The following is a 57,671-nucleotide window of genomic DNA, read 5'->3' as shown; positions in this document are numbered from 1 at the left end:
CGCGGCTGTCCGTCGCTTCCGGGTTGATGAGCGATTTGACGGGGATGTGAGTTGGTTTGTTTTCATCCGGCCGTCGTGACCTTCTACCCGCATAGCGACGAGGGAAGGGATATGGCCGCAATGCTGGCACCTATCTCGCGACGCCGGCAGAGCCATGAGGGCACGCAATGCGTGATATTTGCATGAATGCTGGAAAAATGCAGACATGGCGCCCGATACGGGCACGGCCGAGGGGATCATCATGGCGGTAGAGGCAGTGCAGCGTGCGTCTGGACGTGGTATCTGGGGATGGATGCTGTTCGACTGGGCCGCGCAGCCGTTCTTCACGGTCATCACCACCTTCATCTTCGGGCCGTACTTCGTCTCACGCATGGCGAGCGATCCGGAAACTGGGCAGGCGGCCTGGGGTTATGGCATCGCCGCGGCGGGCCTGGTCATCGCCGTGCTGTCGCCAATCCTAGGTTCGATCGCCGATCAGACCGGTCCACGCAAGCCGTGGATCGCGTTCTTCGCCGCGGTCAAGGTCACCAGCCTTAGCCTGCTTTGGTTCGCGGCTCCCGGTTCGAACCTTTTCCTGGTCGTGTTCTTGTTCTCGCTGGCGTCGGTCGCGGCCGAGTTTTCGACCGTGTTCAACGATTCTATGATGCCGCGCCTGGTGCCGAAGAGCGAGATCGGCCGGATCTCCAACATGGCCTGGGGGATTGGTTATCTCGGCGGCATGATCGCGCTGATCTTCGTCGTCGCCTGCTTGGCCGGTTCGCCGGAGACGGGCAAGACGATCATCGGCATCGACCCGCTGTTCGGGCTCGATCCGAAGCTCGGCGAAGACGCCCGCGCCACCGGGCCGCTGTCGGCCGGCTGGTACTTCCTGTTCATCCTGCCAATGTTCTTTTTCACGCCCGACGCCCTCAAGGGACTGCCGATCGGCCCGGCGGTGCGAGAGGGGTTGGCTGAGTTGAAAGCAACACTGAGCGAGGTGCGCAAGCGCAGCGGTATCTTCCGCTTCCTTGTCGCCCGCATGATCTATCAGGACGGCGTCAACGCTCTGCTGGCGCTGGGTGGTACGTTTGCGGCTGCAATGTTCCATTGGTCGATCACCGAGATCGGCATTTTCGGCATCATTCTCAATGTCGTCGCCATCTTCGGCTGCCTGGTTGCGGCGCGTCTCGACACGGCGCTTGGCTCAAAAACCATCGTGATGATCTCACTGGTCCTGCTCGGCATCGCCACGATCGGCATCGTCTCGACCGGACCGGGCTACACTTTGTTCGGCCTCTGGATGATGCCCGGGCCAGACAGTGGCGGCTTGTTCGGTACGGCGGCGGAAAAGGCCTACATCTTCTTCGGCCTGTTGATTGGCGTGGCTTTCGGGCCGGTGCAGGCGTCGTCGCGTTCCTACATGGCGCGCAGCGTTACCGCCGCCGAATCCGGCCGCTATTTCGGCATTTATGCGCTGGCCGGGCGAGCGACCAGTTTCCTGGCGCCGTTCATAGTCGCATCCGTCACCCTGGCCAGTGGCTCGGCGCGCCTCGGCATAGCGGTGATCGCGCTGTTCCTTGGGCTCGGCATGGCGATCCTGATCAAGACGCCTTATCCGGCGGACCGGCCGGCGGAGTGAGTTTACCCTCCCCCTTGTGGGCCACAAGGGGGAGGGTAAGGCAGCTAATGCCGGAAATGCCTGACGCCCGTAAACACCATGGCGATGCCGTGTTCGTCGGCGGCGGCAATGACGTCCTTGTCGTTCATCGAGCCGCCAGGCTGGATGACGGCAGTGGCGCCGGCGGCGATTGCGGCCAGCAGTCCGTCGGCGAAGGGGAAGAAGGCGTCGGAAGCGACGACCGAGCCCTTGGTCAGCGGTTCGGCAAGGCCCGCGGCCTCGGCGGCGTCGAGCGCCTTGCGCGCGGCTATGCGTGAGGAATCGACCCGGCTCATCTGGCCAGCGCCGATGCCGACGGTGGCGCCATCCTTGACGTAGACGATGGCGTTGGACTTAACATGCTTGGCGACGCGGAAGGCGAATTTGAGGTCGGCCATTTCGGCCGGCGTCGGCGCGCGCCTGGTCACTACTTTCAGCTCCAGGTCGTCGACGACGGCGTTGTCGCGGGACTGGACGAGCAGCCCGCCGGCGACTGATTTGACCGTCGTGCCTGACGTGCGCGGGTCCGGCAGGCCGCCGGTGACCAGCAGGCGCAGATTTTTCTTTGCCGCGACGATTGCCGCTGCCTCGTCGGTCGCGCCGGGCGCGATGATCACCTCGGTGAAGGTCTTGACGATTTCTGCGGCGGCCGCGGCGTCGAGGATCCGATTCACAGCGACGATGCCGCCGAAGGCCGAGACCGGATCGCAGGCCAGCGCCTTGGCGTAGGCCGCCTTCAGCGAGATGCCTTCGGCGACGCCGCACGGGTTGGCGTGCTTGATGATGGCAACCGCGGCGGAACGGTCGGGATCGAATTCGCCGGCCAGTTCGAAGGCGGCGTCGGTGTCGTTGATGTTGTTGTAGGAGAGCTGCTTGCCCTGCAACTGCTGCGCCGTGGCGACGCCGGGCCGCTTGTCGCCATTGAGGTAGAAGCCGGCGCTCTGATGCGGGTTCTCGCCGTAGCGCATGACCTCTTCCAGCTTGCCGCCGAAGGCGCGCCATGTCGGGTGCTCGATCTCAAGCGCTTCGGCGAACCAGCCGGAGATTGCCGCGTCATAGGTGGCGGTGCGGGCAAAGGCCTTGGCCGCCAGCTTCTTGCGGAAATCCAGCGACAGCGAGCCGATGTTCATTTCCAGCGCGTTCAGCACCGAGGCGTAGTCGCCGGGATCGGTGACAATGGCGACATAGGCGTGGTTCTTGGCCGAGGCGCGGATCATTGCCGGTCCGCCAATGTCGATGTTCTCGACGATCGAGGCGTAATCGGCGCCGGAGCGGCGGACCTCCTCGAACGGATAGAGATTGGACACCACGAGATCGATCGGCTCGATACCGTACTTGCGCATTGCAGCCACATGATCCGGGTCGTCGCGCACGCCAAGCAGCGCGCCATGCACGCTGGGATGCAAGGTCTTGACCCGGCCATCCATGATCTCGGGAAAACCGGTTAGCTCGGAGACGTCGCGCACGGCGAGGCCGGCCTCGGCGATCGCCTTTGCCGTGCCGCCGGTCGAGACCAGTTCGACACCGGCCGCTGCCAGCGCTTTGGCGAAATCGAGAAGGCCTGTCTTATCGAAAACGGAGAGCAGGGCGCGACGCACCGGAACGAGGTCAGGTGCTGGAATGTTCTTGGCGGCGACGGCCATGGGCTGGCGGCCTTTCACGACTTGATTTGAAGCATCCGGGGGCCGTAGCACATGACGCCCGGAAATCAAGCGCCGACGTTTTCGTATGCAATTTGCTGGCCCATATATAAGCTTGTCTTGCTGGTGGAGGAGAAGAATTGATGGCGTTTGTGCGCGTTGGCCAATTCAAGGCGTTGCCGGACACGACCGAGCAATTGCGGGCGATCTATGAAACCGAGGCGATCCCCGCCATCCGCGCCGCAAGCGGCAACATCAGCGCCGTGCTGCTGCAGCAACATCAGGCGAGCGACACATTCATGGCGATCACAGTGTGGAGCACCGTCGAGGATGCCGAGCGCTATGACCGAAGCGGCCAGGCGGCGGCGATGGTCGACAAGATCCGCTTCGCATTCGCCGGTCCGCCCTCGCTCACCACTTACGATGCTTTCGGTGTCCCGCAGCAAGCTTGAGCGGGCCGGCTGCTTTCGCACGGCAGGCTCAGTTGTTTTCCGGGTAACCGGCGATGCTGGTGCGCGTCAGCTGCCAGTGGACTTCGGCAACTTCCGAGGCCTTGAAGGCAAGCACGATCTGGCGGCTGCGGCGCGGGCCGCCAAGACCGGCGAAATAGATCGATTCCTCAACCTCCGGCACCACTTCGGCGCAAGTAAATACCCAGTTGTCGGCCTGATCGGCGGTCATCACCAGGCGATCATGCTCGTCCTGCAACAGGTTGATGTCGGGGTGGACGTGGAAGCGAACGGTGACGAAGTCGCGGCCGTTATTGCGGATCGAGGCATTGCCGGGCCGCTGGAAGCGGTCCCTGCCGACCAGCACATTGCCGTTCGAGGAGAGCTTCAGTTCGCGCTCATGCAGGAAACCGAAACGCGCGACATAACCGTCATGGCGGGCGATGAACCCCTGAACGCCCTTCTGGTCGATGCGCTTGCATTGAACATGCTGCGGGCCGCCGATCAGCGGCGAACCGAGCAGGTCGTTGACGCGCAGCGAATGGCTGAAGCGTGCCGACGAGGTATCGTTGATGGTGGCGGTCGAGTGCGCGGCGGTGGCGCGCGCCAGCGGCCGGAATTCAGCCGCGCCATAGGTGTCGATGCCGGCATTGACGACGTAGTGCTGGCGCCCGGACGACAGTTCGAAGGCGAGGCAGCTGGCGTGTGCGGCGTTGGAGACATCGACCGGCGGCGGCAGGCCGGTGTCGGCGATGACCGTCACGCCGCCGATCGACAGGCGCTCATAGCCGGAATGCGGCGCATGCAGCAGTGGCGCGCCGGCGGTGTCGTCGTGGCGCAGGATGGTGGCGATGCGGTCGTGGATGGTGGCGCCCATGCCGTTGAAGCGGGCGAGGCTGCCGTCCTGATGGCGAAAGAAGCGCAGCGCCGGCAGCATGCGGTCGATGGCGCCGATCAGCGCCTGCGGCGGCGTTTCCGCCTGATTGGCATAGGTTTGCCGCAGCGGCAGAAGGTCGGCGAGGATTTCCAGGACGACCATTGGGTTGCGCGAAATATGGCCGCCGTCGGCCAGGATCTGGCGGTCGAGTTCCGCGGCAAGGTTGCGGGTCGCGCCGCGCAGCGCCGATGCCGGTGCCGGCAGCGACAAAGCCGCGAAAGCGAGCGCGATGCGGGCACGCAGCCTGTCCTTGCCGTCCGGCATCTCGCGCGCCATCGATCTGAGGTAGCGGATCTGGACGGCGAGCGATTTCAGGAAGGCGCGGTAAAAGGGGAACTCGGCCCCCTGCAGCACGACCGAGGAGTGCTGTAGCCAGGCGATGATGCGCTTGGCGGCGGTGCCGGGCTCCCAGGCGACGCCGGAAATATGGCTGCCATGAATGACGATCCAGTCGGAAACCAGGGCGCGGGCATTGGCGGCGGCAAGCTCGGTCCCGGCGGCGCGCATGTGGCGCAGCCAGCGAAACCCGTGCAGCGTTTTCTGCCAGCCATGATTGGGCACGTTGATCTGGAAAGGCGACTTGCCGCCGGTCTCGACCAGATGCCCCGACAGGGGATAGCGCCCGTAGTAGATCTCGAGTGCGATCTGTGGGTCAGCGAGGCGCAGGTCCGGCGGTGCGATCAGCACACGTTCCGGCGTGCGGCCGAAATAGCGCCAGCGGTAGACCGGCCCGGCACGCAGGCGCCGGCGCGTTTTGCGCCAGAACTCCTTCGCGACAAGCGTCCACAGACGCGTCGTGCTGCTGGCAGCAAGTGCCAAAACCCCTCCTGATAGTCCAATACCCCGACGTCGAGTTTACATGATTGCAAGACTCGTGCGAAGGCGAATTCCATGGCACTATGCCGGTTCACTCGGTTTTGACCCCAATCATCGCCAAAAAAGCCGGTAACTCCGGGCAGTTAAATCCTTAGTCGGCTCGGCGGATGCGAGCCGCGAAGAAGCCGTCGAGACCGGAGATCCCGGGCGAACCAAGGTCGAGGTCGGCGGGCGTGGTGCGCAGCGTGCCGTGCGGCGTCAGGAATGGATCGATGCCGGCGATTTCGCCTTGCTGCACCGGATCGTTGGCTATTCCAGCCGTGCCGGCCAGAAAGGCGCGATAGAGGTCCTCGCCTTCGAGCGGGTCGATCGAACAGTTCGAAAAGACTATCCTGCCGCCGGGTTTCACCAGCGTGACGGCGCGGGCGAGCAGCCTGCGTTGCAGGTCCGCGAGTTTTTCCAGATCGGCGGCCGTCTTGGTCCATGGCACGTCGGGATGCCGCCGCACCGTACCGGTCGACGAGCAGGGCGCGTCGAGGAGAACGGCGTCGAACAATTCCTTCGGCTCGTATTTGAGCAGGTCGGCCTGGACGATCTCGGCGGACAGACCGAGACGGTCGAGGTTTTGCGTTAGCCGCACCAGCCGGTTCTTCGAGGTATCGACGGCGGTAACCTTGGCGCCGGCAAGAATGAGCTGTGCGGTCTTGCCGCCGGGGGCCGCGCAGAGATCGGCAACATGAAGCCCGCTGACATCGCCGAACAATCGGGCCGGCAGACTGGCCGCGGCGTCCTGGACCCACCAGGCCCCGTCGGCGAAACCGGGCAGTTCGGTGACGGGCCCGGCAAGCCTTTCCACCCGGACCGTGCCGGTCGGCAGGACGATGCCGCCGAGCTTTTCGGCCCAAAGCTCGGGATCCGCCTTGACCGAAAAGTCGACCGGCGCCTCCACGCGGTGAGCTGCCAGGATCTGTCGGGCCTTGTCATTGCCGTAAGTTGCCTTCAGCCGGTCGGAAAACCATTTGGGCGCTTCGTCGGTAGCGGCAAGAGCGGCAGGAAGTTCCGTTTCCTTGGCACGCGCCAGCGTGCGCAGCACACCGTTGACCAAGCCGGAGAATCGCACCGTGCGCGGATCGGACTTGGCATGAGTCACGGCCAGGTCGACTGCGGCGCTGTCGGGAATGTCGAGGAACAGGATCTGTGCAGCCGCCACATGCAATATGTGCGACAGCGCGGTCGCGTTGGGCGGCAGCGGCTTCTCCAGGCGCCGCGCCAGCAGCCCAGATATGGTCATGCGATAGCGCAGTGCTGTAACCAGAATGGCGCGCACGAGGCCGCGGTCGCGTAGGTCTAGCGCCTTGTATTGCGGATGGCCGTTCTCGTGGTCGGTCAACCCGTCCAGAGGTGTCCTTGCATCGATGACGGCGGCAAGCAGTCGTGCGGCGGCTTTGCGGGCGGCAAGGCCGGCAACGAAGTCGCCGCCGTCTCTGTGTTCCTGGTCACCTGAAACCGTGCGTCGAGGCCCTCGGTCCGCCACGCTCACGACCACCGGCCCTTGGGCCCGGTCGGGTTGCGACCCCATGGGTTGGATTTCGGCTTGGCGGGTTCCGCCGGCTGTTCGGGCTGCGCGGCTTGTCCCCATGGGCCCGATGGCCGCTGTTCGTCTGCTCGCGGCGTCTGGGCCCGGCGCGGAACTTGAGTGCCGCCGCCTTGCATCTGCTGCGCCATCGCCTGGAGCGCAGAGATGCGGTTTTCTGTGTTCGGGTGGGTGGAAAACAGACTGTCCATATGCTCGCCGGAAAGAGGATTGATGATGAAGAGATGCGCGGTCGCCGGATTGCGCTCGGCATCGGGGTTGCGGATGCGTTCGGCGCCGCGGGCGATCTTGTCAAGGGCCGATGCCAGCCAGAGGGGGTGTCCACAGATTTCGGCACCACGCCGGTCGGCCTCGTATTCGCGGGTCCGGCTGACCGCCATCTGCACGATCATCGCGGCAAAGGGTGCCACGATCATCGCCGCCAGCACGCCGACAAAGCCGAACGGGTTGTTGTTGTCGCGATTGCCGCCAAAAAAGAAGGCGAAATTGCCGAGCATCGAGATGGCGCCGGCGAAGGTGGCGACGATCGTCATGGTCAGCGTGTCGCGGTGCTGTACGTGGGCGAGTTCGTGCGCCATGACAGCCGCGACCTCTTCATGCGTCAAAGCCTGCAACAGACCTGTGGACGCAGCGACCGCCGCGTTCTGCGGATTGCGGCCGGTGGCGAAGGCGTTCGGCTGNTCGTCGACCTCGACGGCGCGGTTCATCGACAGCACCATCTTGTCGGCGTTCCAGTAGCTGAACAGATTGGTGCCGGCGGCGATCAGCAGCGCGATCATCATGCCGCCGGTTCCGCCGATCAAAAAGCCGACGCCCATGAACAGTGCCGTCATCGCCGCAAGAAGCATGGCGGTGCGAAGTGTGTTCATCGTCTGCTCCTGTCCAGATGGGAGCGAAAAAGGGTCGATCGTTGTAGGTTCATCACTATATGATGGGAAACGCCTGGTCCTGTTTCAATCCACTGGAAATATCGCATGAACGACGAGCCCAGCAAAACCGATGTCGACCCCGGCGATGACGTCGCGCCAAAGGCACTGACGCCGGAAGCCAGACGTGCGCTCGCGGAAGCCGAAGCAAGACGTATAGAATATCTGGAGAAGGAAGCAGCGGCGCCGAAGGAAATCGGCGGCCGCGGCGGCAAGGAGCCCGGTCGTTATGGCGATTGGGAGGTAAAGGGCCTGACCAGCGACTTCTAAGGGTATGTTGATATTCAGGTGATGCCGGTCTGCAAACGGCGGTTCCCTGCGCTTCCGGTGCTCACGTACTTTAAGTACGCTCCGCTCCGGTTCTCGGAAACCACCGCTTTCGACTCGGCCTGACCTGAATCTCAACACACCCTAAGCGGCGCTGCGCTGCGGCTCGAGCGCGATCCAGCCATCTTCGTCCAAGGTGATGCCGATCATGTCGTAGCCGGCGATTGCGGCATGCTGCGTTTGCAACGGATGCTGGTGCGTGGCATTGATGACCATGACCGCGGCTCCTGCTGCCTCGGCGGCGGCGATGCCAGCCGGAGCATCCTCGAACACAAGGCAGTCGCGCGCGTCGAAGCCGAGCCGCTCCGCGCCAAGCCGGAAGCAATCGGGCGCTGGCTTGCCGCGGGAAACATCTTCCGCCGCGACGATGACGGCCGGGACAGGGACAGCCTTCATGCGCAACAGCGCCAACTCGCGTGGCGCGGAAGTCACGATCGCCCAGCGCTCGGGCGGCAGCGCGTCGAGAAACGCCACGGCGCCGGGGATCTGGAGAATGCCATCCAGATCAGCCGCCTCGGCCTTCAGCAGCAGATCAGCCTCGTGCGCCGGGTCGACGCCTGGGAGTGCCAGGCCGGTGATGGTCTCGATCGCGCGCACGCGATGGATCGTCGGCAGGAAGGCGGCGACGTCCAGACCCTGGCGGCGTGCCCAATCGCTCCACACTCGCTCCGCAGAGGCGATGGAATTGATGAGCGTGCCATCCATATCGAAGAGGAAGGCCGCGAATTTTCTGCCTGCGAACATGGTATTCCTTGAGTCACCGGAGTGCTTGTGGCGGTCGCCGAACCTAACGTCGCAGCATCCTTATGGGAAGGCGCGAGGGTCACCTTTTCGATGGTCCCTCCGCAAAGTTGGAATAGCTAACTCCTCCAGGTCGGCTCAACATTGCGCAACCGGGACCTTGCTACGCCGGACTCCTCCCCTAATTGCCTCCCTGGGCGCATTACTCGCGAGTTTGCCTTTTGGGGGCAGCGGCGGTTGTGCCGTTCTGACTGCATGCCTCGGAACGGTCAGACCGACACACCTATGGAGGTCGTCTTGCGTCAATACCGTGGATACAGCTGGGCATTTCTCGCAGTCGTTTGCTCCATCGCGATAGCTGGCGCAGGCGCTGCAGCCGGCGACCAGAACGGCCGAGGGCAAGGCGCTGGCGGCCATCATGCTGACAATGGTGGAGGCACTGATGGCGGAAGCCATGGCGCTGGCAGCCATCGCAGCGAAGGCCGCAACGGCGGCCCGCAGAAAGGGCTTGGCGGCGACCCCAGCCCCAGCGGCAGTTCACCGCCGGACGACGGCGAGACCGGTACCACTACAACGACCGTAGGAGCGCCAACTACGGCCAGTATCGTCCCGTCCGCAGACCGCGGACAGCCGCTCGGCCTCCCGCCCACCCTGCAGCCTTCCAGCGACAGCAACAATTCATCAACGGTCAGTCCAATCGTAGCGCGGCCGGGCGTCCCGAATAAAGTCGTTCGCGCCTGCCATGATGCAATCGAGTCGGCCGCCGCTCCGTTCGGTGCGACCAGCGTGCGCGTCAGCAGCGCAGGTTTCATACATCGCCTGAGCCCAGATACGATCTCGGCTCCCATTGAGGTCAGCATCGACTATGTACGGCAAAGCAACGTAGAGACGCGGCGGGCGCCGATCAAATGCGAATTGAATGCGACAGGCAGCGTGATCGGACTGACATAGCGCATCGCACAGAACTCCTCGCCGACGGGAGCAGGACGAATTCGAAAGAGATGATTCATCCTGGCCTACGGCGTAGCTATGACCTTCGGGGCCTCAAAGAGGGATCGCGCAGTCGTTTTGGAAATCACTCCAACGTCGCTTGTCTCGGCCTGAGCGAATAGGGAAGTGTGATGGAACGCACGCTGGTCATCCGCGATGGATTGCGAACCTTGCTGCGTGCAGTCTTCTGGCTGACAGCCTTCACTTGGCCGGTCGCGGCTGCTGCGCGGGCAGAACGCGTCCTCAGCGGCGGCTCGATCTGCGCGCTGGGACGCTCAGTCCTGAGCCTGTCATTGTCGGCGCGTGCGGCGGCCAAGTCGCGGGCAAGAGTAGCAGCGGCTTCACGTTGCTTGTCCAGAGCCGTCTTCAAGTCGGCGACCCCTGCCACGAGTGCTCGGGCGGCGTCGCGCTCGCGGCGAACTCTGTCGAGATCCTCATGGATCGAAACTGCTGTAGCGCGTTCTCGTGCCAGAGCCCGCGCCGTCTCGGCTGCAATCTGTTCGGCACGCTCTCTCGCTGTGACTGCACCGGTCCGATCCTGCTCAGCCGCGTCCGCGCGCTCCACGAGCGCGGCATTGGACAGTTTGACTTTGGCGAGATCGGCACGAAGGTCCGCAGACTTCCGGCGCTCCTCATCGAGCATTCCGCTCGCTTGCGCCTGCGAAACCTTGGCCTTGGCACGATCCTTGGCGGTCCCGATCTCGAGCTGTTCAATTTGCGCCCGCGCTCGCGATAAATCGCGCGCCAGCCGCTCCGATCGCTGACGCTCCAGATGAGCAGCGGGCATCTCCACAAAAACATAGTTGGCGGTCTCGCGCAGCAGCGTACGGGCATCTCCCGCAATGCGTCGAAATGCGTCAAGGGTTCGAGCTGCCGCGAGTTCGTTGCGCAATCGCTCCTCGCGTGCGTTGTCGGCGGCTGCCATGGTTGCCCTCAGCGCGTCGATCTGCTTGCTCGACTCGAGGAGCGCTTTCTGCAGAGCGGCGCTCCTGGCGCGCTCGCCTTCCGCCACCCGCCGCTCCTGGTCGGCCAATTCCTTCGCAGCGGCTGCCTGAGCACGAGCTGCCCCGACTTGCGCCCGAGCAGCCTTAAGGTCCGGATTAAGCAATTCGACACTCGTGCGCCCGTCTCCCTGCGCTGGTCCATGCATGCCTAGAGCAGCACTCGCCGGAAGCTCGAAGGATCGCGAAGGTTCCGGATTGGCGTGGCCTTGCGCCGGCGAAATGGCGGGGGCTCTTTCGATCCAGTTTTGTCTCGTCATCGCATAGCCAAGCGGCACGGCCAGACAGATTGCGGCGCCCAAACGGAGTACAAGACCGATCGGCCTGAGAACGCGAGAGGGTGAAGCCGTCGCGATGGCCGGGTCGGGATCCAGGCTGGATCGTCCCGTTTGAGCTGTGGTCTTCAAACCGCGATGCGCCGGATTGACCGGCTGAGCAGCCTTGCGACGCAATTGGTCCCATACTGACCCTGACCCACTGATTCGCTTCCCGCGTTCCGCGAAGGCTAATTGTGTCGGCGCACGGCTCAGAATCCACAACACCGGTTCGCTTAGAGCGGCAAAATTGACCGCCGCCTGCCTATAAACATAATCAGCGATTTCTCTGATGGATGTCGCAAGTCGGCCGGATTGCGGGGTTGTGGAAGCAAAAGCACTGGTCCGGGCCACTGACGAGCGCGCCCAAGCTTCGGAACTTGCGTCGAAATGTTCGACCCGCACCCCGAACTGCTGGTAATTGGCATTCGAAGGCCGAACATTCGGGTGTGCCGTGTCTGAGAGATCTGAAAGCTGAGAAGAAGGTACACGCTCGGTCGCAGGGTCGACCGGGCATTGCCAGTCCCAAGGAGCCTGCCCGGGAGGATAGGATATGCCTTCGCTCAGGTCGGCATCTGGTTTTAGGCGACGTCGCCTTTGCACTCCGATGACGATGCGCCGGAGCACAAGATAGATGCCCACTGACGCAAGTAATGCTATCGCGCCCAGTACGGCAATCTCTGCGTCGTCTGCGTAAATCTCAGCAAGATAATTTGGCATTGGCGTGCCCGTGCGGTCTTGCGTGTATTCTTAAGCTCGTGAAGCTATGTTTTGGCCCTCACCTTGGCGCTGGCCAAGCCTTGGATCGCTCGCGAACTTGTCACTTGCCTCGAGGTCCCTCCAGCATTTCAACGTCCCGAGAAATCTTGCGTACCGTTCCATCATTTCCGGCTGTGGACGGTCCATCCTGAGCTTTAAGCTAGGTCACAGAACTCCACGGTCAACCGTCACCATATTCATAACAGCGGCCCGACCCAGATTCATAACAGCGGCACCCAGCCGCGCCATCACCGGCACTTTGTTCTTCGTGCCGTCGGCGACATTCCTCGAAATATTGCGACGCGGTCACCTCGACCGCTGGCGCGGTCCCGTCGGGCGGACCTCATTCCGACGTTGGTCAGTAGGTCTAAGTCTTGGTCAGTAAGTTCGCCACCGATAGCCTACGAGGGAAATGGCTGGGCGAACCATTCGCAAGCTGGCTGTTTTGTTGAAAAGGCGACGTCCCAATGGGAACCACAGCGCGTTCTGTCGCGTTCCAACAAACTGCTTTCCGCGATAATCGAAGGGGGACTGCGATGCTGATCCGGCTCGGCTACGAAATCGCCATCGAATGTACTGCGCCCACCCCGGTGATTTCGCTGCTCGAGATCCACAAGGACAGGCAGGCCGACATCAAGCGGCAGACGCGGCTGCTGACATCGCCTGCCGTGTCGACCAGGCTCTACCACGATCCGTACGGCAATGGCTGCCGCCGCTTCACCGCGCCCGCTGGCGGCTTTCGCATCCTCTACGACGCGGTCATCGAGGACAGCGGCGAGACGGACGAGGTCAACACAGTGGCCAGGGAAGTGCCGGTGGCGGACCTGCCGGACGAGGTGCTCGGCTATCTCCTGGGCAGCCGCTATTGCGAGACGGATCATCTAAGTGATCTGGCTTGGCAGCTCTTCGGCGAAATCCCGCCTGGTTGGGCGCGCGTGCAAGCCATCGTCGATTATGTCCACAACCGGTTGTCGTTCGGCTACGGCTATGCGCGCTCGACCCGCACCGCGGCCCAGGCGCATGAGGAGCGCGTCGGCGTCTGCCGCGACTACGCTCATCTGGCGATCACGCTGTGCCGCTGCATGAACATTCCGGCGCGCTATGTGAACGGCTATCTCGGCGACATCGGCGTGCCGATCGATCCGGCGCCGATGGATTTCTCGGCATGGCTGGAAGTGTTCCTCGACGGCAAGTGGTACACATTCGATCCCCGCCACAACATGCCGAGGATCGGCCGCGTCGTCATCGCGCGCGGCCGCGACGCCACCGACGTGCCGCTGCTGCATAGCTTCGGCCCGCACCGGCTCAGCCTGTTCAAGGTGTGGACCTACGAACAGGAAGGCAATCTGTTCAACCCGCCCTATCGCGGCATCGACAGGACCGTCAGCGCGCAGATGCTGGCTTAGTAGCCGCGAGGGTCGGACCCGACCATTTCGCGTGCTGCGGCGGTTTCGGAACAGCTGGTCCGCTTCGGCACAGAGGCCCTGTGCCGCAACAGGACGTCGTCTGGCATTGCGCGATCCCTGTAGCTGATCATGGTAAGCGGCTCGTAAACATCGCTGCCGCCCGCGGATTTCTGTTTACCGGTCGTTCACCTTGGCGCAGCTTAACGCCAAACAAAAACAAAGAGTTGGCGGTTGGAGCCTCACCTTATGAGGCGTAGCGGCGCCATCCGGCTGCAATCCTGCGTTGCCCTGTCCACGGCGACGAGGCCGAGGCAAGCGGGGGCTGTAGGATGCGGAATTACGGGGGTCTTGTTCAAGCGGTCGGCGGGTTCGCCAGGGATCGCGGTGGAAATTTCGCAGTCCTGTTCGGCCTTAGCGCCTCGGTCTTGGCGCTGGCTGCGGGCTTTTCGGTCAACATCTCGCAGCTCTACAATGCCAAATCGAGCCTCCAAGGCGTGATCGACGCCGCGGTGACATCGACGGCACGCGACCTGACCACTGGGGTCATCAAGGAAGCCGATGCCAACAATTCGGTGAAGGCTTTTCTCGACGCCAACGATACCGCCGGAATTCTACAAGCTGGCCAGGTCGTCCTTGACCGGCTGATCGTCGACAAGACCGCCAAGACGGTCCAAGTGGATGCCCATGTCGATGTTGCCTTGTTCTTCCCGATTTTCGGCATGAGCGATACGAGACGCGTCGCCGCTTCCACGACGGCGCTCTATTCGGACAAGACCATCGAAGTGGCGATGATGCTCGACATAACAGGATCGATGGCGAAGCGGGGCAACGTCGACAAGATCGGCGATCTGAAAGCAGCTGCGAAAAACGCCGTCCAGACCATGCTCCGGAACCAGGATCCGAAGAACCCCCGCGTTCGCGTCGCGATTGTGCCGTACGCATCTGGCGTGAATGCCGGCAAGCTGGCTGAAAACGTCTATGCCGAGAAGCAAGGGAGTTCCGAGCTACCACCGGTCGCCGGCGGTTCGCTTCTCGTCGCCAAGACGGGCAAAAACTTGCTGCCGTCCTTCAGCGACTACATCTCCATTGTTGGCGCGGCGATGCCGCACCCGGATAATTGCGCCACGGAGCGCAAGGACAAAAATGGCGATGCGGATTTGAGCGCCGACGGCCCGGACACGGTTCGGGCGGACGGGAACGGCAAGAAATATTACGCCCTGGTCAACCGGGATGATCATCTCGGTGGCGGGGGAATGAACAGGTGCCCTGATGCGAAAGTGATCCCGCTGACCGCCGAGTCCAGCGCATTGCTGGATTCGATCGACGACTTCCGGGCCGATGGTTACACGGCGGGCGCGATCGCCATCCAGTGGACCTATTATATGCTGTCGCCGCAATGGCGCACTGCGATCAACAATGCCGGTCTTGGCAAAGGCGCCTCGGATGCCGATCCGAAGAAGATCGCCAAGGTCGCGATCCTGATGACCGATGGCCAGTTCAACACCGCCTTCGCTGGCGTCGGGGGCAGCTACAATAGTCAGGGCAACCTTGCGCGCGGCAACGCCGAAACGTTGTGCGGTAACATGAAAAATGACGGCATCGAGATTTTCACCATCGGCTTCGATCTGAACGACAAGGACATGTCGGCAACCGAGCGGGATCAGGCGAAGGCGGTGCTGAAGGGCTGTTCATCGAAGGACACCTCAACCGCCAAGAGACATTTCTTCGACGTGTCCACCGGAGTGGAATTGGACGCCGCCTTTCAGGAAATCATCCGCAACACCGAAAAGGTCGCGTTGACTCAGTAGTCCGCAAACGGAAAAGGCCGCCTCTTCTTTCGAAGCCGGCGGCCTTCCGTGTTTCCGTCCGTGGCGCGGCCCAAGGCGGTGACCTATCAGATCACCCGCCGCGCATTTCGCGCCTTAACGGGAAGACTGCTTCCCGAAAGTGCAATCCGCTGAGGCCACGTTCTGGAAAACGAAATCACTCGACATCGGATCACCTCCTTTCGATTTGTTGAACACACCGAGATGATGGGGTCTCATTTGGGAAATGGCAAGGCGTCGTGTTGAAAAAGGCGCCAGCGGGTTTTCCGCGGGATTGCGACCGACCGGTCTGACGGGCAAACTCAACCTGACCAAGCTAGAAGCGAGGGAGGATTGTCATGGAGGCAGCCGACAAGGCAGCTCGGATCGTTCGAACGATCATCGAGACGCTGAAGCCAGGCTTCGCGGTCAGATTGTGGACCGGCGAACGGATCGGCCCGGTCACCGGCCCCGTGCTCACCATCAACGACCAGGACATCGTCTGGCAGATGGTCCGCCACCCCACCTTCTCGACGCTGATCGAAATGTGGATATCCAAGACCGTCGACATCGAAGAGGGATCGCTGTTCGATTTCTACGCCTTGCCCTCGCAAGGCAAACTCAGGACGAAGTTGAAGACATTGCCGAAGCTGGCGATCCTGCGGGACCTGCCGGCAGTGCTGTTTTCAAGGAAACAGATGACGGCGCGGACCGATCTTTCAGGACGCAATCCCTTCGTCAGCGGTTCAAGCCAGGAAGCGATCCAGCATCACTATGACATTTCGAACGCTTTCTATCGGCTCTTCCTCGACGAGCGCATGGTCTACAGCTGCGGCTACTTCAAGGATTTCGCCAACAGCATCGATCAAGCGCAGATCGACAAGCTCGACCACATCTGTCGCAAGCTCCGGCTGAAGCCTGGAGAAAGACTGCTCGACATCGGCTGTGGCTGGGGAGCGATGCTCATCCATGCCGCGAAGAACTATGGCGTCATCGGCCATGGTGTCTCGCTGTCGGAGGCGCAGACCAGTCTTGCCCGTGAGCGCATCCGCGCCGAGGGGCTGGAGGACCGCATCACCATCGAGATAAAATCCTATACGGAACTCTCCGGCTCGTTCGACAAGATATCGTCAATCGGCATGTTCGAGCATCTCGGCCTTGCCAACCATGCCGCTTATTTCTCGACCGTTCATCGCCTGCTCAATCCGGGCGGCATCTACCTGCATCACGCCATCACCAGGCGCAGCAAGGGCGACATGAAAAAGACCTTGCGCAAGGGGCCGGAATACAAGGCGCTGATTAAATACATCTTCCCCGGCGGGGAACTCGACACCATCGGCATGACGCTCGGCAATCTCGAAGCGCACGGTTTTCTCATCTACGATGTCGAGAACCTGCGCGAGCACTATGCCCGCACCTGCAGGTTGTGGGCCGAGCGATTGCGTGCACGTTTCGCGGAGGCAATCGCCGAGGTGGGCGAGCCGAAGGCACGCCTGTGGCTGCTCTACCTGACCGGCTGTTCGATCACCTTCGAGCGCGCCTCGGCGCAGATTTTCCAGACCGTCGCCACCAAGCGCGCGCGTGGCCCAAGCGGGCTGCCGCCGACGCGGGCGGATCTGTACCGGTAGCTTACAGGACACGCATCGTGTCGCCGACCTTGATGCCGGCCGGCCGATCGACGTGCAATAAACGCCGAGATTATGCGCGTTGTGGCGAACCAGAATGCCAGTGCAGTCCTGGTTTTTGTCAGGCCTTCTTGTTCTGCCGATTGGCGATCAGATCGTCGACGACGGCTGGGTCGGCCAGCGTCGAGGTGTCGCCGAGTGCCGAAAAATCATCCTCGGCGATCTTGCGCAGGATGCGGCGCATGATCTTGCCCGAGCGCGTCTTGGGCAGGCCGGGCGCGAACTGGATCTTGTCGGGCGAAGCGATGGCACCGATCTCCTTGCGGACATGAGCGATGAGCTCCTTGCGCAATTCCTCGCTCGGCTGCTCGCCGGCCATCAGCGTGACGTAGCAGTAAATGCCCTGGCCCTTGATGTCGTGCGGATAGCCTACGACGGCGGCTTCCGAAACCTTGTCGTGACTGACGAGCGCCGATTCGACTTCTGCCGTGCCCATGCGATGGCCGGAGACGTTGATGACGTCGTCGACGCGGCCGGTGATCCAATAATAGCCGTCGGCGTCGCGGCGGCAGCCGTCGCCGGTGAAGTACTTGCCCTTATAGGTCGAGAAATAGGTCTGGATGAAGCGATCGTGATCGCCATAGACGGTGCGCATCTGGCCGGGCCAGGAATCGGTGATGCACAGATTGCCGTCTGCGGCACCCTCCAGCACCTTGCCTTCGCCGTCGAGCAGTTGCGGCTTGACGCCGAAGAACGGCCGCGTCGCCGAACCTGCCTTGAGATCGGTGGCGCCAGGCAGCGGCGTGATCAGGATGCCGCCGGTCTCGGTCTGCCACCAGGTGTCGACGATCGGCACCTTGCCGTTGCCGACGACGTTGAAATACCACTCCCAGGCTTCCGGGTTGATCGGCTCGCCGACCGAACCCAGCACACGCAGCGATTTGCGCGACGTCTTGGTGACATGCGCATCGCCGGCGCCCATCAGCGCGCGCAGCGCCGTCGGCGCGGTGTAGAAGATGTTGACCTTGTGCTTGTCGATGACGTCCCAGAAGCGCGACTGCGACGGATAGTTCGGCACGCCTTCGAACATCAGCGTGGTGGCGCCGTTGGCGAGCGGGCCGTAGACGATGTAGCTGTGTCCGGTCACCCAGCCGACGTCGGCGGTGCACCAGTAGATATCGCCGTCATGGTAGTCGAAGACATATTGGTGCGTCATCGAGACGTAGACGAGGTAGCCGGCGGTGGTATGCAGCACGCCCTTCGGCTTGCCGGTCGAGCCCGAGGTATAGAGGATGAACAGCGGATCCTCGGCCTTCATCTTCTCCGGCTTGCACTCAGGCCTGACCGTCGCGACCTCGTCATGGTACCAGACGTCGCGTCCGGCCACCCAGCCGGTCTTGCCGCCGGTGCGGCGCACGACCACCACCTTTTCGACTTTCGTTCCGGCCTTCGCGGCGATGTCGATCGCCTTGTCGGCGTTGTCCTTCAACGGGATCGGCTTGCCGCCACGCAGGCCCTCATCGGCGGTGATGACGAAGGTCGACTTGCAATCGTCGATGCGACCGGCCAGCGCGTCCGGCGAAAAGCCGCCGAAGACGATCGAGTGGATCGCGCCTAGCCGAGTGCAGGCCAGCATCGCATAGGCGGCTTCCGGGATCATCGGCATGTAGATGGTGACGCGGTCGCCCTTCTTGACGCCGTGCTTCCTCATCACATTGGCAAGCCGGCAGACATGCTCGTAGAGCTCGTTGTAGGTGATCTTCTTGTCGTCGTAGGGATTGTCGCCTTCCCAGATGATGGCGGTCTGGTTGCCCCGCTTCTTCAGGTGCCGGTCGATGCAGTTGACCGAGACGTTGGTCAGCCCGTCCTCGAACCATTTTATCGAGACCTTGCCATCAAAGGAGGTGTTCTTGACCTTGCTGTAAGGCTTGAACCAGTCGATGCGCTTGCCGTGCTTGCCCCAGAACTTGTCCGGGTTCTTGACGCTGTCGGCATACCATTTCAGGTAGGTGTCATTGTCGATCAGCGCGTTTTTCTTCCACGCCGGCTGGACGCGATGGACATGAACCTCGGACATTCCGGACTTCCCTCCCAAACCGATCCGCCGGCTTGAAACGCCGGCGGGATCGCAGCAAAGCTGCCGCGAATTCGGCGGCATTATTACCAGTTCGTCCGTCATCGCAATATTAGACGTTGGATTCGCGCGGCGGGATGCCGCAGGGGGCCTATCCAAGGCTGTCAGCACTCAGATCAGCTCGCTGCTAACTGCATGTTTTCGCGCGGAAAACCCGTTCTCGATCAGGAAAAATCAATAGACAGTTAAGCAACGGCGCGCACACTCTGACCTTGGGAGGAAAGGAGACTCAACCAGAGACCGCCCAAGAGGACTGCCATGCGCGACCATTCCGAAATGGACCTGATGTTCAAAGGCTATGGCCTGACCACGGCCAAGATTCTCTATCATTTCCCCGATCATCCGCATCTATTGCAGAGCTTCATCTGGCAGGACTACGATCTGGCGCCGACGTTTCCGGTGCTGATCAAGTTCATCGAATTCTGGAAGGCCAAGCTCGACGGGCCGCTGCATTCGATCAGCTACACACACCAGAAGCTGATCGCGCCGAATGAATGGCGCAAGGTGGATGGCGAGTTCGTCTTGCACTGAACGGCGGCAGGGCCGCCGTTCAGGGGTCGCCAACTCACACCGCCGGCGGGTTCAGCCGGGCGAAGCCTTCCTGGCGGCGATAGGGGAAATACGGATAGGGCGCGGTGACTTCGCTCGCCGCGTCAAGCTTTTTCATCTGCTCCGGCGTCAAATTCCAGCCGACAGCGCCAAGGTTCTGGCGCAGCTGTTCCTCGTTGCGGGCGCCGATGATGACCGACGATACGGTCGGGCGCTGCAGCAGCCAGTTGATGGCGATCTGCGGCACGATCTTGCCGGTTTCCCCGGCCACCGCGTCCAGCGCATCCATGACCCGGTAGAGATGCTCGTCCTCGACCGGTGGCCCGAAGCTTGCCGTGTCGTGCAGCCGGCTCTTTTCCGGCAAAGCCTGGCCACGGCGGATCTTGCCGGTCAGGCGGCCCCAGCCGAGCGGGCTCCACACCAGCGCGCCGACGCCCTGGTCGAGGCCAAGCGGCATCAGCTCCCATTCATAGTCGCGGCCGACCAGCGAGTAGTAGACCTGATGCGCGACATAGCGCGGGTAGCCGTGCTTGTCGGCTTCCCCCAGCGACTTCATCACTTGCCAGCCGGAAAAATTGGAGACGCCGACATAGCGCAACTTGCCGGCGCGTACGAGTTCGTCCAGCGTCGACAGAACCTCCTCGACAGGCGTGCCGGCATCGAAGGCATGTAGCTGCAAAAGGTCGATGTAGTCGGTGCCGAGACGTCTCAACGCGGCGTCTACCGACTTGATCAGCCGCGAACGCGACGAGCCATAATCGGCGGGGCCGTCGCCCATCGGCAGCGAAGTCTTGGTCGAGATCAGCACGGCGTCGCGGCGGCCTTTTATGGCTTCGCCAAGCACCTGTTCCGAGGCACCATTCGAGTAGACGTCGGCGGTGTCGAACAAATTGACGCCGGCTTCAAGGCAGATGTCGATCAGCCGCCGCGCTTCCCTGGCGTCGCTGTTGCCCCAGGCGCCGAACAGTGGGCCGGAACCGCCAAAGGTTCCCGCGCCAAACGAGAGTGCGGGCACTCTCAGGCCTGATGCACCGAGACGTCGATAGTCCATTTTCTTGCTCCTGGTGGTGTGGAAGAAGGGTGTCGAAAGCGATCCGGTTCAGATATTCACGACCGGACGGAGGCAGGCGCGCCGAGCGTGACGTGGCGATCGAGACGCAACGCCAGTCCCGCCACGGCGAGTGCCGTGAGCGGCAGGAGGGCGGCGACCCAGGTGAGCGCACCAAGGCCGAGGTCATGGGTAATCACCACGCCACCGAGCCAGGCACCTGCGGCGTTGCCGAGGTTGAAGGCGGCAATGTTGAAGGACGAGGCGAGGCTCTGGCCCGCACCTTGCGCCTTGTCCAGCACCCACATCTGCAGCGGTGCCACGGTGGCGAAGGCGGCAACGCCAAGCAGGCCGACATAGATCACGGCCATCACCTGGCTGTGGATGGCGAAGGTCATGGTGGCGAGCACCACTGCCAGCACCACCAGACTGCCGAGCACGGCCGGCACCAGCCAGCGGTCGGCGACCTTGCCGCCCACGAGATTGCCGGCGATGAGACCGCCGCCGAAGACGAGTAGGATCGGCGATACCGCCGCTTCCTTGAAGCCGCTTATCTCGGTCAGCAGCGGGGCGATGTACGTGAAGACCATGAAGACACCGGCATAGCCGAGCACGGTGGTGGCGAGGCCGAGCAGGACGGGCGTGCGGCGCAGCACAGCCAGATCGGCGCGGAGCTCGCTCTTTTCGGGCGCTATCCGGCTGCGTGGCACCAGAGCCAGGATAACGGCGAAAGCCGCCAGACCGACTAGGGTCACCACCCAGAAAGTCGCGCGCCAGCCAAAGGTCTGGCCGAGCCAGGTGCCGAAGGGCACGCCGAGGATGTTGGCGATGGTCAGGCCGGTGAACATCAGCGCGATCGCCGAGGCCTTCCTGTTGGGTGCGACCAGTCCGGTGGCGACAACAGAGCCGACGCCGAAGAAGGTGCCATGGGCAAAGGCGGTGATGATGCGGGCGCCCATCAAAGTCCAGTAGTCTGGCGCCAGCGCACAGGCTAGATTGCCAAGCGTGAAGATCGCCATCAGCGCCAGAAGCACGGTCTTGCGCGGCCAGTTGCCGGTGGCGATGGTCAGCAACGGCGCGCCGATGACGACGCCAAGCGCATAGCCGGAAATGAGCTGGCCGGCGGCCGAGATCGAGACGCCGAGATCCTTGCTGACATCGAGCAGCAGACCCATGATGACGAATTCGGTGACACCGATGCCGAAGGCACCGGCGGCGAGAGCGTAGAGAGCAAGAGGCATGGCGGTTTCCACTTCGATGGCGAGGAGCGCCGTCCCGCGCCCCGGCCCGAAAGATCGTGTCACCGTGCATTGTGAACCAGACTTGCTCTGGGCATATTTTCTGTGAAATAGATTCACAGATGGCTAGACCCGACATCAATCGCTCCGGCGAGATCGAAGTCTTCGTTCGTGTTGTCGAGGACGGTAGTTTTTCCTCCGCGGCACGCGCATTGCGGATGACGCCGTCGGCGGTCAGCAAGCTGATCGCGCGGCTGGAGGCGCGGCTCGGCGCGCGGCTGGTCAGCCGTTCGACGCGAAAACTGCAACTGACGCCGGAAGGCACCGCGTTCTACGAAAGCGGCCTGCGTATCCTCGCCGACATGGCGGCGGCCGAGCAGGAGGCCGCGGCGGGTGCGGCACCGCGCGGACGGCTGCGCGTCAACACCTACGTTCCCTTCGGAGTGCACCGGCTGATCCCGCTGCTGCCGCGCTTCCTCGAGCGCTATCCCGAGATTTCGGTCGATCTGGTGCTGAGCGACAGCGTCATCGACCTGATGGCGGAACGTGCCGACGTCGCCATTCGTGCCGGGCCGCTCAGCGAATCACGGCTGATGGCGCGAAAGCTTGGGCAAAGCCCGGTGGTGGTCGTCGCGGCGCCCTCATACGTCGAAACGCACGGGACGCTGCTGACACCGACCGATCTCGACAGGCACAACCGCATGGGCTTCGGTTTCGTGCGGCACCTCGACGGTTGGCCTTTTCTCGATGCGGCTGGCAACTCCATCATGGTTCCAATCATCGGCAACACGCTGGTGAGCGATGGCGAGGCAATGCGGCTGATGGCGTTGGCGGGCGCGGGCATCGCCCGGCTGGCCCGCTGGCACGTGGCGGCCGATATCGCTGCCGGCCGGCTGGTGCCGCTGCTCGAGGATTTCAATCCAGGCGATGAGGAGGCCACCCACGCCGTCTATGTCGGCCAAGGCCGGCATCTGCCGGCGCGGGTGCGCGCCTTTCTCGATTTTCTCGGGGAGAGCGTTCGGCTGAGCTGACTGGCACTCGGGAGCCCATGGGCTCCCGAGATGTCGGCATTGGCCGCGTTATGGTTTCGGCGTGAACGGCGCCGGACGCCGGCCGGCAGCCTGACGCTCCAGCATCCAGCCGGGATATTCGGCCGGCAAGGCGCTGACATCATCGAGGCGGACAAGATCGTCGGCGTCGAGCCTCAGCTGCGTCGCCGCAAGATTCTGCTCCAGCTGCTCCATGCGGCTCGCGCCGATGATGACGCTCATCACGAAGGGTTTGGCCAGAACATAGCCCAGCGCGACTGTCGCGACACTCACGTCATGCTTTTTGGCGATCTCGCGCATGACGGCCACAGCCGCCCAGGCGCGGTCCTCGTTGACCGGTGGGAAGTTGAAGGAAGCGCGGCGCCCTTCGCCATTGCCCGGTGCGCCGGGCCCGTATTTACCCGACAGCAGTCCGCCGGCCATCGGCGACCACACCATCAGGCCGAGCTTCTCCTCATTGAGCAGCGGCACGATCTCGCGTTCAAGGTCGCGACCGGCTATCGAGTAATACGACTGGACGGTCTCGAAGCGAGCAAAACCCTTGCGGTCGGCGATGCCGAGCGCCTTGGCGATGCGCCAGGCCTGCCAGTTAGAGACACCGGCATAGCGGACCTTGCCGCTTGCAACGAGATCGTCCAGCGCCCGCAGCGTCTCGTCGATCGGCGCCACGGTGTCGGTGCCGTGCAGCTGATAGAGATCGATATGGTCGAGCTGCAGCCGNTCTCGTCGATCGGCGCCACGGTGTCGGTGCCGTGCAGCTGATAGAGATCGATATGGTCGAGCTGCAGCCGCTCGAGACTGGCGTCGACCGAATCCATGATGTGGCCGCGTGACGAGCCACGCTGGTTTGGGCCTTCGCCCATGGCGCCGTGCACCTTGGTGGCGATGACAACATTCTGTCTGTTGACGCCGAGATCCCTGAGCGACTGGCCGAGCAGCCGTTCGGACGCGCCGAAGGAGTAGACGTCGGCGGTGTCGAAGAAATTGACCCCGGCGGCGAGCGAGCGGGCAACGATCTCGTTGACGCCCTTCTGGTCGAGGCTGGCGATCAGGCCCCATTGGGCATTTTCGCCGGCGGCACCGAAGGTCATGGTGCCGAGGCAGAGTTCGGAGACGAACATCCCCGTATTTCCAAGCTGGTTATAACGCATGGTGGAGGCTCCAGAGAGTTTGTGACGACACAAAACAAATAGGAACGGTACGTTTCGTTTCTAGTGTTGGCCCAAAGAATTTCTCATCTGGCCAATGCCTGGACGTGCCCGACGGTCAGCTGGCCAGTAGCGCCACGATCGCGAAGGCTGTCATGCCGAAGGCGACGGCGGCAAGCGGCAGCAGAATTTCGAGCAGCGCTCTCTTGGAGGCAACGCGGTTGCCCTGGCCGAGATCGAATTCGCCGGCGATCCAATCCTCGAAGCTGCCGATGCTCGCGGGTGTCCACGGGCGGTGCCGATACCAGACATGCCCGGCGACGGCCGGCAACGCCACCGCCATAACAAGGAAGCCGGTCATGACGACGAGAAGATAATCGGCGTAGCTGCTGCCGCCGAAGCCTGCCCAGGCGGACAATGCGTACCACCCGGCAAGCCCAGCAATCAGACCGTAGATGTCTGGATGCAGCCGGTCGGAGACATGCCGGTTGTGAGGCCGGTCACGGGGTTGATTGGGGGAAAGGTGTTCGTTGTTCATGATGCCCTCCTTCGACATTGCAAAGGAACGGCCATGACGGTCGCTCAGGTCTCCGACGGAGGTAGGGAGGGGGCGCGGCATCGCAATGCGATGCTATGACGCGGCTGCCGCATCCAACCTCCGGGCTTTGTGGCAATGTGGGACGGGTCAGATCACCCAGGGATTGAAGACCGTCACGCCGGTATTATCAAAGTCGGCAACATTGCAGGTCACGAGAATGAGGTCATGGACAAGCGCGGTTGCCGCGATGAGCGTGTCGGCGCTGCCCCGTGTACGACCAGCAGTGATGCGCCCCCAAGCCAACGCGACATCTTCCGTAACGGCAAGAATGCGGTCGGCGTTGTCGCGGCGAAGCTCGCGCAGCCACATATCGAGACGCGTGGCCCTTTCAGCATCGACCTTACGCTGCTTGACGATTCCGCGTTCGATTTCACCAATTGTGATGACGCTGAGATTCAGGGAGTCCGGATCGATCGAAGCCAGCCACGCAGTCGGCTTGGGTAGCCGCCTCTGCACGTCCGAAACGATGTTCGTGTCGAGCAGGTACATCAGAGGTCGACATCCCGAATCATCGTATCCGAGCGACGGTTGACCTCCTCGGCGAAATCATCGTCCCAGACCGGGCCCGTCAAAAGATACTCGGCAAGGCTTTTCTTCTTTCCGGCCAAGCGGTCGTAGTCTTCCGCAGAGAGCACCACTGCGGCGCGCTCGCCGCGCAGGGTCACCGTCTGCGGTCCCTCGCTGCGCGCGCGTTGAACCACCTTGGAAAAATTGTTCTTTGCGTCCTGAAGATGCCAGTTCATGCGAATGCTTCCTAGCTAGCTTGGCTAGATATAGCATTGTTGCGGTGAGGCAGCAAGAAATGCCGCGCTCGAACTGCAACTATCAATGGCTATCGAATGCCGAAGATCGCGGAACCGACCCTGACGCTGGTGGCGCCGAAGGCGACTGCAGTCTCGTAGTCGCCGGACATGCCCATCGACAGCTTGGCGACGCCGGCCTCACGGCCAAGCTTCTCCAGCAGGGCAAAGTGCGGACCCGGATTTTCATCAGCTGGCGGGATGCACATCAGGCCCTCGATGGCGAGGCCGTGCACATCGCGGCAGCGGGCGACGAAGGCGACGGCCTGGCGCGGCTCGATGCCGGCCTTCTGCGGCTCGGAGCCGGTGTTGACCTGGACATAAAGCCTTGGCGCATGGCCTTGCCTGGCGATCTCCTTGGCAAGTTCGGCGGCGATCTTCTCGCGATCGACCGTCTCGATGACATCGAACAACGTCACCGCCTCTTTCGCCTTGTTCGACTGCAGCGGGCCGATCAGATGCAGTTCGATATCCGCAAATGCCTCCTTCAGCGCCGGCCATTTGCCTTGCGCTTCCTGCACCCGGTTTTCGCCGAAGACGCGCTGGCCGGCCTCGATGACCGGGCGTATGTCGGCGGCGTCAAAAGTCTTGGAAACCGCGACCAGCGTCACCGCTCCAGCCTGGCGGCCAGCCTCGTGTTCCGCCGCAGCAATCCTGGCCTTGACCGTGAAAAACTGCTGAACGGCGTCGCCCATATGCAAATCCTGCTGTTTTGGCCCGCGTTTTTGTCAGACGCGATACCCATATGGTTGACGGGTTTGCCAAACCATGGTGAACACCCGGACCACATTCCCTGAACTGCCGAGCCGTTGCCCGCAGTTCGCGCATGCTTTTAAGTGAAAATAATCCCATGGCAACCGAACGATACAATCCGCGCGCGTCAGAGCCCAAATGGCAGAAGGCCTGGGACGCCAAGAAGCTGTTCGAAGCGCACAATGACGATCCGCGCCCGAAATACTTCGTGCTGGAGATGTTCCCCTATCCGTCGGGGCGGATCCATATCGGCCACACCCGCAACTACACGATGGGTGACGTCGTGGCACGCTACAAGCGGGCCAAGGGTTTCAACGTGCTGCACCCGATGGGCTGGGACGCGTTCGGCATGCCGGCCGAGAACGCGGCGATGCAGAACAAGGTCCATCCCAAGGAATGGACCTATCAAAACATCGCCACCATGCGCGAGCAGCTCAAGGTTATGGGCCTGTCGCTGGACTGGGCGCGCGAATTCGCCACCTGCGACGTCGACTACTACCATCGCCAGCAGATGCTGTTCCTCGATTTCGTCGAGAAGGGGCTGGTGACGCGCAAGTCCTCCAAGGTCAACTGGGATCCGGAGGACATGACCGTGCTCGCCAACGAGCAGGTCATCGACGGGCGCGGCTGGCGCTCGGGCGCGCTGGTGGAACAGCGCGAACTGACGCAGTGGTTCTTCAAGATCACCGACTTTGCGCAGGATCTGCTGGATTCGCTCGACGGCCTCGAGGAATGGCCGGAAAAAGTGAAGCTGATGCAGCAGAACTGGATCGGCCGCTCGGAAGGCCTCCTGATCCGTTGGCCGCTGGCAGATGCTGTCGGTGGCGAGCATGAGCTGGAAGTCTATACGACACGGCCCGACACCATCTTCGGCGCTTCCTTCATGGCTGTCGCCGCCGATCATCCGCTGGCCAAGAAGGCTGCGGAAGGCAATCCGGCGCTGGCGAGGTTCATCGAGGATATCAGCCATATGGGCACCTCGGTGGCGGCGCTTGAGACGGCTGAGAAGAAGGGCTTTGACACCGGTATCCGCGTCGTCCATCCGTTTGACGACAGCTGGACGCTGCCTGTCTATGTCGCCAATTTCGTGCTGATGGAATACGGCACCGGCGCCATCTTCGGCTGTCCGTCCGGCGACCAGCGCGACCTCGACTTCGCCACCAAATACGGCCTGCCGGTTATCCCGGTGGTGATGCCGGAAGGCGAGAATCCGGCAAGCTTCCAGATCATCGATCAAGCCTTTGTCGACGATGGCGTGATGATCAACTCGCGCTTCCTCGACGGCATGAAGCCGGATCAGGCTTTCGACGAGGTGGCGAAGCTGCTGGAACAGAAGACCATCGGCAACCGGCCGATGGCGGAGCGCAAGGTGAATTTCCGCCTGCGCGACTGGGGCATTTCGCGCCAGCGCTACTGGGGCTGCCCGATCCCGATGATCCATTGCGAGGATTGCGGCGTGGTGCCGGTGCCGAAAGCCGACCTGCCGGTCAAGTTGCCCGACGATGTCGATTTCGACCGGCCGGGCAATCCGCTCGACCGGCATCCGACATGGCGGCATGTGAAATGCCCGCAATGCGGTAGAGATGCGCGGCGCGAAACCGACACGATGGACACCTTCGTCGATTCGTCCTGGTATTTCGCGCGCTTCACAGCACCCTGGGCGCATGAACCGACTGATCCCAAGGCGGCCAATGAATGGCTGCCTGTCGACCAGTATATTGGCGGCATCGAGCACGCGATCCTGCACTTGCTCTATTCCCGCTTCTTCACCCGTGCCATGCGCGAGGCCGGTCATGTCGATCTGGCCGAGCCGTTCAAAGGGCTGTTCACGCAAGGCATGGTGGTGCACGAGACCTATCGCGTCGGCTCGGCATCGAATGGCCGCTGGCTGGCGCCCACNAAGATGTCGAAGTCGAAGAAGAACACGGTCAGTCCGGAAGACATCACCGATGGCTATGGCGCCGACACGGCGCGCTGGTTCATGCTGTCGGATTCGCCGCCAGAGCGCGACGTTGAATGGACCGACGATGGCGCCGCCGGCGCGCATCGCTTCATCCAGCGCATCTGGCGCCTGGTGTCGACGGCGGCCGAAACGTTGGCCGGCATCGAGCCCGCGGCGGCTGGCAGCGACGAGGCCGCTGTGGTTTCCAAGGCCGCGCACAAGATCCTGAAGGCGGTCGGTGAGGATATCGAGAAGCTGGCTTTCAACCGCGCCATCGCCCGCATGTACGAACTGGCCAACGCGCTGACCTCGCCGCTCAACGAGGTGGCCGAAGGCAAGGCTGATGCAGCACTCAAGGGTGCCTGCCGGCAGGCCGTGGAGATTCTCGTGCATCTGATCGCACCGGTCATGCCGCATCTGGCAGAGGAGTGCTGGGAAACGCTCAGCGGCACCGATCTGGTTGCCGAACGGCCGTGGCCGGCGTTCGATCCGGCGCTGGTCGTCGACAACGAAGTCACCTATCCGGTGCAGGTCAACGGCAAGAAGCGGGGAGATTTGACAATTGCCCGCGACGCGGACCAAGGTGCGGTCGAAAAAGCGGTATTGGCTCTCGACTTCGTGCAGAAAGCGCTCGAAGGAAAGGCTCCGCGCAAGGTGATCATCGTGCCGCAGAGGATCGTCAATGTCGTTGCCTGATCGGGAAAAGACAGGGCTGAGCCATGTGCTGCGCCATATCGCGTTCGCCGGCCTGGTCGGCTCGCTCGCGCTTGTCTCGGCCTGCACCGTGCGGCCGCTCTATTCGAGCGCGTCGCTGTCGGGTTCGCAGGCGAGCGCCAATGCCGAACTGGCTTCGATCGCCATCAAGCCGGTCAACTCGCGTTATGCCCAGCAGGTGCGCAACGATCTGATTTTCGGGTTTGGACGAGGTGCCGGCGAGCCGGCCTCACCGGCCTATTCGCTCAATCTCGGCGTGACCGAAGCCGTCGAATCCGCGGCACTTGTGCAGGTTGGGACCAACGAGGACGAACCGACCGCCGGTTCAGTGACGCTGACTGGCAACTATACGCTGTCCGATGTGAAGACCGGTGTGGTGATCGCATCCGGCAAGCGTTCGATCACCTCGTCCTTCGACAGGCCGCGTCAGGAGTTCGCCGCGTACCGGGCGCAGATCGACGCCGAGAATCGCGCCGCGCGCGAACTGGCCGAAGCGCTGCAATTGTCCATCGCCCAGGATCTGGTCAGGCACGCCAAGGCCAGCTAGCACGGCCATCGGCCTAGCGGCCCAAGCATGGTGGGATGATTGTGAGATCACGATCAGGTTCCCGGATAGAGACGTCCTGCATCGCCGCGAAGAGACGCCATCCGCCGCCCCAGCACAGCGGGCAGGTCGCGCCAGCGGCGTGCGCTGTGAGATGACGATTCGGTTGCGTCGTTCGAAGAGGCTGTCACGACGATTTTGCTGTCCAAGGATCGTTGGCGATCCATTCGGGAAGCAACTGTTAACCACTCGCTCCCTATTGCTCGGCAACAGTTCAGAGTGAGTCTTGAGAATGGAAGCCAGGCGTTTTTCCCGGGTCAATTTATTGAAGGCAGCGTCGCCTGATGATCCCGAGGTGAAGCGTGACAAGGGCGGGCAGCGAACGTCTTCAGCCGCGACAGGCGATCTTGATCGTCCGGCCCACAAGGGACTGGATGGCCGGCAGCCCGGCACGCACCAGGCCGGCTATTCCGCGCCGATTGTCGATCTCGGCGGCAACAGGCGGCCTTATATGGAGCCAAGGGGCGCGGAGGCGAGCAACGCGTCTTTGAAAAGCGGCGATATCGAAAGTCCTGCCTGGCAGGAATACTTCTTCCTCGCGCCCAACGTGCGTTTCACCCGCACACCAGACTATGAAGCCAAGAAGCAACGCCCGCAGCACGAGCGTGTTGCCGAGCAAGGCGATACAGACGCGCTCCCCACGCCGCAAACAGTCGCGCAAGCCGTGGTCGATCAGGCATCCTCCGTGCCCTCGCTCCTGGCGTTGCCGGCCTCGGTGAAAACCCCAGCCTCCCAGCCGCTGGCCGGCCGCGGAGCCGCCACGCAAAGACCATCAACGCCGGCCGCGTCTCTCGCTCTTCCGGGACGGGCCAGAGAGAAGGTGAGTGTCGTAGCTCCGGTGACGGCAGCAACGGGACGAGCTTCCGCGCGCGGGGCTGCCGCTCCGGGCGCGCCGATCAAACCGGCCACTGCCGAAAAACTGCGCTGGCCCTATCTTTCGGATCACGCCTTCTTCGAGGCTATGGCGCCCTATCTGGTCGATGTTTCGTCACAGGCCCGGCAGGCCAGCCCAACCTCGCCGGCACCGGTCGTCGCAGCGCCTGTCATCGCCCGTGAGCGGCTCGACAACCGCTCGCCGACCGATGCCACCTCGCTGTTTCGCGTCATCGAATGGCTTCCAGGTCAGGCCTCGAAGCCGCTGCCGGACGTTTTGCCGGCTAACTCGAACCAGGTCGTCGTCCAGCCTGACGTATCTGCGAGCATTCCGCTCCGGGCCGAAGCTGCCGCAATCCTCGCTGCTAAAAGCGATGCCGTTCCTTCGCCGGCCGGCGTGGATGTCACTGTCAGGGCCGCCGGTGCTCGCTCTCCGTGCTTGCCAAGGGCCGGGAATATTGTGCTGTCAACGGCGGGCGACCTTTATGAGCTTCCTTCGGAAGAGCTGTTGCAGCAGCCCCCGGAGGGGCAAGGCTTCTACATGTCGCAGGAGCGGCTCGAGCAGAACGCGGATTTGTTGGAAAGCGTGCTCGAGGATTTCGGGGTGCGTGGCGAGATCATTCATGTTCGCCCCGGCCCGGTCGTCACGCTCTATGAGTTCGAGCCGGCGCCGGGGGTAAAATCCTCCCGTGTCATCGGGCTTGCCGATGATATAGCCCGCTCCATGTCGGCGATTTCGGCGCGCGTCGCCGTCGTGCCTGGTCGCAACGTCATCGGCATCGAGCTTCCGAACGAGACGCGCGAAACCGTCTATTTCCGCGAGCTGATTGAATCGGAGGGCTTCCGCAGGACCAGTTGCAAGCTGGCGCTTTGCCTGGGCAAGACGATCGGCGGTGAGCCGGTCATCGCCGAACTGGCGAAGATGCCTCACCTGCTCGTGGCCGGAACCACCGGCTCCGGCAAGTCGGTTGCCATCAACACCATGATCCTGTCGTTGCTCTACCGGCTGAAGCCGGAGGAATGCCGGCTGATCATGGTCGATCCCAAGATGCTCGAACTCTCCGTTTATGACGGCATTCCGCATCTTCTGACGCCCGTCGTCACGGACCCCAAGAAAGCCGTCACCGCGCTAAAGTGGGCGGTGCGCGAAATGGAGGACCGCTATCGCAAGATGGCTCGGCTCGGTGTGCGCAACATCGATGGCTACAATGAGCGTGCGGCCGCTGCCCGCGACAAGGGCGAGACGGTTGTCATGACCGTGCAGGCCGGTTTCGAAAAGGGCACCGGCGAGCCGCTTTTCGAACAGCAGGAAATCGATCTTGCGCCAATGCCCTACATCGTCGTCATCGTCGACGAGATGGCCGACCTGATGATGGTCGCCGGCAAGGAGATCGAAGGCGCCATCCAGCGTCTGGCGCAGATGGCGCGCGCTGCCGGCATTCACCTGATCATGGCAACGCAGCGCCCTTCCGTCGATGTCATCACAGGCACCATCAAGGCCAATTTCCCAACCCGGATTTCCTTCCAGGTGACGTCCAAGATCGACAGCCGCACCATCCTTGGCGAGCAGGGCGCCGAACAGCTCCTCGGCCAGGGCGACATGTTGCACATGATGGGTGGGGGGCGCATTTCCCGCGTGCATGGTCCCTTCGTTTCAGATGCGGAGGTCGAGCACGTCGTGGCACATCTGAAGGCGCAGGGCCGGCCTGAATATCTGGAAACCGTGACAGCCGACGAGGATGAGGAAGAAGTCGAAGCCGACCAAGGCGCGGTCTTCGACAAGGGATCGGCTGCAGCCGAAGACAGTGATTCCATCTACGACGAGGCGGTCAAGGTGGTGGTGCGCGACAAGAAGTGTTCGACGTCATACATCCAGCGCCGCCTGGGCGTCGGTTACAACCGCGCCGCATCCCTGGTCGAACGCATGGAAAAGGAAGGGTTGGTCGGGGCACCCAACCATGTCGGCAAACGCGAAATCATCATGGGGCGGCGCCCGTCGGCAACCGCGCCTGACGATGACGGCACGGATTGATCGGCCGTCGCTTCAATCCGCGGCGCATAAAAAGGCCGGTTGCCCGGCCTTCTTTTCGTATCGGATATCGGATCGCTCAGCCGATCTTCTGGCCGGTCTTGGCCCAGTCGGCGAGGAAGGCGGCGAGGCCCTTGTCGGTCAACGGATGGTTGACCAGCGCCTTCAGCGTCGCCGGCGGCGCGGTAACAACGTCGGCGCCGATCAGGGCTGCCTGCTTGACATGGTTCACCGTGCGGACCGAAGCGACGAGGATCTCGGTCTGGAAATCGTAATTTTCGTAGATCTGCCGGATCTCCTGGATCAGCTCCATGCCGTCCGCGCCGGTGTCGTCGACACGGCCGACGAAGGGCGAAATGAAGGAAGCGCCGGCCTTGGCCGCCAGCAGTGCCTGGTTGGCCGAGAAGCACAGCGTGACGTTGACCATACGGTTCATCTGGGTGCGGATCGTCTTGCAGGCCTTCAGCCCGTCGAGCGTCAGTGGCACCTTGATGCAGACATTGGGCGCGATCTTGGCCAACGTCTCGGCCTCCGCCATCATGGCCTTGAATTCGGTGGCCACCACTTCCGCCGACACCGGCCCTTCGACGATGTCGCAGATCTGCTTGGTGACCTCGGAGATCTTGCCGCCGGATTTCAGGATCAGCGACGGGTTGGTGGTAACGCCATCGAGCAGTCCCAGATCGTTCAGCTCACGGATATCCTTGATATCGGCGGTGTCGACAAAAAATTTCATGGCAGGTCTCCTGAAGATTTTTATGTGCATGCCATGCACATTCGGGGTCGGCCTTTGATCTAGACCAAAGTCAGGGCAAGGTCACGCCTCATGATCGAAGATTCGCCCTTTGTCGCAGCCGCACCGGTGCTGGTGCCGATGCCCGCCGAACGCCCCTACACCTATGCCGTGCCCACCGGCATGCACGTGGTGCCGGGCTCGATCGTGCGCGTGCCGCTCGGCCCGCGCCAGGTAGCCGGCATCGTCTGGGATGGCATGGTCGAGAAGGTCGATGCGAAGAAGTTGCGCCCGATCGAGCAGGTCTTCGACTGCCCGCCGATCGACCGCGCGATGCGCCGTTTCGTCGATTGGGTGGCGCAGTACACGCTGTCGCCACCGGGCATGGTGGCGCGCATGCTGCTCAGGGCACCGGAAGCATTCGATCCCGAACCATGGATCGAGGGGCTGCAGCGCACGCTTCTGGTGCCCGACCGGATGACGGCCGCCAGGGAGCGGGTGCTGGAGACGGCCGAAGGCGGCCTTGCCTGGACGCGGTCCGGGTTGGCTCATGCCGCAGGCGTGTCGTCGACGGTGATCGACGGCCTGAGGGCGCAAGGCGTCTTCGAGACGGTGATGATCCCGCCGCGCCCGGTGGTGGCCGCGCCCGATTCCATCTACGCCACACCGGAACTGATGCCGGACCAGAGCGACGCGGCGCTGATGCTGCGCGCCAATGTCGCAGCCGGCGTGTTCAATGTCGCACTGCTCGACGGCGTTACCGGATCGGGCAAGACGGAGGTTTATTTCGAGGCGGTGGCGGCCGCGCTCGACCAGGGCAAGCAGGTGTTGATCCTGCTACCGGAAATCGCGCTGACGCATGCCTTTCTCGAGCGCTTCCAGCAGCGCTTCGGTGCCAAGCCGGGCGAATGGCATTCCGACCTGCCGCCGCGGATGCGCGAAAAAGTGTGGCGGCAAGTGGCGGAAGGCGGCGTGCGGGTCGTCGCCGGCGCGCGCTCGGCGCTGTTCCTGCCGTTCAAGGAACTCGGCCTGATCGTCGTCGACGAGGAGCACGACCCTGCCTACAAGCAGGAGGATCGCGTCTTCTACAATGCGCGCGACATGGCGGTGGTGCGCGGCCATATCGGCAGCTTTCCGGTGGTGCTGGCGTCGGCGACGCCATCGGTGGAAAGCCGGGTCAATGCGAGCCAAGGCAAATACAACAGAGCCGTTCTTTCTGCCCGTTTCGCCGAGGCGGCGCTCCCCCATCTCAAGGCAGTCGACATGCGCCGCGCACCGCCGGCGCGCGGCGGCTTCCTGTCGCCGGTGCTGCTCGACCAGATGCGCCAGACGCTGGAGAGGAAGGAGCAGTCGCTGCTCTTCCTAAACCGGCGCGGTTATGCGCCGTTGACGCTATGCCGGGTCTGCGGCCATCGCTTCGGTTGCCCGGTCTGCTCGGCCTGGCTGGTCGAGCACCGCTTTCGCGGCCAGCTGGTCTGCCATCATTGCGGGCACAATGAGCGCCGTCCCGAAGCCTGCCCGGAATGTGGCACGCTTGACCACCTGGTCGCCTGCGGGCCAGGTGTCGAGCGTATCGCCGAAGAGGTCGTCGCGCATTTTCCCGACGCGCGCACCATCGTTTTGTCGTCCGACCTGATGGGCGGCGTGCGGCGGCTGCGATTGGAGTTGGAGGCGATCGCCAATGGCGAGGCCGACATCGTCATCGGCACGCAGCTCGTCGCCAAGGGCCACAATTTCCCCAACATGACGCTGGTCGGCGTCGTCGATGCCGATCTCGGCCTTGCTAATGGTGATCCGCGCGCCGCCGAGCGCACCTTCCAACTGCTCAGCCAGGTGACCGGCCGCGCCGGCCGTACCGGTAAGAAGAGCCTCGGCCTGCTACAGACCTTCCAGCCGGACCATCCGGTGATGAGGGCGATCGTCTCCGGTGACGCCGAGGCCTTTTACGAGCGCGAGATCGCCGAGCGCGAGCGGGCCGCCCTGCCGCCCTTCGGCCGGCTGGCCGGTGTCATCGTCAGCGCGGTGACGCGAGCCGAAGCCGAGGGCCATGCACGCGGCCTGCGCCGCTCTGCGCCCGAAGCCACCGACCTGTTTGTGCTGGGGCCGGCCGAGGCACCGCTGTCCCTGCTTGGCGGCCGTCACCGTTTCCGCCTGCTGATCCAGGGCGAACGGCGCGCCGACATGCAAGGCTTTATCCGCGCCATGCTGGCCAACGGGCCGAAACAGCGCGGCTCGGTCCGGGTGCAGGTGGATATCGACCCGCAAAGCTTTTTGTAAAAATGATTAGTCGAGGCTCGGCGGGTCTTGCAGTATATTCCAGCACCAAACGTCAAGCGCTTCAAAATGCCTGACGTTTGCTGTAACTACGGTGAGCCCGTTAGCTACCGCCGTAGCAGCGATCAGTATGTCCGCCAAGCCCGGATTCTTCCCTTTCGCAGAGACTGCTTCCTCCATTCGGCCCGCTCTTCGCGCTATATCGGCATTGACCGCTAGAATCTGATCTGCAAATCCCTCAATGGTGTCGTTGAGCCAGACGGTGAGGCTGTCCGCGCGGTTTTTGGCCCCAGCGCGATCGAGCTTGCGTATGCCTTTCTCGATTTCGGTGATCGCAATAACCGGTATGAAGAGCGTTTGCTTTTCACCTTGCGCTACAATCCAATTGGCGACGTCTTTCGCAAGCGCCGGCCTGCCGGGAGCGAACGCGGATAAGATGGAAGTGTCGAGAAGATAACCGCTCAAAGGTCGATATCCCGCGACGGTGACTCGTTCCTTTCAAGCTCGATCCCTCCCGGATAGGTCAGGAGAAACTCCCCGAAGTTTCGACGCTTGGCTGGATAAAGCTTTTGTAAGTCCTCGACCGAGACAACGGCCGCTGCCGGCTTGCCGTGCTTTGTGATAATGGTGGGCTCTCCGCTCTCTGCGGCCTCGACGAGCGCCGAGAACCCTGCCTTGGCCTCCCGAACCTGCATCGTTCTCACGGCAAATCTCCTTGTGGTCTCATGTGGTCATAATATAGGAATTATACGGCAAAGGAACAGCCCTTATGAAAACCCTTGGCCTTCTGGGCGGCATGAGCTGGGAATCGACGGCCATCTACTATCGCCTGCTCAACGAGATCGTGCGCGAGCGGCTGGGCGGGCTGCATTCGGCCAAATTGCTGCTGTGGTCGTTCGACTTCGCTGAGATCGCCGAGCGGCAGCACCACGGCGACTGGGAGGGCGCCGGCGTGCTTCTTGTCGAAGCGGCGCGCAAGCTCGAGGCCGGCGGCGCGGATGGCTTGCTTCTGTGCACCAACACCATGCACAAACTGGCCGACCAGGTGCAGGCGTCGGTGTCGATCCCGCTGATCCACATCGCCGACGCCACGGCCGTCGCGGTCAAGCGCGCCGGCATGCAGCGCCCGGCACTGCTGGCGACGCGGTTCACCATGGAGCAGGATTTCTACAAGGGCCGGCTCGCGGACAAATTTGGCTTGAGCTCCGTCGTGCCCGATGCGGCCGGGCGAGACATGATCCATCGCGTCATCTACGACGAACTGTGCCAGGGCATCGTCACGGAAATCTCGAAGGCGGCCTATCTCGCCGAGACCGAACGCCTGCGCCGCGAAGAGGCGGCCGACAGCGTCATCATGGGCTGCACCGAGATTACCATGCTCATCGGCCAGCAGGATTTCGACATTCCGGTCTTCGACACGACGCGCATCCATGCCGAGGCGGCAGTGGAATTCGCGCTCGGTTGATGCGCCTCTCCTAAAGTTCCCGGCGCCATCTGGCGCGGGGTTTTTCCTCCGCTAGAATGCGCGGAATTTCAAGAAAGGCATTTTCGAGGGGACGAGATGGATTATGCGCTTCCGTGGCCGACGAGTCAGGGCGAATGGCTGGCGTGGTCGAGCGCCGTCGTCACCGTGCTGCTCGGGCTTTTGTTTTTTCTGGCACCCAGTCTAGCCTTCCGGATCCTGCGCTTGCAGGCCAAGCCCGAGAAGGCGGCTGCGATCGCCGAGGGGCGTGGCAGGATGTCGGGCTTCTATCTCGGCGTCGGCCTGTGCTGCATCCTCTTGGCGCAGCCGCTGATCTACATGACGCTTGGCTTCTCCTGGCTGTTCACCGCCTTTGGTCGGCTGCTGTCGATGATGTCGGATGGCGCCAACACGCCATTCAATTGGGTTTCCATCGTGGTGGAATTGGCGCTGGCGGCGCTGCCGCTTGCCTTCGCCTTTGGCTTTCTGCCTTGAATCGTTAGGGATTCCGCGATGGAAGGGCGGCGACTTTCGCCGGATGCGACAATAGTGCCTGAAAACCATGCGGAACGACGCATTGCGGTCTTAAAATGCCTGTGCTAGACGGCAATCGACTTTCGGCAGGGGATAGCGGAAGCCGCGCCTCCGTGCTCGAAAAAATGCAGTAAGGTCAAAGATTTAGCCAGAGTTTTTGCTCGCGCCAACAATCTACGGCCTGTCAGACAAGAGAAAAGACGGTCCGTGGCTCAATCGTCATCGCCAATCTCAGGTGTCGCAGAACGCTATGCGGGTTCGCTGTTCGAACTCGCCCTGCAGGCAAATTCCGTCGCCAAGGTCGAAGCCGACCTCAACAGCTTCGAAGCCATGCTGGCAGGCAGCGCCGATCTTACCAGGCTGATCAACAGCCCGGTGTTTTCCAGCGAGGATCAGGCCAAGGCCATCGCGGCGATCGCCGACAAGGCCGGGATTGCCGGCCTCACCGGCAATTTCCTGCGTGTCGTCGCCCGCAACCGCCGGCTGTTCGCCATTCCCGGCATGATCAGGGCGTTCCGCCAGATATCAGCCGAACATCGTGGCGAGACTGCTGCCGAAGTGACTTCAGCACATGAACTGACGGCAGCCCAGCAGACCGAACTCAAGGCCGCGCTGAAGAGCGTTGCCGGCAAGGACGTGGCCATCTCGGTCACCGTCGATCCGTCGCTGCTTGGCGGGCTGGTGGTCAAGATGGGCTCGCGCCAGATCGATACGTCGCTCAAAACCAAACTCAATTCGCTCAAGCTTGCACTGAAAGAGGTCGGCTGATGGACATCCGCGCCGCGGAAATTTCCGCAATTCTGAAAGACCAGATCAAGAATTTCGGCAAGGAGGCCGAGGTCTCCGAAGTTGGACAGGTGCTGTCCGTCGGTGACGGTATCGCCCGTGTCTACGGCCTCGACAATGTCCAGGCCGGCGAGATGGTCGAATTCCCGGGCGGTATCCGCGGCATGGCGCTCAACCTCGAAGCCGACAATGTCGGCGTCGTCATCTTCGGTGCCGACCGCGACATCAAGGAAGGCGACATCGTCAAGCGCACCGGCGCCATCGTCGACGTTCCCGTCGGCCCCGGCCTGCTCGGCCGCGTCGTCGACGCGCTCGGCAATCCGATCGACGGAAAGGGCCCGATCAAGGCAGTCGAGCGCAAGCGCGTCGACGTCAAGGCGCCCGGCATCATCCCGCGCAAATCGGTGAACGAGCCGATGTCGACCGGCCTCAAGGCAATCGATGCTCTGATCCCGGTCGGCCGCGGCCAGCGCGAGCTGGTCATCGGCGACCGCCAGACCGGCAAGACCGCTATCATTCTCGACACCATGCTCAACCAGAAGTCGGTGCACGACAACGGCCCCGAGAAGGAAAAGCTCTACTGCGTCTACGTCGCCGTCGGCCAGAAGCGCTCGACCGTCGCGCAGTTCGTCAAGGTGCTGGAAGAGCGCGGCGCGCTCGAATATTCGATCATCATCGCCGCCACCGCTTCCGATCCGGCGCCGATGCAGTTCCTGGCGCCATTCGCCGGCGCCACCATGGGCGAGTACTTCCGCGACAACGGCATGCATGCGCTGATCAGCTATGACGATCTATCGAAGCAGGCCGTCGCCTATCGCCAGATGTCGCTGCTGCTGCGCCGCCCGCCGGGCCGCGAAGCCTATCCCGGCGACGTCTTTTACCTGCATTCGCGCCTGCTCGAGCGCGCCGCCAAGCTCAACGACGATCTGGGCGGTGGTTCGCTGACCGCACTGCCGATTATCGAAACGCAGGCCAACGACGTGTCGGCCTACATCCCGACCAACGTGATCTCGATCACCGACGGCCAGATCTTCCTCGAAACCAACCTGTTCTTCCAGGGCATCCGTCCTGCCGTGAACGTCGGCCTGTCGGTCAGCCGCGTCGGCTCGGCCGCGCAGATCAAGGCGATGAAGCAGGTTGCCGGCTCGATCAAGGGCGAGCTCGCGCAGTACCGCGAAATGGCGGCCTTCGCGCAGTTCGGCTCGGATCTCGACGCCGCCACGCAGCGTCTGCTCAACCGCGGGTCGCGCCTGACCGAACTCCTCAAGCAGCCGCAGTTTTCGCCGCTGAAGACGGAAGAGCAGGTCGCGGTGATCTTTGCTGGCGTCAACGGCTATCTCGACAAACTGCCGGTCAATCAGGTCGGCAAGTTCGAGCATGGCCTGCTCAGCCACATGCGTGCAGCCGGCAAGGACATTCTCGACGCCATCCGCAAGGAAAAGGCGCTGTCGGACGATCTGCGCGCCAAGCTGAAGGCCGAGATCGACGCTTTCGCCAAGACCTTCGCCTGAGCGAAGCGCCAGTCGGGATGAGACAAGACGGGATCAGGTTTGAAGCATGCCTTCATTAAAAGACCTTCGTAATCGCATCGCCTCGGTCAAGGCGACGCAGAAGATCACCAAGGCGATGCAGATGGTCGCCGCGGCGAAGCTGCGCCGCGCGCAAGAGGCCGCGGAAGCGGCGCGCCCCTATTCGGAGCGCATGGGTTCCGTGCTGGCCAACATCACCCAGGCGATCGGCGGCGGTGGCGACGCCCCGGCGCTGATGACCGGCACTGGCAAGGATGACGTGCATCTGCTCGTCGTCTGCACTGCCGAGCGCGGCCTGTGCGGCGGCTTCAATTCGCAGATCGCCCGTCACGCGCGAGACCATATCCGCAAGCTGCTGGCCGACGGCAGGCACGTCAAGATCATCTGCGTCGGCAAGAAGGGTTTCGACATCCTGCGCCGCGACTATGCGTCGTTGATCATCGACCGCGTCGATCTGCGCGAGGTCAAGACGCTTGGTTTCGTCAACGCCGATGCCATCGCCAAGAAGGTCATCCAGCTCTTCAACGAGGGCAGCTTCGACATCTGCACGTTGTTCTATTCGCAGTTCAAGTCGGTGATCAGCCAGATTCCGACAGCGCAGCAGATCATTCCGGCGGGCGTTGCTTCGGCTCAGGCGGAAGTGACGGATGGCGGAAACGCCGTCTATGAGTACGAACCGGAGCCGGGCGAAATTCTCTCCGACCTCATTCCGCGCAACATCTCGGTGCAGGTTTTCCGGGCGCTGCTCGAAAACGCGGCCGGCGAAATGGGCGCCAAGATGAGCGCCATGGACAATGCGACGCGCAACGCCGGCGAGATGATCAACAAGCTGTCGATCACCTACAACCGACAGCGGCAGGCGCAGATCACCAAGGAACTGATCGAAATCATTTCGGGCGCCGAGGCGCTCTAGGCGCGGTCCGCGGGTCATCGACCCGCGACCGGATCGCGTGAGAAACAAAGGACGAAAAAGGGTAAAGACGATGGCGAAAGCAGCGACCCCCCAGAAGGCAGCTCCGAAGGCAGCAGCCGCGAAGACCGCAGCCCCCGCGAAGGCGGCGGCCAAGGCTCCAGCAGCGAAGGCAGCTCCGGCCAGGACGGCCGCCGTGGCCAGCAAGGCAACCGGCGTTGTAGGCAAGGTTCGCCAGGTCATCGGCGCCGTTGTCGACGTGCAGTTCGGCGATCACCTGCCGGCGATCCTGAACGCGCTCGAAACGACCAATGTCGGCAACCGCCTCGTGCTCGAAGTTGCCCAGCATTTGGGCGAAAACACCGTGCGCTGCATCGCCATGGACTCGACCGAAGGTCTGGTTCGCGGCCAGGACGTGCGTGACACCGGCGCGCCGATCACCGTGCCGGTCGGCCCGGGCATGCTCGGCCGCATCATCAATGTCATCGGCGAGCCGGTCGACGAAGAAGGCCCTGTCGACGCGATCGAAATGCGCTCCATCCACCAGCCGGCTCCGACCTATGTCGAGCAGTCTACGGAAGCACAGATCCTGATCACCGGCATCAAGGTGCTCGACCTGTTGGCTCCCTACGCCAAGGGCGGCAAGATCGGCCTGTTTGGCGGCGCCGGCGTCGGCAAGACCGTGCTGATCCAGGAACTGATCAACAACATCGCCAAGGCGCATGGCGGCTACTCGGTGTTCGCCGGCGTCGGCGAGCGCACCCGCGAAGGCAACGATCTCTATCACGAGTTCATCGAATCCGGCGTCAACAAGAAGGGCGGCGGCGAAGGCTCCAAGGCCGCACTCGTCTACGGCCAGATGAACGAGCCGCCGGGCGCGCGTGCCCGCGTCGGCCTGACCGGCCTGACGGTTGCCGAATATTTCCGTGACCAGGGTCAGGACGTGCTGTTCTTCGTCGACAACATCTTCCGCTTCACGCAGGCGGGTTCGGAAGTGTCGGCTCTGCTCGGCCGTATCCCGTCGGCGGTCGGCTATCAGCCGACGCTCGCCACCGACATGGGCGCGCTGCAGGAACGCATCACCACCACCACCAAGGGCTCGATCACCTCGGTGCAGGCCATCTACGTGCCCGCCGACGACTTGACCGATCCGGCGCCGGCGACCTCGTTCGCCCACCTTGACGCGACGACGACGCTCAACCGCGCCATCGCCGAAAAGGGCATCTACCCGGCCGTCGATCCGCTGGATTCGACCTCACGCATGCTCGACCCGCTGGTCGTCGGAGAAGAGCACTATGGCGTCGCGCGCCAGGTGCAGTCGATCCTCCAGCGCTACAAGTCGCTGCAGGACATCATCGCCATCCTGGGCATGGACGAGCTGTCGGAAGAGGACAAGCAGACCGTGGCCCGCGCCCGCAAGATCGAGCGCTTCCTGTCGCAGCCCTTCTTCGTCGCCGAAGTGTTCACGGGCGCGCCGGGCAAGCTGGTCGACCTCGCCGACACCATCAAGGGCTTCAAGGGCCTCTGCAACGGCGACTACGATCACCTTCCGGAAGCTGCCTTCTACATGGTCGGCGGCATCGAGGAAGCAGTCGAGAAGGCGCAGCGCCTCGCGGCTGAAGCGGCGTAATCAAGCGAATAGCGAATAGGGAGTAGCGAATAGGGAATATGGGCCGGCGAATTCTTCTGACTACTCGCTACTCGCTATTCGCTATTCGCTAAATTGACATGGCTGAAGCTTTCAAGTTCGAACTGGTCTCGCCGGAGCGCCTGCTTGTTTCCGCCGAGGTTGAATCCGTCGTCATTCCGGGCGCCGAAGGCGAGATGACCGTGATGGCGCATCACGCGCCGGTCATGACCACGATCAAGCCGGGTGTCGTCACGGTGAAGACCGCGGCGGGCGGTGAAGAACGCTATGTGGTGTTCGGCGGCTTCGCCGACATCGTTTCGGCCGGTTGCACGCTGCTGGCGGAATCGGCTGTCGCGGTGAAGGATGTCGACCGCGCCGATCTCGCGCGCCGCATCCAGGAAGCCAGGGAAGACGCCGCCGACGCCAAGGACGACCAGGTGCGAAGCAAGGCTGAACAGTTCCTTAGCCAGCTCACCACGCTGGAAGCTGCCATCTTGCCGGCCTAAAGACTGCTTCAGACGATTGATCGAAAAGCGGGGCCTTGCCTCGCTTTTTTGTTAGATGCCCAATGCAGCGAAGGCAGCAGCCGGTCCGCCACGGCGTAACTGTTCGAGATGGGCGGTCGTGAGAAATATCAGGTTTGCGCGCCCGGACTCCTCCTTGGCAAAGCCAGCCAGATCAAAAACCGACACGACGGTTTCCGCAGCCGACAGGCGCTTGTCGCCGATTGCCGTCAACGGCGCGTCAAGCGGATCGGTGAAATGGCTCTCCGGCAAGGTCTTGCTGCGTGCTTCGCAGGCCGCGATCCAGGCGGCGATCGCCAGTGTCAGGTGTTCGGGCACAGCGCCGGCTTCGATGCTCTCCAAGGCGGAAGCGACGATGCGCTGCGGCAGTTTCTGGCTGCCGTCATTGGCGATCTGCGCCGTGCGGTGGGCAAGTGCTTTGTTTGAGAAGCGTTCTGCCAGCTCGGCGGTATAACTTGCAGTGTCGAGCCCGGCATTTTTTGGCAGCGTCGGGATAGCCTCGGCCCAGAGTCTATCGACAAAGGCCCGTATCGCCGGATCGGCGAAGGCGCGATCGACGGTGGCATGGCCGCTGAGCAGGCCAAGGTAGGCGATCGCCGAATGCGATCCGTTAAGCAGGCGTAGCTTCATGTCTTCGAACGGCCTGACGTCGTCGACCATGGTGGCGCCGAATTTTTCCCAGGCCGGCCGGCCCGTCGGAAAATTGTCTTCGATCACCCATTGGGAGAAAGGCTCGGTCATGACGGGCCATGCATCTTCGACGCCAAGCTCGACAGCGATTCGCGCCCGGTCGGCATCTGTGGTCGCCGGTACGATGCGGTCGACCATGCTCGACGGAAAGGCGACCGCATCGGCGATGTGTTTGGCGAGTGTGGCATCGCCCTTCGCGCCGAGCCTGGCATCTCGCATTTCGGCGAATTCAATCAGCAGCCGGTGCAGCGTGGCCCCGTTGGCCGGCAGGTTGTCGCAGCACAGCACGGTGAATGGCGGCGTGCCGGCTGCGCGTCGCTGGGCAAGCGCCTTGGCCAGAAAACCATGCGCCGTCTTCGGCATGCTCGGATTTGCCAGGTCGTTGACGATATCGGGATGAGCGGCGTCCAATCCACCGCCAGCCGCCCGCAGATAGGCCTTTTCGGTGATCGTCAGCGTGACGATGCGCGTGCGCGGATCGGTCAGCGCGGCCAGCACCGCGCTTGGGTCTTCCGGCGCCACCAGCATCGAGGCGATCGAGCCGATGACCTGAAGCTTTTCGGTTCCACTGCTTCTGATTGCCAGCGTATAGAGCCCATCCTGCGGCATGAGCGCGTCGCGCGTGTCGGCGCTGCGCAGCGACACACCGACGATGCCCCAGCCTGTCTCGCCGGCCGCCAGGCAATCATCGACATAAGCCGCCTGATGGGCGCGATGGAAGGCGCCGACACCGAGATGCACGATGCCCGGGACGACGTGGCTGCGATCATACGAAGGTGTCACGACCGAAGCCGGCAATGACGGCACTGTGTTGCCGGAAAGGCGTTTGATCGTCGTGATGCGGCTGGTCTGATCGGATGGCATGAAATGGCCTCGGGGAATGGTCGGCGAGCGGCGTAACATTCGATTTCCCGCCACACAATGGGCCGAAAAGTCATCATACAACAATCTAATTTTTGTATGTTGACATTATTTCTTGTCGACCCTACCGATAGCGGCTCTGGGAGGATGATCGTGGCACTGACCGATGCGGATTTGCTGTTTCCCGCCGAGGCGCATTCGCGCTCGATCGCCCGCGATCTCTATGCCGGGATCAAGGATCTACCCCTGGTCAGCCCGCATGGTCACACCGATCCGCGCTGGTACGCGCTGAACGAGCCGTTCCCGGATCCGGCGCAATTGCTCATCGTGCCGGACCACTACATCTTCCGCATGCTGTTCAGCCAGGGGGTTCGCCTTGAGGATCTCGGCGTGGCGACGCTCGACGGCGCGCCCGTGGAGACCGACGGCCGGACGATCTGGCGGCGCTTTGCCGAGCACTATTATCTGTTTCGGGGTACGCCGACCCGGCTGTGGCTCGATCATGTGCTCGCCGATCTGTTCGGCATCGGCGAACCGCTGACCGCGGCGACCGCCGACAGCCATTACGACATGATCGCAACGCTGCTGCAGTGGGAGAATTTCCGCCCGCGCGCCCTGTTCGAGCGCTTCAACATCGAGGTCATCGCGACGACCGAGGGCGCGCTCGACGATCTCAAATGGCACCAGATGATCCGCGACAGTGGTTGGCAGGGCCGTGTCGTGACGGCTTACCGGCCCGACGCCGTCGTCGATCCCGACTTCGAGGGGTTTTCAACCAATCTCGACCGGCTCGGCGAAATCACCGGCTGCGACACCGGCAACTGGACCGGCTATCTCGATGCGCATCGCCAGCGGCGCGCCTTCTTCAAGAGTTTTGGCGCGACCTCGTCCGATCACGGCCATCCAACGGCGGAGACCGCCAATCTCTCCGAAGCGGCGGCCGAGGAGCTGTTCAATCGGATTCGCCGCGGTTCCGACGACGAGCGCGAGCGGAAACTGTTCCGCGCCCAGATGCTGACCGAGATGGCCAAGATGAGCCTCGACGACGGGCTTGTGCTGCAGATCCATCCCGGTTCCTGGCGCAACCATTCGACGGCCGTTTTCCAAAGATTCGGTCGCGACAAGGGTTTCGATATCCCGACCCGGACCGACTATGTGACGGCGCTGAAACCGTTGCTCGACTGCGTCGGGCTGGAACGCGACCTCACGATCATCCTCTTCACGCTCGACGAGACCAGCTACGCGCGCGAACTGGCGCCGCTTGCCGGCGTCTATCCGGCGCTGAAGCTAGGGCCGGCCTGGTGGTTTCACGACAGCCCGGAAGGCATGCGGCGCTTCCGCGAGATGACCACCGAGACGGCCGGCTTCTACAACACCGTCGGCTTCAACGACGACACCCGCGCCTTCCCATCCATTCCGGCGCGTCACGATGTGGCGCGCCGGGTCGACTGCGCGTTCCTCGCGCGTCTCGTCGCCGAGCACAGGCTGCGCGAGGACGAGGCGCATGAGCTGGCGCGGGAGCTTGCCTACACGCTTGCGAAGAAGGCGTACCGGCTCTGAGCCGGGCGCTACGATCTTAAAAGGGAGGAAGTCATGTTGCATTTTTCGAAATTGACGGCGGCCACATTTGCCTTCGGCTCGCTGCTGGTCGGCATTGCCAATGCCGACACCGTGCTGAGGTCATCGGATACCCATCCCGACGGCTATCCGACCGTCGAGGCGGTCAAATACATGGGCGACCTGATCAAGCAGCGCACCAATGGCCGCTATTCGGTCGAGGTCTACCATTCGGCGCAACTCGGAGAGGAAAAAGACACGATCGAGCAGACCCAGGCCGGCGTCATCGACCTCAACCGCGTCTCGATGGGACCGTTCAACGGCGTCGTGCCGGAAACGGCGGTTCCGTCCCTGCCGTACATGTTCCGGTCGGTCGACCATATGCGTCATGTGATGGATGGGCCGATCGGGGATGAGATCCTGAAGGCTTTCGAGGCGCATGACCTCGTCGGCCTCGCCTTCTACGATTCCGGCGCCCGCTCCTTCTACAACACCAAGAAGGACATCACTTCGATGGCCGACATGAAGGGCATGAAATTCCGTGTCATCCAGTCCGATGTGTTCGTCGACATGGTCAACGCGTTGGGCGCCAATGCCACGCCGATGGCCTATGGCGAGGTCTATTCGGCTCTGCAGACCGGTGTCATCGACGGCGCCGAGAACAACTGGCCGAGTTTCGAATCCGCCAAGCACTACGAGGTTGCCAAGCACTACACCATGGACCAGCACCAGATCGTTCCGGAAGTGCTGGTGATGTCGAAGGCGAGCTGGGACAAGCTCACGCCGGAAGACCAGGCGATCGTCCGGCAAGCGGCAAAAGACAGCGTCGTCAAGATGCGCGAACTGTGGGACGCGCAGGAGAAGAAGTCGCGCGACATTGTCGAGAAGGCCGGCGTCAAGGTCAGCGAGATCGACAAACAGCCGCTGATCGATGCGATGAAGCCGGTCTACGACAAGTATCTGTCGACGCCCGAGTTGAAAGACCTCGCGTCGCGTATCCAGGCAACCAAGTAAATTCGTTCGTGGCTAATGATGGCGCGTTGTCCGCGCCATCATCCGGGGGAGGCGCGCATATGAAACCATTTTGGCTCGCAATAGAGCGGCTGCTGTCAGGATTGGCGAAGCTTGCGCTGTGGGTCAGCGGCATCGGGCTGACCCTGATGACGGTGATCATCTTCTGGCAGGTATTTTCACGCTATATCCTCAACAGTTCGCCAAGCTGGACGGAACCCTTCTCGGTGCTTTTGATGGGTTGGTTCATCTTCCTGGGGGCAGCGGTCGGTGTTCGCGAGCGCACCCATCTGGGGTTCGATGTGTTGCTCTATTTCCTGCCGACCGCCGCCAAGGCGGTGCTGCGCAGCATTTCGGACATCGTCGTGCTCGCCTTCGGCGCCGGCATGATCGTCTACGGTGTCCAGCTTGCCAGGCTGACCTGGAACACGGTGATGCCGTCTCTTGCCTTCCCGGGCGGCGTCGGTTTCCTGCCGGTCATCCTGGGCGGCGCGCTTGTCTGCCTGTTTTCGCTTGAGCGGCTGGCCGGGCGGTTTGCCGGACTGCCGGTCGATGCTGATCAGTACGCCACGGGCGAGGAGGGTCTGTGATGGCACTGACGGTTCTGTTCGGCACCTTCGTCTTCCTGCTGATCATCGGCACACCGATCGCGTTCTGCCTCGGCGTCGCCAGCTTCGCGACGGTGCTGGTGCTGGACCTGCCGCCGCTCGTGGTGTTCCAGCGTCTCAACTCCGGCGTCAGCGTATTTTCGCTGATGGCCATCCCGTTCTTCATCTTCGCCGGCGACCTGATGGTGCGTGGCGGCATTGCCGCCAGGCTGGTGGCGCTGGCCGGTTCCTTGGTCGGTCACCTGCGCGGCGGGCTGGGGCAGGTCAACATCGCTGCCTCGACCATGTTCGGCGGCATTTCCGGCTCGGCCGTGGCCGATGCTTCGGCGGTCGGCGGGTTGATGATCCCGCAGATGAAGGCGCGCGGCTATGGCGTCGACTATGCCGTCAACATCACCTCCGTCGGCGCCATCATTGCGCTGCTGATCCCGCCCTCGCACAACATGATCATCTATTCAATCTCTGCCGGCGGGCGCATCTCGATCGCCGACCTGTTCACCGCGGGCGTCATACCCGGCTTGCTGCTGGCGCTGTCCCTGATGATCACCGCCTATTGGGTCGCCAGCCGTCGCGGCTATCCGACCGAGCCGTTCGCGGGTTTCGGCCGCGCATTGCAACTGCTTGTCGCCGCGATTCCAGGCCTGGTCCTGATCGGCATTATCTTCGGCGGCGTCCGCTCCGGCATCTTCACGGCCACTGAAAGCTCGTGCATCGCCATCGTCTACGCCTTCCTGGTGACGCTTGCCATTTACCGCTCGATGAGCTGGAACGACTTCGTCGCCGCCACAACGGCGGCGGTGCGCACGACGGCAATGGTGCTGATGATCATCGGCTGTGCTGCCGCCTTCGGCTGGCTGCTGGCCTATCTCAGGGTCCCTGCCGCGCTCGTCGCCTTTCTGCAGTCCGTGTCCGACAACAAGCTGGTCATCCTGCTGATGATCAATGTGGTGCTGCTCATCCTCGGCACGTTCATGGACATGTCGCCACTGATCATCATCACCACGCCGATCTTCCTGCCCGTGGTGATGGCCTATGGCGTAGACCCCGTGCATTTCGGCGTCATCCTGATCCTCAATCTCGGCATCGGCCTGTGCACGCCACCAGTGGGGGCGGTGCTGTTCGTCAGCTGCGCCATCGGACGGATCCCGATCTGGACGGCGATGCGCTCGATCTGGCCGTTCTACGGCGCGGCTTTCGTCGTGTTGATGCTTGTCACCTACATACCGGAGATTTCATTGTGGCTGCCGAGCCTGTTCCACTAGAGTTTTGACGCAATTCCGGACGGAAAACCGTTTCACGCTTTTCCGGGATTGCTTAAGGAGACCACCACGTGTCCGCTGCCGCAACCGACCTCAAGGTCGAGAGAAAACCCAAGCTGTCGGAAACCGTCGTCGCGGCGATCCGCAGGCAGTTGCAGGCGGGCGAGATTCAGCCTGGCCACAAATTGCCGACCGAGGGCCAACTGACCGAGACCTTCGGCGTCAGCCGCACCGTCATCCGCGAGGCCCTGGCCAAGCTTGCCGCCGATGGGCTGGTCGAGCCGCGCCAAGGCGCCGGCGTCTTCGTCACCGAGCACATCTCGACGATGTTCGGCGCGCTGGCCGCCGACATGGGCAGCAAGGATTCGATCGCGCTCAACGTGCTCGAAGTGCGGCTTGCGATCGAGATCGAATCGGCCGGGATCGCCGCCATCCGCCGCAACGCCGCGCAGGAGGCGGCGATCCAGGAAGCGTTCTTCGAGTTCGAGCGGCTGCTGCTCGCCAGCGAGCCGACCGGCCCGGCCGACCTCGCCTTCCACCGCGCGATCGCCAGCGCCACCAACAACCCGTTCTATGTCGAGATGCTCGACGTGCTCGGCCGGCGTGCCATTCCGTGCGACGTGACTTCTCCCTGGTCGACCGAGCTTGTGCAGTCCGACAGCTACCAGCGCGGGCTGCAGCGCGAGCATCTGGTGATCCTCAACGCCATTACATCGGGCGATGCCGAGGCTGCGCGTGAGGCGATGCGGAAACACCTCACCGCCAGCCAGCAGCGCTACCGCGAGCGCCTGCATGCGCGTCAGGCTTTCTACACCGACTCGGTCAAAGCCGCCGCTAGCGGCGAATAATCATCTCAAGTCAGGACTATAATGAGCCAGAGCCATACCGACTTCACCTCACGATTTGCCATCGATCCGGTCGCCGCCGCGGCGATGGGAACCGATGAGCTGCGTCACAATTTCCACATTGACGGCCTGTTCCAGCCCGGCCGCATCAGCCTGACCTACACCCATTATGACCGCATGATCGTCGGTGGTGCCGTGCCGACCGGCTTGCCGCTTCAACTGGAGGCGATCAAGCCGACTGGCACCAAGAACTTCCTCGACCGCCGCGAGCTGATCGCCGTCAACATCGGTGGGGCAGGCGTCATCGAGGCCGGCGGCCAGTCCTTTGAATTGCAGGCGCGCGACATGCTCTATCTCGGCATGGGAACAGCCGACGTGTCGTTCGCGTCGGCGGACAAGGGTGTGCCGGCAAAATTCTATCTGCTCAGCGCGCCGGCGCATCACGCCTGGCCCAGCCGGCTGATCCGCATCGGCAATGCCAAGCGCCTCGATCTCGGCAGCAAGGATGCCTGCAACGAACGCTCGATCTTCCAGTTCATCCATGCCGAGGGTGCAAAGACCTGCCAGCTGGTGGTCGGCATGACGCAGCTGGCGCCGGGCTCGGTGTGGAACACCATGCCGTGCCATGTGCATGACCGGCGCATGGAGGCCTATCTCTATTTCGACCTGGCCGAGACGGCGCGCGTCTTCCACTTCATGGGCGAGCCGGACGAAACGCGCCATCTGGTGGTGCGCAACGAGGAAGCGGTGCTGTCGCCGGGCTGGTCGATCCATTCGGGCGCCGGCACCTCCAACTACGCTTTCATCTGGGCGATGGCCGGGGACAATGTCGACTATACCGATGTCGATCCGGTAAGCTTGGACGATCTGCGGTGAGCGACCTCTCCGCCTTCAGCCTTGCCGGAAAGCGCATTCTGGTGACCGGCGCCAACACCGGCATCGGCCAAGGCATCGCGGTGTCGATCGCACGCGCCGGCGGCGTGGTGATCGGCGTCGGCCGCTCGTCGATGGACGATACGGCAAGCAGGGTCGCCGCTTTGGGCGGACAATTCGAGGCGGTCAGCGCCGATCTTGCCGATACGTCGTCAGCAGGTCCGTTGCTCGACCGTATCTGGGAGGAAAGCGGTCCGCTCGACGGGCTGGTCAACAATGCCGGGATCATCCGCCGCGCCGATGCCGTCGATCTCAGCGAGACCGATTGGGACGACGTCATGGACCTCAATTTGAAGACGGCTTTCTTGCTCTGCCAGTCCTTTGCCAGGCGTGTCCTGGCCGGCGGGCGCCAGGGAAAGATCGTCAACATCGCCTCGGTGCTGAGTTTCCAGGGTGGCATCCGGGTCGCGTCCTATACCGCCTCGAAGCATGGCGTGCTCGGCATCACCCGGCTGCTCGCCTGCGAATGGGCGCGAAAGGGCATCAACGTCAACGCCATCGCGCCGGGCTATATCGAGACCAACAACACGCAGGCGCTGCGCGCCGATCCCGACCGCAGCGCCGCCATCCTGGCGCGCATACCGGCCGGCCGCTGGGGCGAAGCGGCAGACATTGGCGATGCCGCCGTGTTCCTACTGGCGCCGGCGTCGAACTACATGCATGGCGCGGTGGTGCCGGTGGATGGCGGCTGGCTGGCGCGTTGAGGAGAGAAGAAGATGACCGCAAAGATTTTCGCGCATGCCGGCGAGGGCGCGTGGACGGCGACGCCGGACGGCAACAGGCGACGCGTTCTCCTGCACACCGATGAATTGATGATGGTCGAATTCGGCTTCGACAAGGGTGGCGTCGGTGCCCTGCATTCGCACCCGCATGTCCAGGCAAGCTACGTCGCCGAGGGTCGCTTCGAGGTGACCATCGACTGCCGGACCGAAATCCTTGCGGCCGGCGGCAGTTTCATCGTGCCCTCCGGTCTGGTGCACGGCGTCAAGGCGCTCGAAGCGGGGCGGCTGGTCGACAGCTTTACGCCGCATCGGTCCGATTTCCTCGCTTAACGGTGGGAGATCGAGCAGGGAAGACCCGCGCCCCTGAAGAGGCGCGGGTTGTTGCCTGGGCGCTTGCGGCGCCGCGGTACTCAAGACATGACCGCAGGATGCGGAAGCTGCCGCATGATGGTGAAGATAGTCTTAATGCGCGGATGGTCGTGATGGCTGGGCGGCTGCATTCGGTCAGGTGATGTGCCGGAGCAGGCTGAAAAGCCGCTCGAACGTCTTGCCGTAGGGCGGGCGCAGCAAGGCCCCGGCGCTCAGGCGGGATTGATGGAAAACCGGCTTCTCCTTGCTGAAGGTGCGGAAGCCCCATTCGCCGTGATAGGCGCCCATGCCGCTGGCGCCGACGCCGCCGAAAGGCTGGTTCTCCTGCACCAGATGCAGCATGCAGTCGTTGATGGTGACGCCGCCGGCGACCGTCTCATGCAGGATGCGTTGACGATTGCCGTTGTCGCGGCCGAACCAGTAAAGCGCCAACGGCCGGTCTGCCCGGTTCACATGGCCGATCGCCTCGTCGATCCCGTTATATTCGACGATCGGCAGCACCGGCCCGAAAATCTCTTCGCGCATCAACCGCAGGTTTGCACCGGCGTTGCGGACCAGGGTTGGCGGCAACTTCCGGCTTGTGGCACCAAGTTCCTCTCCGGCCGGGTTGATCTCGGTGACTTCGGCGCCGGCATCGCGCGCCTCGACGATCATGTCGCGCAGGCGCTTGTGGTGCCGGTCGCTGATAATGGCGGTATAATCGGGGTTGTCGCGCAAGGTCGGGTAGAGCTTCGCGATCGCCATTGCGAGCTTGGCAGCGATCGTTTCTGCCTGTCCCTTCGGCACCAGCAGATAGTCGGGTGCGATGCAGGTCTGCCCGGCATTCAATAGCTTGCCATAGGCGACGCTGGATACCGCCGCGTCGAGATCGCATGACGGATCGAAGATCGCCGGCGACTTGCCGCCGAGTTCGAGCGTAACCGGGGTCAGGTTGGCGGCCGCCGCGATCGCGACCTGGCGTCCGACCGATGTCGAGCCGGTGAACAGCAAATGATCGAAAGGCATCGACACGAAGGCCTTTCCCATCTCCGCATCGCCGGTGATGACGCTGAGCTCATCGGGTGCGAAATGCTCGGCAACGAGTTTGGCCAGCAGCGCCGAAAATGCCGGCGTCAGTTCGGAAGGTTTTATGAGCACGCGGTTACCGGCGGCAAGGGCGGCGGTCACCGGCGCGACAGCGAGCTGGAAGGGATAGTTCCAGGGCGATACGATGCCGACGACACCGAGCGGCTGCGCGATGAGGCGATTTCTGCCCGGCAGGAACGGCATGGTCGTGGCAACGCGACGTTCGCGCATCCAGCCCCGGAGATGGGACAGCGCGTGGCGGATGCCGGCGCGCACCACGAACAGTTCCGCAAGCCGCGTCTCGTGTGCCGAGCGGCCGCCGAAGTCGGCGTCGATCGCCGCACAGATCTCGGCCTCATGCCGCTCGGTCAGCGCCAGTAGGCGCTTCAGGCGGTCCTTGCGGACGCCAATTTCGGGAAAGGGCTGCGTCTCGAAGGCGGCTCGCTGCAACCGGAACCGCTCGCCGAGAACATCCTGTCTGGTCTGCAGCATCGCGCCCTCCCTGGCTTGCTGAGCCGAGCTTACATCGTGGTGCGTGAGGGAACCAGCGGGGTGCGGGTGCCCTTGGGGAAGGCCCGCCCTTGCTCGATGCCGCCGATCGGTTGGCCTGTTATACTGACCTGTTCCTGTTGTGGTCCGATGCCTGCTGCGCTAAGGCAAGGTGCCCATGCGGAGAGTCGTTTTGACCGGTTTCCACATCCTCTCCAATTCACGAAATGTCGGCTCGGTGTCTGCCTGATGCAAGCGCGGGCGACGAGCATCTTGGCCGTGGGCCCCAAGCGGCGGGTTTTGCACTGGGTGGCGCTGATGCAAGATCGGGTCGCCGTATTGTGCAAGCGGAATTGCCGATGAAGGGCGCTCACAGGCTTGAGGTTGCGTTCGGTGCGGCCACGCGGAGGGTCGTGCGGGAGTTTCAGCGGCTGGTGCCGCTGTCCCTGAAACGGCGCATGCAAACACGCACATACGCACGCGCGACGCCGGCCAACAGAATTTTCATCTCGGGCTGTGCGCGCAGCGGGACGACACTGACACAGCGGCTGATGAGGTGTTTCGAGGACACTTTCGTCCATCCGCCCGAAGCGCGATACACAATCCTGGACATGCTGGACCGGCCGGAATCCAACCTTGTCGTCAAGCGCGATGCGCGCAGCTTTGCGCATTTGGCGAAGCTGCCTGCGTCCATTGGCTTGATTTACTGCGTGCGCCACCCATTCGACACGCTGACAAGTTCGCATCCGCAAACACGCAACGAGCGTCGGTTCCACGTCACGCCGCATCGCTGGCTGGCCGAATACGATGCGCTGATAAAGCTGAAGAAGGCACAGCCGCACAGGCAGATACTTTTTGTCCACTACGAAGACATGGTCGGCGCGCCCGATGCCATGCAGGAGAGGATCGCGCAGTCGTTCGGGCTGACGCCGCGGGTTCGCTTCAGCGAGGATCCGGACAATCCGATTCGGGTGACATCATTGAGAAAATGGGAAAGCAATGAAGAATTGCGGACCTATCTCAGGGGCCTGTCGCCGGCATTTCTCGCCCGCGTCGGGCGCTTCTGTGCCGAGTTCGGGTACGACATGGCGGTAAGCGCGCCGACCACGGACGCTCCGTGATGCAGGCGGCTGTCATCGCGACAGAAGAGCAGGATCCCAAGCGGCGCGTCCTGAAGGACGTGTTCGGCTTCGATGATTTTCGCCCCGGCCAGGCCGATGTCATGGATGCGCTGCTGGCCGGGCGGCATGTGATGGCTGTCATGCCGACGGGCGCCGGAAAATCGCTCTGCTACCAGGTGCCGGCGCTGGTTCTGGGCGGGCTCACCATTGTCGTTTCGCCGCTGGTGGCGTTGATGCAGGATCAGGTCGCCGCCTTGCGCCTTGCCGGCGTGGCGGCCGACACGATCAACTCCTCGATCGACCGCGACGCCAATATCGCCGCCTGGCGACGCGTCGCTTCGGGCCAGACGCGCCTGCTCTACCTCGCGCCGGAGCGGCTGATGAGCGAACGGATGCTCGACGCGCTGGCCAGGCTCGATATCAGCCTGATCGCCGTCGACGAGGCGCACTGCATCTCGCAATGGGGCCCGGCGTTCCGGCGCGAGTATGAGGACCTGTCGCGGCTGCGCGGCATTTTCCCCAATGTGCCGATCATCGCGCTGACCGCGACCGCCGACGAGAGCATGCGCACCGACATCGAAGCCCGGCTGTTCGCCGAGCGTGTCGAAACCCTGGTGCTGGGCTTCGACCGGCCGAATATCAAGCTTGCCATCGAGGCCAAGCAGGATAGCAAGCGCCAGTTGCTGCGCTTCGTCGAGCGTCATCCCGGCCGCAGCGGCATCGTCTACTGCCTGTCGCGCAAGAAGACAGAAGAGATGGCAGCCTTCCTCGAAAAGAACGGCGTCACCGCGCTCGCCTATCATGCCGGCATGAGCAAGGAGGCGCGTGATGCGAATCAAAACGCTTTCATGACTTTGTCCGGTGTCGTCATGGTGGCGACCATCGCCTTCGGCATGGGCATCGACAAGCCTGACGTCGCCTATGTCTTCCACACAGATATGCCGGGCAGCCTGGAGGCCTACTACCAGGAGATCGGCCGCGCCGGCCGCGACGGGCGGGATGCGGAAGCGCATATGCTGTTCGGCCTTGGCGACATCCGTATGCGGCGGCTGTTCATCGACGACGAGGATGCCGCCGTCGAGCACAAAAGGCGTTCGCATCGCCGGCTCGACACGCTGATCGGCTATTGCGAGACGGCGCAGTGCCGCCGCCAGGTGCTGCTGGGCTATTTCGGGGAGGAAGCGCAGCCTTGCGGCAATTGCGACACCTGTCTCGACCAGGCGCCGCGCGCCGATGGCGGAGCGGAAGCACGGACCATCCTGGCGGCCATCGCACAGAGCGGCGAACGTTTCGGTGCCGGCCATGTCATCGACATTCTGCTCGGTCATGAAACCGAGAAGGTGCTGGCCAGGAACCACCAGAGGCTCGCCAGCTTCGGCAGCGGGCTGGCGCACAAGAAGGATTTCTGGCTGTCGCTGATCCGGCAGCTCGCCGCGGGCGGTTTCCTGGAGCCGGATCCGAGCGGCCATGGTGGTCTCGCCATCGCCGAAAAGGGCCATGCACTCGGTCGTGGCGAGATGCCGTTCCACTATCGTGTAGAGGTGCGCAGCCGCGCCTTGCGCAAGATGCGAGCGGCCGAGGGTATGAACGCGGAAGGCGTGGATGCATCTCTGCTGGCCACGCTCAAATCCTTGCGCCTGCGCCTGGCCAAAGAGCGCCAGGTGCCTGCCTATGTCGTATTTTCCGATCGCACGCTGATCGACATGGCCGAGCGCCGCCCGCGCGATCTCGACGCTTTCGCCGAAGTGAATGGCGTGGGCGCGGCAAAGCTGAAGGAGTTCGGGCAGGTTTTCTTGAGCGTGATTGCGGGGCATCAATTCGATGGCTCGGACTGAGGATTGCGAGACTGGTCTGCTCGACGACAGGACGGTCGCCACGCAGCAGATGGGGCGCCCGTCATTGCGCCACCCTAGTAGCGGGCGCTCATCATTGGATGCCTCGTGAGATGATCGCGAACACGTTTGCGACGCTTCTCCTGATCTGCTTTGTTGCCGTTGTGCTCTTCCTTTCGGAAAACCACTGTGGCCCGAACAACAGGTCCGGATGGTGATAATCGTGGCGGTTGATAGGATGACCACGACGGCGATCTGAGCAAAGCGACGCCGAAACCAGAGCCGCGTCTTGGTTTCGCAGATCGCAGATCGTTAGACTCGTCGCAACGCGCGGACGCATTGCCGATCACAGCGGCGGGCGCTTCTGGCCGTTAGGTCCGGTTGGCATAGGCGCGTTGCGCCTGTGCGCTCTTGCAGAGCTGATCCAATTTGTCGCGGATCCGATCGTTATCAAGCAATAGCTTGGCGCGTGGGAACNTGTGCGCTCTTGCAGAGCTGATCCAATTTGTCGCGGATCCGATCGTTATCAAGCAATAGCTTGGCGCGTGGGAACCCTCTTTTGCGAAGCTCCCATTCGATGACCTGCCACCCTTCGTAGTCGCCGGATTCCACAAGTTTCCCGGCCTCGCGCCACATACGCGCGTCACGCTCTCGGGACACGGCTTTTCTCCCATGCTCTTGCGCCGAGCATACAGGAGGTCGGACTGATACGCGAAATGCCTATCGCGTTCCGTCAAATTACGGGCTCGCGCCCACTCTTTGACGAGCTCTCGGTAGTGCGCAATTTGAATTTAAGTCAGCATTTTGGTTTCGGCATGCGCGTCCCACTAACGTTTCCATTCCCTACTGATCAAGACTTGAAACCCGCTATCCTAAGCCTTTTGGAGCAATGTTATTTTTTGCAATGCAAGACCAGGGTAGCTTAAAGGAGTGCTGAAATGGCAACCGAAAGCACAGGGCAAAACAAGCAGGTTCCGGAGGCCAAAGCGCGCCGCGACTTTCTGAAGAAGGCTGGCCGTTTCGCGGCCGTGACGCCGCCAGCCATAACACTTCTGCTCGGCACAAGTTTGAACTCTGAGGCGGTGGCCAAATCAAGTGGATCACGTCCCGGTAAAGGATCAGGTGACAAGAATCACGTTCACGTAGGCTCCTCCAATAGCGGCTATAAGTTCGGGCGAGGTCAGTCCGACAACCAGCGCGGCGGATCCGACAATGCCGGTGGCGGTGCCCACGGGGGCTCAAGGTCCGGCGATCCCAACTAAACGCGCCGGGATAGCGAACCACACTGCGATCATGTCTGCTTTCCTTTCCCATCTGGGGCATCATTCCTAGGCGGCTGTGTTACAGTGCCGCCATAGCAAGGCCCGTCGCTCACCCTCAACAGCGGCGGGCTTTTTTGTAGGCACGAGATAGTGTCCTGAAGGTTCTGCAAAAAGTTTTGGAGAGAGAACGGTCGTTGCGCTGAGGCGAAAGCGGCCATGG

49 protein-coding genes and 1 pseudogene (1 of these 50 running past the window's edge) are annotated in these 57,671 nt (G+C 62.7%); 31 read left to right on the top strand and 19 right to left on the bottom strand.

Annotated features, from left to right (window positions below):
- Positions 1–50, top strand: the final stretch of a protein-coding gene (locus X744_RS142445) for an NAD-glutamate dehydrogenase (RefSeq protein WP_023762531.1). It extends 4,765 nt beyond the left edge of the window; only the last 50 of its 4,815 coding nucleotides appear in the window; the start codon falls outside the window, past its left edge; the stop codon is at positions 48–50.
- A 191-nt stretch (positions 51–241) separates the two neighbouring features.
- Entirely contained in the window at positions 242–1,618 is a 1,377-nt protein-coding gene (locus X744_RS142450; protein WP_031261222.1) for an MFS transporter, read from the top strand.
- A gap of 44 nt (positions 1,619–1,662) precedes the next feature.
- Here X744_RS142450 and purH read toward each other — a convergent pair whose 3' ends face one another.
- Entirely contained in the window at positions 1,663–3,279 is a 1,617-nt protein-coding gene (gene purH, locus X744_RS142455; RefSeq protein ID WP_023762529.1) for a bifunctional phosphoribosylaminoimidazolecarboxamide formyltransferase/IMP cyclohydrolase, read from the bottom strand.
- Between the two features lie 140 nt (positions 3,280–3,419).
- Between purH and X744_RS142460 the strand changes: the two genes are divergently transcribed.
- A complete protein-coding gene (locus X744_RS142460) occupies positions 3,420–3,728 on the top strand; it encodes an antibiotic biosynthesis monooxygenase (RefSeq protein ID WP_023762528.1) in 309 nt (102 codons plus the stop codon).
- Positions 3,729–3,756: 28 nt separating this feature from the next.
- Here X744_RS142460 and X744_RS142465 read toward each other — a convergent pair whose 3' ends face one another.
- The 3 genes from X744_RS142465 to X744_RS142475 form a co-directional block, all read right to left on the bottom strand.
- Positions 3,757–5,481: a heparinase II/III family protein gene (locus tag X744_RS142465; RefSeq protein WP_023762527.1), complete on the bottom strand. Its 1,725-nt coding sequence runs from the start codon at positions 5,479–5,481 to the stop codon at positions 3,757–3,759.
- Positions 5,482–5,629: 148 nt separating this feature from the next.
- Positions 5,630–7,024, bottom strand: a complete 1,395-nt coding sequence (locus X744_RS142470; RefSeq protein ID WP_031261221.1) for an RsmB/NOP family class I SAM-dependent RNA methyltransferase — start codon at positions 7,022–7,024, stop codon at positions 5,630–5,632.
- Positions 7,015–7,941 carry a zinc metalloprotease HtpX gene (locus X744_RS142475; protein ID WP_023762524.1) on the bottom strand — a complete coding sequence of 309 codons (927 nt, stop codon included), beginning with the start codon at positions 7,939–7,941 and terminating at the stop codon, positions 7,015–7,017. Before X744_RS142475 ends, X744_RS142470 begins: the two co-directional genes overlap by 10 nt.
- 105 nt (positions 7,942–8,046) lie before the next feature.
- On the opposite strand from X744_RS142475, the gene X744_RS142480 reads away from it, so the two are divergent.
- Positions 8,047–8,268: a DUF1674 domain-containing protein gene (locus tag X744_RS142480; RefSeq protein WP_023762523.1), complete on the top strand. Its 222-nt coding sequence runs from the start codon at positions 8,047–8,049 to the stop codon at positions 8,266–8,268.
- Between the two features lie 141 nt (positions 8,269–8,409).
- Here the strand turns inward: X744_RS142480 and X744_RS142485 are convergent, their stop codons facing one another.
- A complete protein-coding gene (locus tag X744_RS142485; protein ID WP_023762522.1) occupies positions 8,410–9,069 on the bottom strand; it encodes an HAD-IA family hydrolase in 660 nt (219 codons plus the stop codon).
- A 1,072-nt stretch (positions 9,070–10,141) separates the two neighbouring features.
- Positions 10,142–12,091 carry a hypothetical protein gene (locus X744_RS1000000175590; RefSeq protein WP_245266848.1) on the bottom strand — a complete coding sequence of 650 codons (1,950 nt, stop codon included), beginning with the start codon at positions 12,089–12,091 and terminating at the stop codon, positions 10,142–10,144.
- 575 nt (positions 12,092–12,666) lie between these two features.
- On the opposite strand from X744_RS1000000175590, the gene X744_RS142490 reads away from it, so the two are divergent.
- From X744_RS142490 to X744_RS142500, 3 genes are all read left to right on the top strand, one after another.
- On the top strand, positions 12,667–13,536 hold the full coding sequence (locus X744_RS142490; RefSeq protein ID WP_023762519.1) for a transglutaminase family protein: 870 nt from the start codon (positions 12,667–12,669) through the stop codon (positions 13,534–13,536).
- A 329-nt stretch (positions 13,537–13,865) separates the two neighbouring features.
- Positions 13,866–15,344 (top strand): TadE/TadG family type IV pilus assembly protein, encoded by a 1,479-nt coding sequence (locus X744_RS142495; protein WP_031261217.1) that lies wholly within the window; start codon positions 13,866–13,868, stop codon positions 15,342–15,344.
- Positions 15,345–15,700: 356 nt separating this feature from the next.
- Positions 15,701–16,969 (top strand): cyclopropane-fatty-acyl-phospholipid synthase family protein, encoded by a 1,269-nt coding sequence (locus tag X744_RS142500; protein WP_023762517.1) that lies wholly within the window; start codon positions 15,701–15,703, stop codon positions 16,967–16,969.
- A 118-nt stretch (positions 16,970–17,087) separates the two neighbouring features.
- On the opposite strand, the gene acs is transcribed toward X744_RS142500, so the two are convergent.
- Complete coding sequence (gene acs, locus X744_RS142505; protein WP_023762516.1) at positions 17,088–19,043, bottom strand: acetate--CoA ligase; 1,956 nt, start codon at positions 19,041–19,043, stop codon at positions 17,088–17,090.
- Between the two features lie 315 nt (positions 19,044–19,358).
- Here acs and X744_RS142510 point away from each other — a divergent pair, with 315 nt between their 5' ends.
- A complete protein-coding gene (locus X744_RS142510; RefSeq protein WP_031261216.1) occupies positions 19,359–19,631 on the top strand; it encodes an usg protein in 273 nt (90 codons plus the stop codon).
- A gap of 34 nt (positions 19,632–19,665) precedes the next feature.
- On the opposite strand, the gene X744_RS142515 is transcribed toward X744_RS142510, so the two are convergent.
- Entirely contained in the window at positions 19,666–20,700 is a 1,035-nt protein-coding gene (locus X744_RS142515; RefSeq protein ID WP_023762514.1) for an aldo/keto reductase, read from the bottom strand.
- A 56-nt stretch (positions 20,701–20,756) separates the two neighbouring features.
- Positions 20,757–21,938 (bottom strand): MFS transporter, encoded by a 1,182-nt coding sequence (locus X744_RS142520; RefSeq protein WP_031261214.1) that lies wholly within the window; start codon positions 21,936–21,938, stop codon positions 20,757–20,759.
- A 119-nt stretch (positions 21,939–22,057) separates the two neighbouring features.
- Between X744_RS142520 and X744_RS142525 the strand changes: the two genes are divergently transcribed.
- Positions 22,058–22,966 carry a LysR family transcriptional regulator gene (locus tag X744_RS142525; RefSeq protein ID WP_023762512.1) on the top strand — a complete coding sequence of 303 codons (909 nt, stop codon included), beginning with the start codon at positions 22,058–22,060 and terminating at the stop codon, positions 22,964–22,966.
- A 48-nt stretch (positions 22,967–23,014) separates the two neighbouring features.
- Here X744_RS142525 and X744_RS01000000170360 read toward each other — a convergent pair.
- The 5 genes and pseudogenes from X744_RS01000000170360 to X744_RS142545 form a co-directional block, all read right to left on the bottom strand.
- Positions 23,015–24,135: pseudogene (locus X744_RS01000000170360) on the bottom strand (aldo/keto reductase).
- Between the two features lie 115 nt (positions 24,136–24,250).
- Complete coding sequence (locus X744_RS142530; RefSeq protein ID WP_156938635.1) at positions 24,251–24,670, bottom strand: hypothetical protein; 420 nt, start codon at positions 24,668–24,670, stop codon at positions 24,251–24,253.
- 147 nt (positions 24,671–24,817) lie between these two features.
- The gene (locus X744_RS142535; RefSeq protein WP_023762508.1) at positions 24,818–25,219 is read right to left on the bottom strand and encodes a type II toxin-antitoxin system VapC family toxin; all 402 of its coding nucleotides are present in this window, start codon (positions 25,217–25,219) and stop codon (positions 24,818–24,820) included.
- On the bottom strand, positions 25,219–25,473 hold the full coding sequence (locus X744_RS142540; protein ID WP_023762507.1) for a type II toxin-antitoxin system Phd/YefM family antitoxin: 255 nt from the start codon (positions 25,471–25,473) through the stop codon (positions 25,219–25,221). Before X744_RS142540 ends, X744_RS142535 begins: the two co-directional genes overlap by 1 nt.
- A gap of 89 nt (positions 25,474–25,562) precedes the next feature.
- On the bottom strand, positions 25,563–26,225 hold the full coding sequence (locus X744_RS142545) for a YggS family pyridoxal phosphate-dependent enzyme (protein ID WP_023762506.1): 663 nt from the start codon (positions 26,223–26,225) through the stop codon (positions 25,563–25,565).
- 155 nt (positions 26,226–26,380) lie between these two features.
- Between X744_RS142545 and leuS the strand changes: the two genes are divergently transcribed.
- The 3 genes from leuS (at position 26,381) to X744_RS142560 (ending at position 32,448) form a co-directional block, all read left to right on the top strand.
- Positions 26,381–28,921: a leucine--tRNA ligase gene (gene leuS / locus X744_RS142550; protein WP_023762505.1), complete on the top strand. Its 2,541-nt coding sequence runs from the start codon at positions 26,381–26,383 to the stop codon at positions 28,919–28,921.
- Entirely contained in the window at positions 28,908–29,486 is a 579-nt protein-coding gene (gene lptE / locus X744_RS142555) for an LPS assembly lipoprotein LptE (RefSeq protein WP_023762504.1), read from the top strand. The genes leuS and lptE overlap by 14 nt, the downstream gene beginning before the upstream one ends.
- Positions 29,487–29,775: 289 nt before the next feature.
- Positions 29,776–32,448, top strand: coding sequence for a DNA translocase FtsK (locus X744_RS142560; RefSeq protein ID WP_023762503.1), 2,673 nt, complete (start codon positions 29,776–29,778; stop codon positions 32,446–32,448).
- Between the two features lie 76 nt (positions 32,449–32,524).
- Here the strand turns inward: X744_RS142560 and fsa are convergent, their stop codons facing one another.
- A complete protein-coding gene (gene fsa, locus X744_RS142565) occupies positions 32,525–33,181 on the bottom strand; it encodes a fructose-6-phosphate aldolase (protein ID WP_023762502.1) in 657 nt (218 codons plus the stop codon).
- 90 nt (positions 33,182–33,271) lie between these two features.
- Between fsa and X744_RS142570 the strand changes: the two genes are divergently transcribed.
- The gene (locus X744_RS142570; RefSeq protein ID WP_023762501.1) at positions 33,272–35,455 is read left to right on the top strand and encodes a primosomal protein N'; all 2,184 of its coding nucleotides are present in this window, start codon (positions 33,272–33,274) and stop codon (positions 35,453–35,455) included.
- Between the two features lie 6 nt (positions 35,456–35,461).
- Here X744_RS142570 and X744_RS142575 read toward each other — a convergent pair whose 3' ends face one another.
- A complete protein-coding gene (locus X744_RS142575) occupies positions 35,462–35,917 on the bottom strand; it encodes a type II toxin-antitoxin system VapC family toxin (protein WP_023762500.1) in 456 nt (151 codons plus the stop codon).
- Positions 35,914–36,156 carry a type II toxin-antitoxin system Phd/YefM family antitoxin gene (locus X744_RS142580; protein ID WP_031261212.1) on the bottom strand — a complete coding sequence of 81 codons (243 nt, stop codon included), beginning with the start codon at positions 36,154–36,156 and terminating at the stop codon, positions 35,914–35,916. Before X744_RS142580 ends, X744_RS142575 begins: the two co-directional genes overlap by 4 nt.
- A 65-nt stretch (positions 36,157–36,221) precedes the next feature.
- Between X744_RS142580 and X744_RS142585 the strand changes: the two genes are divergently transcribed.
- The 7 genes from X744_RS142585 (at position 36,222) to X744_RS142615 (ending at position 42,809) form a co-directional block, all read left to right on the top strand.
- Positions 36,222–36,917 carry an aspartate/glutamate racemase family protein gene (locus X744_RS142585; RefSeq protein ID WP_023762498.1) on the top strand — a complete coding sequence of 232 codons (696 nt, stop codon included), beginning with the start codon at positions 36,222–36,224 and terminating at the stop codon, positions 36,915–36,917.
- Positions 36,918–37,013: 96 nt separating this feature from the next.
- Positions 37,014–37,409 carry a DUF4345 family protein gene (locus tag X744_RS142590; protein ID WP_023762497.1) on the top strand — a complete coding sequence of 132 codons (396 nt, stop codon included), beginning with the start codon at positions 37,014–37,016 and terminating at the stop codon, positions 37,407–37,409.
- Between the two features lie 246 nt (positions 37,410–37,655).
- Complete coding sequence (locus tag X744_RS142595; RefSeq protein ID WP_023762496.1) at positions 37,656–38,216, top strand: F0F1 ATP synthase subunit delta; 561 nt, start codon at positions 37,656–37,658, stop codon at positions 38,214–38,216.
- A complete protein-coding gene (atpA, locus tag X744_RS142600; RefSeq protein ID WP_023762495.1) occupies positions 38,216–39,745 on the top strand; it encodes a F0F1 ATP synthase subunit alpha in 1,530 nt (509 codons plus the stop codon). Before X744_RS142595 ends, atpA begins: the two co-directional genes overlap by 1 nt.
- 46 nt (positions 39,746–39,791) lie before the next feature.
- Entirely contained in the window at positions 39,792–40,676 is an 885-nt protein-coding gene (locus tag X744_RS142605; RefSeq protein ID WP_023762494.1) for a F0F1 ATP synthase subunit gamma, read from the top strand.
- A 70-nt stretch (positions 40,677–40,746) separates the two neighbouring features.
- Positions 40,747–42,303 carry a F0F1 ATP synthase subunit beta gene (gene atpD / locus X744_RS142610; protein WP_023762493.1) on the top strand — a complete coding sequence of 519 codons (1,557 nt, stop codon included), beginning with the start codon at positions 40,747–40,749 and terminating at the stop codon, positions 42,301–42,303.
- Between the two features lie 98 nt (positions 42,304–42,401).
- Complete coding sequence (locus X744_RS142615) at positions 42,402–42,809, top strand: F0F1 ATP synthase subunit epsilon (protein ID WP_023762492.1); 408 nt, start codon at positions 42,402–42,404, stop codon at positions 42,807–42,809.
- Positions 42,810–42,860: 51 nt separating this feature from the next.
- Here the strand turns inward: X744_RS142615 and X744_RS142620 are convergent, their stop codons facing one another.
- On the bottom strand, positions 42,861–44,381 hold the full coding sequence (locus X744_RS142620; protein WP_023762491.1) for a mannitol dehydrogenase family protein: 1,521 nt from the start codon (positions 44,379–44,381) through the stop codon (positions 42,861–42,863).
- A 147-nt stretch (positions 44,382–44,528) separates the two neighbouring features.
- Here X744_RS142620 and uxaC point away from each other — a divergent pair, with 147 nt between their 5' ends.
- The 8 genes from uxaC (at position 44,529) to X744_RS142660 (ending at position 51,643) form a co-directional block, all read left to right on the top strand.
- Positions 44,529–45,938 (top strand): glucuronate isomerase, encoded by a 1,410-nt coding sequence (gene uxaC / locus X744_RS142625; protein ID WP_198032285.1) that lies wholly within the window; start codon positions 44,529–44,531, stop codon positions 45,936–45,938.
- A gap of 33 nt (positions 45,939–45,971) precedes the next feature.
- On the top strand, positions 45,972–46,949 hold the full coding sequence (locus tag X744_RS142630) for a TRAP transporter substrate-binding protein (protein ID WP_023762489.1): 978 nt from the start codon (positions 45,972–45,974) through the stop codon (positions 46,947–46,949).
- 59 nt (positions 46,950–47,008) lie between these two features.
- A complete protein-coding gene (locus tag X744_RS142635) occupies positions 47,009–47,536 on the top strand; it encodes a TRAP transporter small permease (RefSeq protein WP_031261209.1) in 528 nt (175 codons plus the stop codon).
- Positions 47,536–48,816 (top strand): TRAP transporter large permease, encoded by a 1,281-nt coding sequence (locus tag X744_RS142640; RefSeq protein WP_023762487.1) that lies wholly within the window; start codon positions 47,536–47,538, stop codon positions 48,814–48,816. The genes X744_RS142635 and X744_RS142640 overlap by 1 nt, the downstream gene beginning before the upstream one ends.
- 68 nt (positions 48,817–48,884) lie before the next feature.
- Positions 48,885–49,661, top strand: a complete 777-nt coding sequence (locus tag X744_RS142645; RefSeq protein WP_023762486.1) for a FadR/GntR family transcriptional regulator — start codon at positions 48,885–48,887, stop codon at positions 49,659–49,661.
- Positions 49,662–49,682: 21 nt separating this feature from the next.
- Positions 49,683–50,534, top strand: a complete 852-nt coding sequence (gene kduI / locus X744_RS142650) for a 5-dehydro-4-deoxy-D-glucuronate isomerase (protein ID WP_023762485.1) — start codon at positions 49,683–49,685, stop codon at positions 50,532–50,534.
- A complete protein-coding gene (kduD, locus tag X744_RS142655) occupies positions 50,531–51,295 on the top strand; it encodes a 2-dehydro-3-deoxy-D-gluconate 5-dehydrogenase KduD (protein ID WP_023762484.1) in 765 nt (254 codons plus the stop codon). The genes kduI and kduD overlap by 4 nt, the downstream gene beginning before the upstream one ends.
- Positions 51,296–51,307: 12 nt before the next feature.
- Positions 51,308–51,643, top strand: a complete 336-nt coding sequence (locus tag X744_RS142660; RefSeq protein WP_023762483.1) for a cupin domain-containing protein — start codon at positions 51,308–51,310, stop codon at positions 51,641–51,643.
- Between the two features lie 174 nt (positions 51,644–51,817).
- On the opposite strand, the gene X744_RS142665 is transcribed toward X744_RS142660, so the two are convergent.
- The gene (locus tag X744_RS142665) at positions 51,818–53,239 is read right to left on the bottom strand and encodes a coniferyl aldehyde dehydrogenase (RefSeq protein ID WP_023762482.1); all 1,422 of its coding nucleotides are present in this window, start codon (positions 53,237–53,239) and stop codon (positions 51,818–51,820) included.
- A 455-nt stretch (positions 53,240–53,694) separates the two neighbouring features.
- On the opposite strand from X744_RS142665, the gene X744_RS142670 reads away from it, so the two are divergent.
- The 3 genes from X744_RS142670 (at position 53,695) to X744_RS1000000172835 (ending at position 57,451) form a co-directional block, all read left to right on the top strand.
- The gene (locus X744_RS142670) at positions 53,695–54,357 is read left to right on the top strand and encodes a sulfotransferase (RefSeq protein ID WP_245266847.1); all 663 of its coding nucleotides are present in this window, start codon (positions 53,695–53,697) and stop codon (positions 54,355–54,357) included.
- Complete coding sequence (gene recQ, locus X744_RS142675; RefSeq protein ID WP_023762480.1) at positions 54,357–56,192, top strand: DNA helicase RecQ; 1,836 nt, start codon at positions 54,357–54,359, stop codon at positions 56,190–56,192. The genes X744_RS142670 and recQ overlap by 1 nt, the downstream gene beginning before the upstream one ends.
- 935 nt (positions 56,193–57,127) lie before the next feature.
- On the top strand, positions 57,128–57,451 hold the full coding sequence (locus tag X744_RS1000000172835; RefSeq protein WP_084025720.1) for a hypothetical protein: 324 nt from the start codon (positions 57,128–57,130) through the stop codon (positions 57,449–57,451).
- Positions 57,452–57,671 lie beyond the last annotated feature (220 nt).

Origin of the sequence: Mesorhizobium sp. LNHC252B00 (assembly GCF_000502955.1) — a bacterium.
In the GTDB taxonomy this organism is placed as follows: domain Bacteria; phylum Pseudomonadota; class Alphaproteobacteria; order Rhizobiales; family Rhizobiaceae; genus Mesorhizobium.
The sequence above is the reverse complement of the archived record's forward strand: the minus strand, read 5'-3'. Positions and strand labels throughout refer to the sequence as shown.

Bases quoted from the DNA above. Each gene is read 5' to 3' on its own strand.
- X744_RS142450 (WP_031261222.1), top strand. From the start codon at position 242: ATGGCGGTAGAGGCAGTGCAGCGTGCGTCTGGACGTGGTATCTGGGGA.
- purH (WP_023762529.1), bottom strand. From the start codon at position 3,279: ATGGCCGTCGCCGCCAAGAACATTCCAGCACCTGACCTCGTTCCGGTG.
- X744_RS142460 (WP_023762528.1), top strand. From the start codon at position 3,420: ATGGCGTTTGTGCGCGTTGGCCAATTCAAGGCGTTGCCGGACACGACC.
- X744_RS142480 (WP_023762523.1), top strand. From the start codon at position 8,047: ATGAACGACGAGCCCAGCAAAACCGATGTCGACCCCGGCGATGACGTC.
- X744_RS142485 (WP_023762522.1), bottom strand. From the start codon at position 9,069: ATGTTCGCAGGCAGAAAATTCGCGGCCTTCCTCTTCGATATGGATGGC.
- X744_RS1000000175590 (WP_245266848.1), bottom strand. From the start codon at position 12,091: ATGCCAAATTATCTTGCTGAGATTTACGCAGACGACGCAGAGATTGCC.
- X744_RS142490 (WP_023762519.1), top strand. From the start codon at position 12,667: ATGCTGATCCGGCTCGGCTACGAAATCGCCATCGAATGTACTGCGCCC.
- X744_RS142495 (WP_031261217.1), top strand. From the start codon at position 13,866: ATGCGGAATTACGGGGGTCTTGTTCAAGCGGTCGGCGGGTTCGCCAGG.
- X744_RS142500 (WP_023762517.1), top strand. From the start codon at position 15,701: ATGGAGGCAGCCGACAAGGCAGCTCGGATCGTTCGAACGATCATCGAG.
- acs (WP_023762516.1), bottom strand. From the start codon at position 19,043: ATGTCCGAGGTTCATGTCCATCGCGTCCAGCCGGCGTGGAAGAAAAAC.
- X744_RS142510 (WP_031261216.1), top strand. From the start codon at position 19,359: ATGCGCGACCATTCCGAAATGGACCTGATGTTCAAAGGCTATGGCCTG.
- X744_RS142515 (WP_023762514.1), bottom strand. From the start codon at position 20,700: ATGGACTATCGACGTCTCGGTGCATCAGGCCTGAGAGTGCCCGCACTC.
- X744_RS142520 (WP_031261214.1), bottom strand. From the start codon at position 21,938: ATGCCTCTTGCTCTCTACGCTCTCGCCGCCGGTGCCTTCGGCATCGGT.
- X744_RS142525 (WP_023762512.1), top strand. From the start codon at position 22,058: ATGGCTAGACCCGACATCAATCGCTCCGGCGAGATCGAAGTCTTCGTT.
- X744_RS142530 (WP_156938635.1), bottom strand. From the start codon at position 24,670: ATGAACAACGAACACCTTTCCCCCAATCAACCCCGTGACCGGCCTCAC.
- X744_RS142535 (WP_023762508.1), bottom strand. From the start codon at position 25,219: ATGTACCTGCTCGACACGAACATCGTTTCGGACGTGCAGAGGCGGCTA.
- X744_RS142540 (WP_023762507.1), bottom strand. From the start codon at position 25,473: ATGAACTGGCATCTTCAGGACGCAAAGAACAATTTTTCCAAGGTGGTT.
- X744_RS142545 (WP_023762506.1), bottom strand. From the start codon at position 26,225: ATGGGCGACGCCGTTCAGCAGTTTTTCACGGTCAAGGCCAGGATTGCT.
- lptE (WP_023762504.1), top strand. From the start codon at position 28,908: ATGTCGTTGCCTGATCGGGAAAAGACAGGGCTGAGCCATGTGCTGCGC.
- X744_RS142560 (WP_023762503.1), top strand. From the start codon at position 29,776: ATGGAAGCCAGGCGTTTTTCCCGGGTCAATTTATTGAAGGCAGCGTCG.
- fsa (WP_023762502.1), bottom strand. From the start codon at position 33,181: ATGAAATTTTTTGTCGACACCGCCGATATCAAGGATATCCGTGAGCTG.
- X744_RS142570 (WP_023762501.1), top strand. From the start codon at position 33,272: ATGATCGAAGATTCGCCCTTTGTCGCAGCCGCACCGGTGCTGGTGCCG.
- X744_RS142585 (WP_023762498.1), top strand. From the start codon at position 36,222: ATGAAAACCCTTGGCCTTCTGGGCGGCATGAGCTGGGAATCGACGGCC.
- X744_RS142590 (WP_023762497.1), top strand. From the start codon at position 37,014: ATGGATTATGCGCTTCCGTGGCCGACGAGTCAGGGCGAATGGCTGGCG.
- atpA (WP_023762495.1), top strand. From the start codon at position 38,216: ATGGACATCCGCGCCGCGGAAATTTCCGCAATTCTGAAAGACCAGATC.
- X744_RS142605 (WP_023762494.1), top strand. From the start codon at position 39,792: ATGCCTTCATTAAAAGACCTTCGTAATCGCATCGCCTCGGTCAAGGCG.
- atpD (WP_023762493.1), top strand. From the start codon at position 40,747: ATGGCGAAAGCAGCGACCCCCCAGAAGGCAGCTCCGAAGGCAGCAGCC.
- X744_RS142615 (WP_023762492.1), top strand. From the start codon at position 42,402: ATGGCTGAAGCTTTCAAGTTCGAACTGGTCTCGCCGGAGCGCCTGCTT.
- X744_RS142620 (WP_023762491.1), bottom strand. From the start codon at position 44,381: ATGCCATCCGATCAGACCAGCCGCATCACGACGATCAAACGCCTTTCC.
- X744_RS142630 (WP_023762489.1), top strand. From the start codon at position 45,972: ATGTTGCATTTTTCGAAATTGACGGCGGCCACATTTGCCTTCGGCTCG.
- X744_RS142635 (WP_031261209.1), top strand. From the start codon at position 47,009: ATGAAACCATTTTGGCTCGCAATAGAGCGGCTGCTGTCAGGATTGGCG.
- X744_RS142640 (WP_023762487.1), top strand. From the start codon at position 47,536: ATGGCACTGACGGTTCTGTTCGGCACCTTCGTCTTCCTGCTGATCATC.
- kduI (WP_023762485.1), top strand. From the start codon at position 49,683: ATGAGCCAGAGCCATACCGACTTCACCTCACGATTTGCCATCGATCCG.
- X744_RS142660 (WP_023762483.1), top strand. From the start codon at position 51,308: ATGACCGCAAAGATTTTCGCGCATGCCGGCGAGGGCGCGTGGACGGCG.
- X744_RS142665 (WP_023762482.1), bottom strand. From the start codon at position 53,239: ATGCTGCAGACCAGACAGGATGTTCTCGGCGAGCGGTTCCGGTTGCAG.
- X744_RS142670 (WP_245266847.1), top strand. From the start codon at position 53,695: ATGCAAACACGCACATACGCACGCGCGACGCCGGCCAACAGAATTTTC.
- recQ (WP_023762480.1), top strand. From the start codon at position 54,357: ATGCAGGCGGCTGTCATCGCGACAGAAGAGCAGGATCCCAAGCGGCGC.
- X744_RS1000000172835 (WP_084025720.1), top strand. From the start codon at position 57,128: ATGGCAACCGAAAGCACAGGGCAAAACAAGCAGGTTCCGGAGGCCAAA.